The 47,486-nt window shown below is 63.0% G+C and carries 56 protein-coding genes, 1 tRNA gene and 1 pseudogene; 21 read left to right on the top strand and 37 right to left on the bottom strand.

Going from position 1 to position 47,486, the window contains the following annotated elements; genetic code table 11:
- The 3 genes from OJJ21_RS17245 to OJJ21_RS17235 form a co-directional block, all read right to left on the bottom strand.
- A partial coding sequence (locus OJJ21_RS17245) for a transporter substrate-binding domain-containing protein (RefSeq protein ID WP_297688093.1) occupies positions 1-457 on the bottom strand: 457 nt, incomplete at its 3' end.
- Between the two features lie 59 nt (positions 458-516).
- Entirely contained in the window at positions 517-954 is a 438-nt protein-coding gene (locus OJJ21_RS17240) for a YqaA family protein (protein WP_297688091.1), read from the bottom strand.
- A 59-nt stretch (positions 955-1,013) separates the two neighbouring features.
- Complete coding sequence (locus OJJ21_RS17235) at positions 1,014-2,414, bottom strand: M20 family metallopeptidase (RefSeq protein WP_297688090.1); 1,401 nt, start codon at positions 2,412-2,414, stop codon at positions 1,014-1,016.
- A gap of 109 nt (positions 2,415-2,523) precedes the next feature.
- Here OJJ21_RS17235 and metC point away from each other — a divergent pair, with 109 nt between their 5' ends.
- The 4 genes from metC (at position 2,524) to OJJ21_RS17215 (ending at position 5,623) form a co-directional block, all read left to right on the top strand.
- Positions 2,524-3,708, top strand: a complete 1,185-nt coding sequence (gene metC, locus OJJ21_RS17230) for a cystathionine beta-lyase (protein ID WP_297688089.1) — start codon at positions 2,524-2,526, stop codon at positions 3,706-3,708.
- A gap of 2 nt (positions 3,709-3,710) precedes the next feature.
- A complete protein-coding gene (locus OJJ21_RS17225) occupies positions 3,711-4,565 on the top strand; it encodes a GNAT family N-acetyltransferase (protein WP_297688088.1) in 855 nt (284 codons plus the stop codon).
- Between the two features lie 23 nt (positions 4,566-4,588).
- Positions 4,589-5,341 (top strand): enoyl-CoA hydratase, encoded by a 753-nt coding sequence (locus OJJ21_RS17220; RefSeq protein WP_297688087.1) that lies wholly within the window; start codon positions 4,589-4,591, stop codon positions 5,339-5,341.
- A 93-nt stretch (positions 5,342-5,434) separates the two neighbouring features.
- Positions 5,435-5,623 carry a hypothetical protein gene (locus OJJ21_RS17215; RefSeq protein WP_297688085.1) on the top strand — a complete coding sequence of 63 codons (189 nt, stop codon included), beginning with the start codon at positions 5,435-5,437 and terminating at the stop codon, positions 5,621-5,623.
- Positions 5,624-5,679: 56 nt separating this feature from the next.
- Here OJJ21_RS17215 and OJJ21_RS17210 read toward each other — a convergent pair whose 3' ends face one another.
- The 8 genes from OJJ21_RS17210 to OJJ21_RS17175 form a co-directional block, all read right to left on the bottom strand.
- On the bottom strand, positions 5,680-6,150 hold the full coding sequence (locus tag OJJ21_RS17210; RefSeq protein WP_297688084.1) for a YbaK/EbsC family protein: 471 nt from the start codon (positions 6,148-6,150) through the stop codon (positions 5,680-5,682).
- A gap of 156 nt (positions 6,151-6,306) precedes the next feature.
- Complete coding sequence (locus OJJ21_RS17205) at positions 6,307-6,795, bottom strand: Fur family transcriptional regulator (protein ID WP_297688082.1); 489 nt, start codon at positions 6,793-6,795, stop codon at positions 6,307-6,309.
- A gap of 44 nt (positions 6,796-6,839) precedes the next feature.
- The gene (locus tag OJJ21_RS17200) at positions 6,840-7,682 is read right to left on the bottom strand and encodes an alpha/beta hydrolase (protein ID WP_297688080.1); all 843 of its coding nucleotides are present in this window, start codon (positions 7,680-7,682) and stop codon (positions 6,840-6,842) included.
- Complete coding sequence (locus OJJ21_RS17195) at positions 7,679-8,761, bottom strand: branched-chain amino acid ABC transporter permease (protein WP_297688079.1); 1,083 nt, start codon at positions 8,759-8,761, stop codon at positions 7,679-7,681. The genes OJJ21_RS17200 and OJJ21_RS17195 overlap by 4 nt, the downstream gene beginning before the upstream one ends.
- 14 nt (positions 8,762-8,775) lie before the next feature.
- Positions 8,776-9,795 (bottom strand): branched-chain amino acid ABC transporter permease, encoded by a 1,020-nt coding sequence (locus tag OJJ21_RS17190; protein WP_297688078.1) that lies wholly within the window; start codon positions 9,793-9,795, stop codon positions 8,776-8,778.
- Positions 9,792-10,514 (bottom strand): ABC transporter ATP-binding protein, encoded by a 723-nt coding sequence (locus OJJ21_RS17185; RefSeq protein WP_297688076.1) that lies wholly within the window; start codon positions 10,512-10,514, stop codon positions 9,792-9,794. The genes OJJ21_RS17190 and OJJ21_RS17185 overlap by 4 nt, the downstream gene beginning before the upstream one ends.
- Positions 10,511-11,287: an ABC transporter ATP-binding protein gene (locus OJJ21_RS17180; RefSeq protein ID WP_297688075.1), complete on the bottom strand. Its 777-nt coding sequence runs from the start codon at positions 11,285-11,287 to the stop codon at positions 10,511-10,513. The genes OJJ21_RS17185 and OJJ21_RS17180 overlap by 4 nt, the downstream gene beginning before the upstream one ends.
- A gap of 68 nt (positions 11,288-11,355) precedes the next feature.
- Positions 11,356-12,555: a substrate-binding domain-containing protein gene (locus OJJ21_RS17175; protein WP_297688074.1), complete on the bottom strand. Its 1,200-nt coding sequence runs from the start codon at positions 12,553-12,555 to the stop codon at positions 11,356-11,358.
- Positions 12,556-12,831: 276 nt separating this feature from the next.
- Here OJJ21_RS17175 and OJJ21_RS17170 point away from each other — a divergent pair, with 276 nt between their 5' ends.
- From OJJ21_RS17170 to OJJ21_RS17140, 7 genes are all read left to right on the top strand, one after another.
- Complete coding sequence (locus tag OJJ21_RS17170; protein ID WP_297688073.1) at positions 12,832-13,458, top strand: TetR/AcrR family transcriptional regulator; 627 nt, start codon at positions 12,832-12,834, stop codon at positions 13,456-13,458.
- Complete coding sequence (locus OJJ21_RS17165; protein WP_297688072.1) at positions 13,458-14,213, top strand: enoyl-CoA hydratase/isomerase family protein; 756 nt, start codon at positions 13,458-13,460, stop codon at positions 14,211-14,213. Before OJJ21_RS17170 ends, OJJ21_RS17165 begins: the two co-directional genes overlap by 1 nt.
- Positions 14,214-14,215: 2 nt before the next feature.
- On the top strand, positions 14,216-15,703 hold the full coding sequence (locus tag OJJ21_RS17160; protein ID WP_297688071.1) for a long-chain fatty acid--CoA ligase: 1,488 nt from the start codon (positions 14,216-14,218) through the stop codon (positions 15,701-15,703).
- 2 nt (positions 15,704-15,705) lie between these two features.
- Positions 15,706-16,071, top strand: coding sequence for a MaoC/PaaZ C-terminal domain-containing protein (locus OJJ21_RS17155; protein ID WP_297688070.1), 366 nt, complete (start codon positions 15,706-15,708; stop codon positions 16,069-16,071).
- A complete protein-coding gene (locus tag OJJ21_RS17150) occupies positions 16,068-16,463 on the top strand; it encodes a hypothetical protein (protein WP_297688069.1) in 396 nt (131 codons plus the stop codon). Before OJJ21_RS17155 ends, OJJ21_RS17150 begins: the two co-directional genes overlap by 4 nt.
- On the top strand, positions 16,450-17,256 hold the full coding sequence (locus OJJ21_RS17145) for an alpha/beta hydrolase (RefSeq protein ID WP_297688068.1): 807 nt from the start codon (positions 16,450-16,452) through the stop codon (positions 17,254-17,256). Before OJJ21_RS17150 ends, OJJ21_RS17145 begins: the two co-directional genes overlap by 14 nt.
- Positions 17,257-17,350: 94 nt before the next feature.
- The gene (locus tag OJJ21_RS17140; protein ID WP_297688067.1) at positions 17,351-17,971 is read left to right on the top strand and encodes a ferric reductase-like transmembrane domain-containing protein; all 621 of its coding nucleotides are present in this window, start codon (positions 17,351-17,353) and stop codon (positions 17,969-17,971) included.
- On the opposite strand, the gene OJJ21_RS17135 is transcribed toward OJJ21_RS17140, so the two are convergent.
- The 10 genes from OJJ21_RS17135 to OJJ21_RS17090 all read right to left on the bottom strand — a co-directional run bounded on the left by OJJ21_RS17135 (position 17,955) and on the right by OJJ21_RS17090 (position 28,072).
- Complete coding sequence (locus OJJ21_RS17135; RefSeq protein WP_297688066.1) at positions 17,955-19,460, bottom strand: tripartite tricarboxylate transporter permease; 1,506 nt, start codon at positions 19,458-19,460, stop codon at positions 17,955-17,957. The genes OJJ21_RS17140 and OJJ21_RS17135 overlap by 17 nt on opposite strands.
- Before the next feature lie 13 nt (positions 19,461-19,473).
- Entirely contained in the window at positions 19,474-19,914 is a 441-nt protein-coding gene (locus tag OJJ21_RS17130) for a tripartite tricarboxylate transporter TctB family protein (RefSeq protein WP_297688065.1), read from the bottom strand.
- 99 nt (positions 19,915-20,013) lie between these two features.
- Positions 20,014-20,985: a tripartite tricarboxylate transporter substrate binding protein gene (locus OJJ21_RS17125; RefSeq protein WP_297688064.1), complete on the bottom strand. Its 972-nt coding sequence runs from the start codon at positions 20,983-20,985 to the stop codon at positions 20,014-20,016.
- 190 nt (positions 20,986-21,175) lie between these two features.
- Positions 21,176-21,910: a Crp/Fnr family transcriptional regulator gene (locus OJJ21_RS17120; protein ID WP_297688063.1), complete on the bottom strand. Its 735-nt coding sequence runs from the start codon at positions 21,908-21,910 to the stop codon at positions 21,176-21,178.
- 33 nt (positions 21,911-21,943) lie between these two features.
- Positions 21,944-23,080: a DNA polymerase III subunit delta' gene (locus tag OJJ21_RS17115; protein ID WP_297688062.1), complete on the bottom strand. Its 1,137-nt coding sequence runs from the start codon at positions 23,078-23,080 to the stop codon at positions 21,944-21,946.
- On the bottom strand, positions 23,077-23,742 hold the full coding sequence (tmk, locus tag OJJ21_RS17110; protein WP_297688061.1) for a dTMP kinase: 666 nt from the start codon (positions 23,740-23,742) through the stop codon (positions 23,077-23,079). Before tmk ends, OJJ21_RS17115 begins: the two co-directional genes overlap by 4 nt.
- Positions 23,739-24,923, bottom strand: a complete 1,185-nt coding sequence (locus OJJ21_RS17105) for a D-alanyl-D-alanine carboxypeptidase family protein (protein ID WP_297688060.1) — start codon at positions 24,921-24,923, stop codon at positions 23,739-23,741. Before OJJ21_RS17105 ends, tmk begins: the two co-directional genes overlap by 4 nt.
- Entirely contained in the window at positions 24,901-25,899 is a 999-nt protein-coding gene (locus tag OJJ21_RS17100; RefSeq protein WP_297688059.1) for a septal ring lytic transglycosylase RlpA family protein, read from the bottom strand. The genes OJJ21_RS17105 and OJJ21_RS17100 overlap by 23 nt, the downstream gene beginning before the upstream one ends.
- A gap of 112 nt (positions 25,900-26,011) precedes the next feature.
- Positions 26,012-27,184: a lytic murein transglycosylase gene (locus OJJ21_RS17095; RefSeq protein ID WP_297688058.1), complete on the bottom strand. Its 1,173-nt coding sequence runs from the start codon at positions 27,182-27,184 to the stop codon at positions 26,012-26,014.
- Positions 27,185-27,271: 87 nt separating this feature from the next.
- Entirely contained in the window at positions 27,272-28,072 is an 801-nt protein-coding gene (locus tag OJJ21_RS17090) for a YdcF family protein (protein WP_297688056.1), read from the bottom strand.
- A gap of 105 nt (positions 28,073-28,177) precedes the next feature.
- Between OJJ21_RS17090 and OJJ21_RS17085 the strand changes: the two genes are divergently transcribed.
- The 4 genes from OJJ21_RS17085 to OJJ21_RS17070 all read left to right on the top strand — a co-directional run bounded on the left by OJJ21_RS17085 (position 28,178) and on the right by OJJ21_RS17070 (position 31,489).
- A complete protein-coding gene (locus tag OJJ21_RS17085; RefSeq protein ID WP_297688054.1) occupies positions 28,178-29,497 on the top strand; it encodes an MmgE/PrpD family protein in 1,320 nt (439 codons plus the stop codon).
- 8 nt (positions 29,498-29,505) lie between these two features.
- On the top strand, positions 29,506-30,018 hold the full coding sequence (locus OJJ21_RS17080) for a hypothetical protein (protein ID WP_297688052.1): 513 nt from the start codon (positions 29,506-29,508) through the stop codon (positions 30,016-30,018).
- Positions 30,019-30,239: 221 nt separating this feature from the next.
- On the top strand, positions 30,240-31,064 hold the full coding sequence (locus OJJ21_RS17075; protein ID WP_297688050.1) for an MBL fold metallo-hydrolase: 825 nt from the start codon (positions 30,240-30,242) through the stop codon (positions 31,062-31,064).
- A 128-nt stretch (positions 31,065-31,192) separates the two neighbouring features.
- A complete protein-coding gene (locus OJJ21_RS17070; RefSeq protein WP_297688048.1) occupies positions 31,193-31,489 on the top strand; it encodes a hypothetical protein in 297 nt (98 codons plus the stop codon).
- A 22-nt stretch (positions 31,490-31,511) separates the two neighbouring features.
- Here the strand turns inward: OJJ21_RS17070 and OJJ21_RS17065 are convergent, their stop codons facing one another.
- Positions 31,512-31,718, bottom strand: coding sequence for a hypothetical protein (locus tag OJJ21_RS17065; protein ID WP_297688046.1), 207 nt, complete (start codon positions 31,716-31,718; stop codon positions 31,512-31,514).
- 74 nt (positions 31,719-31,792) lie between these two features.
- Between OJJ21_RS17065 and OJJ21_RS17060 the strand changes: the two genes are divergently transcribed.
- The 6 genes from OJJ21_RS17060 (at position 31,793) to OJJ21_RS17035 (ending at position 35,087) form a co-directional block, all read left to right on the top strand.
- Positions 31,793-32,932, top strand: a complete 1,140-nt coding sequence (locus OJJ21_RS17060) for a LuxR C-terminal-related transcriptional regulator (RefSeq protein WP_297688045.1) — start codon at positions 31,793-31,795, stop codon at positions 32,930-32,932.
- On the top strand, positions 32,929-33,444 hold the full coding sequence (locus OJJ21_RS17055; RefSeq protein ID WP_297688044.1) for a hypothetical protein: 516 nt from the start codon (positions 32,929-32,931) through the stop codon (positions 33,442-33,444). Before OJJ21_RS17060 ends, OJJ21_RS17055 begins: the two co-directional genes overlap by 4 nt.
- Before the next feature lie 52 nt (positions 33,445-33,496).
- Positions 33,497-33,586 (top strand) — tRNA-Ser (locus OJJ21_RS17050).
- Between the two features lie 561 nt (positions 33,587-34,147).
- Positions 34,148-34,456 carry a hypothetical protein gene (locus tag OJJ21_RS17045; RefSeq protein WP_297688043.1) on the top strand — a complete coding sequence of 103 codons (309 nt, stop codon included), beginning with the start codon at positions 34,148-34,150 and terminating at the stop codon, positions 34,454-34,456.
- Complete coding sequence (locus tag OJJ21_RS17040) at positions 34,453-34,665, top strand: type II toxin-antitoxin system HicA family toxin (protein WP_297688041.1); 213 nt, start codon at positions 34,453-34,455, stop codon at positions 34,663-34,665. Before OJJ21_RS17045 ends, OJJ21_RS17040 begins: the two co-directional genes overlap by 4 nt.
- Positions 34,665-35,087: a hypothetical protein gene (locus tag OJJ21_RS17035; protein WP_297688039.1), complete on the top strand. Its 423-nt coding sequence runs from the start codon at positions 34,665-34,667 to the stop codon at positions 35,085-35,087. Before OJJ21_RS17040 ends, OJJ21_RS17035 begins: the two co-directional genes overlap by 1 nt.
- 79 nt (positions 35,088-35,166) lie before the next feature.
- Here the strand turns inward: OJJ21_RS17035 and OJJ21_RS17030 are convergent, their stop codons facing one another.
- The 15 genes and pseudogenes from OJJ21_RS17030 to OJJ21_RS16960 all read right to left on the bottom strand — a co-directional run.
- Positions 35,167-35,598 carry a hypothetical protein gene (locus OJJ21_RS17030; protein ID WP_297688037.1) on the bottom strand — a complete coding sequence of 144 codons (432 nt, stop codon included), beginning with the start codon at positions 35,596-35,598 and terminating at the stop codon, positions 35,167-35,169.
- Positions 35,595-36,155: a hypothetical protein gene (locus OJJ21_RS17025; protein WP_297688036.1), complete on the bottom strand. Its 561-nt coding sequence runs from the start codon at positions 36,153-36,155 to the stop codon at positions 35,595-35,597. Before OJJ21_RS17025 ends, OJJ21_RS17030 begins: the two co-directional genes overlap by 4 nt.
- A complete protein-coding gene (locus tag OJJ21_RS17020) occupies positions 36,155-36,715 on the bottom strand; it encodes a hypothetical protein (protein ID WP_297688035.1) in 561 nt (186 codons plus the stop codon). Before OJJ21_RS17020 ends, OJJ21_RS17025 begins: the two co-directional genes overlap by 1 nt.
- Positions 36,716-36,836: 121 nt before the next feature.
- Entirely contained in the window at positions 36,837-38,228 is a 1,392-nt protein-coding gene (locus tag OJJ21_RS17015; RefSeq protein ID WP_297688034.1) for a phage major capsid protein, read from the bottom strand.
- Between the two features lie 224 nt (positions 38,229-38,452).
- On the bottom strand, positions 38,453-39,007 hold the full coding sequence (locus tag OJJ21_RS17010; protein ID WP_297688033.1) for a hypothetical protein: 555 nt from the start codon (positions 39,005-39,007) through the stop codon (positions 38,453-38,455).
- Positions 39,008-39,571: 564 nt separating this feature from the next.
- A complete protein-coding gene (locus OJJ21_RS17005; RefSeq protein ID WP_297688032.1) occupies positions 39,572-39,757 on the bottom strand; it encodes a helix-turn-helix domain-containing protein in 186 nt (61 codons plus the stop codon).
- Positions 39,754-40,266, bottom strand: a complete 513-nt coding sequence (locus tag OJJ21_RS17000; RefSeq protein WP_297688031.1) for a hypothetical protein — start codon at positions 40,264-40,266, stop codon at positions 39,754-39,756. The genes OJJ21_RS17005 and OJJ21_RS17000 overlap by 4 nt, the downstream gene beginning before the upstream one ends.
- Positions 40,263-41,054, bottom strand: coding sequence for a hypothetical protein (locus OJJ21_RS16995; protein ID WP_297688030.1), 792 nt, complete (start codon positions 41,052-41,054; stop codon positions 40,263-40,265). Before OJJ21_RS16995 ends, OJJ21_RS17000 begins: the two co-directional genes overlap by 4 nt.
- A gap of 5 nt (positions 41,055-41,059) precedes the next feature.
- Positions 41,060-41,293 carry a helix-turn-helix domain-containing protein gene (locus OJJ21_RS16990; protein WP_297688029.1) on the bottom strand — a complete coding sequence of 78 codons (234 nt, stop codon included), beginning with the start codon at positions 41,291-41,293 and terminating at the stop codon, positions 41,060-41,062.
- Positions 41,294-41,426: 133 nt separating this feature from the next.
- Positions 41,427-41,912: an RNase H family protein gene (locus OJJ21_RS16985; RefSeq protein WP_297688028.1), complete on the bottom strand. Its 486-nt coding sequence runs from the start codon at positions 41,910-41,912 to the stop codon at positions 41,427-41,429.
- Between the two features lie 22 nt (positions 41,913-41,934).
- The gene (locus OJJ21_RS16980) at positions 41,935-42,315 is read right to left on the bottom strand and encodes a hypothetical protein (RefSeq protein WP_297688027.1); all 381 of its coding nucleotides are present in this window, start codon (positions 42,313-42,315) and stop codon (positions 41,935-41,937) included.
- 96 nt (positions 42,316-42,411) lie between these two features.
- Positions 42,412-43,659 (bottom strand): site-specific integrase, encoded by a 1,248-nt coding sequence (locus tag OJJ21_RS16975; protein WP_297688026.1) that lies wholly within the window; start codon positions 43,657-43,659, stop codon positions 42,412-42,414.
- 175 nt (positions 43,660-43,834) lie between these two features.
- Positions 43,835-44,698: an FkbM family methyltransferase gene (locus tag OJJ21_RS16970; protein WP_297688025.1), complete on the bottom strand. Its 864-nt coding sequence runs from the start codon at positions 44,696-44,698 to the stop codon at positions 43,835-43,837.
- A gap of 65 nt (positions 44,699-44,763) precedes the next feature.
- Complete coding sequence (locus OJJ21_RS16965) at positions 44,764-44,967, bottom strand: hypothetical protein (RefSeq protein ID WP_297688024.1); 204 nt, start codon at positions 44,965-44,967, stop codon at positions 44,764-44,766.
- A gap of 147 nt (positions 44,968-45,114) precedes the next feature.
- Positions 45,115-47,486: pseudogene (locus OJJ21_RS16960) on the bottom strand (heme utilization protein); the annotation flags it as partial.

The raw sequence follows: 47,486 nt of genomic DNA, 5'->3' as shown, positions 1-47,486 counted from the left end.
TGCCCGGCTGCACGCAGACCGTGGCGCCGTTCAGCTCCTTGGCGCTTTTCACGCCGAGCTTCTTGGTCACCATGAAGCCCTGGCCGTCATAGTAGTTGACGCCAGCGCCGATCAGGCCCAGCGACGCATCGCGGGTCAGGGTCTGCGTCGTGTTACGCGACAGCACATCGACCTCGCCCGACTGCAGCGCGGTGAAACGCTGCTGCGCGGTCAGGCCGGTATACTTCACCTTGGTGGCATCGCCGAACACGGCGGCGGCAACCGCACGGCAGACATCGACATCGAGACCCTTCCAGACGCCCTGGCTGTCCGGCGCGGCGAAACCGCCCAGACCGGTATTCGTCCCGCATTGCAGGAAACCCTTGGCCTTGACGGCATCGAAAGTGGCGCCCGCCTGCGCGCCCTGCGCAACAAACACAAGCGCCGCCGCGGCAGCGGCCGTTGCAAGAAGTTTCATTGGTGTAACCCTTCCCTGTTGTGACTTGGCTCTGCACTCGGCAGAACTGCCTAAAATTATCACGACGCTGTAAAAATCGGCAAGACAACGTCAGTTATCCACAGGATGGCCGCATACCGCGCCGCCTTGCCGATGGTCACCACTATCAAAAATCGGGCCAAGGGATAATGCAGTGCTCCGGCGACGAAGGTCAGGGGGTCGCCCACCACCGGAATCCATGAGAAAAGCAGGGTCCAGGCACCCCAGCGGCGGAAGCGCGCTTCGGCTTTCTGCAGTTGCACCGGTGTGACCGGAAACCAGCGCTTGTGCTGAAAACGCAGGCACCACAGCCCCAGAAACCAGTTTACGAGTGCACCGCACACATTACCGGCGAGCGCCGCAGCGAACAGCAGGCCGGGTGGCGCAACCGCCATGGCATGGGCTGCCGAAAGGGCGGCTTCGGATGACAGTGGCACCAGCGTCGCCGCCAGAAACGACCACAGGAACAGGCCGCCCAACGATGTGGCGTGTGTGAATGCCTGTTCTATCACGGCGCTAAGCTGTGAATGCTACCGCCTCAGGAGGGGAAAACTGTGGCATCCGGTTCGCCAAGGTCCCAGAGCAGGCCGGCCATCATCGCCAGACCTTCGCGCATCACCGGCAAAAGAATGTGTTCGTTCGGTGCATGCTGCGAACAGGCCGCATAGGAATGCGGCATCCACACGGTGGGCAGGCCAAGCGTTTCGGCAAACACTTCGTTGGGCAGCGAGCCGCCGAGATTCGGCAGCAGCGCCGGCCTGCGTCCCATCGTCTTCTCGACCGAGGCGAGCGCGAAATGCACATAGGGATGATCGGGATCGAGCCGCGTTGCGGTGAAGATTTCCGCCCGCGCCTGCGTCACCTGCACCTGCGGAAAACCGTGGCGGTCGAGATGGCGCCGCAGAGCCGGCAGGAACTGCGAGGAATCCGGTCCGACGACGAAGCGGATCTGGCAATGCGCGGTGGCGATGCCGGGAATGGCATTGACCGGGAATTCGGGATTGCCGGTCTTGAAGGCCAGCACGTCGAAACTGCACCAGCCATAGACGCGTTCGGCCGGCGTGAGCCCCGGCTCGCCCCACCAGACATCGACCTGCGGACCATCGCTGCCGCCGCCGACCTCGCAGTCGGCCAGCGCGCGTTTCACCCCGGCCGGCAGTTCCTTCGGCACCCATTCGGGAATGCGGATCTGGCCGGTGGGGCCGGCGATGCTGGCAATCGCATGCGCCAGGATGATGCCGGGATCGGCCAGCAGGCCGCCCCAGTTGCCCGAATGATGCGCGCCTTCGCGCAGATTGACGGTAAGATCGAAATTCAGCGCGCCGCGCGCGCCGCAATAGAGCGTCGGCCGTTCCGGCGACAGACGGGGGCCGTCAGAAGCGAGGAAAAGATTGGCCTGCCAGGCATCCTTCTGGGACTTGCAGAAGGCATCCAGGCCCGGCGAGCCGACCTCCTCACCGGTTTCAATCAATAGCACAACATTAAAACCGAGCTTGCCGCCGCGCGCCTTCAGCACGGAAGCCAGCGCGGCAATGTTGACAGTATGCTGGCCCTTGTTGTCGGCGGTGCCGCGACCGTAGAGCTTCTCGCCTTCCTGCACGATCTGCCAGGGTGACAGGCCGCTGCGCCATTGCGCATCCTGGCCGCGGATCACATCGCCATGGCCGTAGGAGAACAGCGTCTTGGTCGCGCCGGCCTCGCGGCGGATGGCGACCAGGAAAGGGCCGCCCTTCGGCGAAGGATTGGGATGCACGCTGCACTGGAACCCGAGCGCTTCCAGAGAGCCTCGCATCTCCTTTTCCAGGTAATCGCCCAGCGCACCGGCGCGGTCGGGATTCTGGCTTTCGGTCGGGATGGCGACGCGGCGGGCGAGATCGGCAAGGAAACCACCCTCGTCCAGATAGGCGGTAGCGGAACGAATAGCGGCATCGCGGGTCATGGAGGCACTCCTGGGCCCCATCCTGGCGGGGCGCGGCATCTGGGATTCGTCCAAGTCTTCTATTTGATCCGGGGCTTTGCAATAGTCAGGGCCCAGATTGGAGTCCGCCATGAAAGACGAAACCAAGCTTGCCGTGCTCGGCCGCGATCCCGAAGGCCATCACGGCGCGGTCAATATCCCGGTCTATCGCGCCTCGACCATCCTGCAGCCGAGCCTGAAGGCCCTGGCCGACATCTATACCGACCGGGCGCAGGACAAGCAGGTCACCTCTTATGGTCGCGTCGGCACGCCGCTGACCTATGCCTTCGAGAATACCGTGGCCGAACTGGAAGGCGGCTACCGCGCCATGGCCTATCCATCGGGCATCGCCGCCTGCTCGGGCGCGATCCTGAGCGTGGTGAAAGCCGGCGACCACATCCTCATGGTCGACAATATCTACGGACCGACGCGGCAGTTCTGCGATACCGTGCTGAAGCGGCTTGGCGTCGAGACCGAGTATTTCAAGACTGCAATCGACATGGCCAGATTCAAGGCGCTGTTCCGCCCGAACACCACGCTGGTCTTCATTGAATCGCCCGGCTCGCTCACCTTCGAAATGCTGGATGTGCCGGCGATTGCCGAGATCACGCACAAGCACGGCGCCAGGCTGGCGATGGACAACACCTGGGGGACGCCGCTCTATTTCAAGAGCTTCAGCCATGGCGTCGACCTCTCGGTGCATGCCGCCACCAAATACATCGTCGGCCATTCCGATGCGATGCTGGGCATCGTGATCGCCACCAAGGAGATGTGGCCCACCCTGCGCGACACCGCGCGCACCATCGGTGCCAATGCCGGGCCGGACGAAGTCTTCCTCGGCCTGCGCGGCCTGCGCACCATGGCGGTGCGCCTGCCGCGCCATATGGAAAGCGGCATCACGGTGGCCGACTGGCTGCGCGGCCGCGCCGAGGTGACCAGCGTGCGTCACCCTGCCCTGCCGCAGGATCCCGGCCATGCCATCTGGAAGCGCGACTTCCTCGGCGCCTGCGGACTCTTCGCCTTCGAACTGCAGAGGAAATACAGCGAGGCGGCGGTAGCCGAATTCGTCGACCATCTCGAACTGTTTGGCATCGGCTATTCCTGGGGCGGCTATGAAAGCCTGGTCTCGGTGCCGGGCCTGAAGACCGTGCGCACCGCCGAGCCGTGGAACGACCATGGCCCGCTGATCCGCCTGCATATCGGCCTGGAGGATACCGGCGACCTGATCGCCGACCTCAAGGCCGGTTTCGAGCGGCTGAACAAGGCACAGGGCTGACGATGGCCATCCGCCTTCTCACGCCGCAGGACCAGCCGCAACTCGAGGCATTCCTGCGCGAACACAGCGCCGCGACGATGATCCTGCGCGGCAACCTGGCGCAGAGCGGCATCGTCGACGGCGACCGGCCCTACCAGGGCCGCTATGCCGCCACCTTCGACGGCACACGCATCACCGGTGTGGCGGCGCTCTACTGGCAGGGTATGCTGGCGGTCTATGCGCCGCAGCAGACTGCTGCAGTGGCGCGAATGGCCGCCGAAGGCCGCATGCTGGCCGGCATCCTCGGGCCATGGCAACAGGCGCTGGATGCCCAGGAAGCGCTCGGCCTCGATGGCGCGCATCACAAGCTGCGGTCGCGCGAAGCGCTGATGGGTCTGTCGCTCGCCGATCTGAAGCTGCCGGCACCGCTGCTGCAGGGACAGAAACTGCAGTGCCGGCTGGCGACGCCGGCGGACCAGGATCTGCTGCACGAGTGGCGGCTGAGCTTCACCGGCGAGAGCCTGGGCGCCACGCCGTCGCAGGACCATGCACAGAACTGCGCCGCCGAGGTGGAGCGCTGGATCGCGGAAAAGAACCAGTTCATCCTGACCGACGACGGAAGGCCGGTTTCCGGCTGCTGTTTCAACGCCCGCCTGCCCGACGCCGTGCAGATCGGCAATGTCTGGACGCCGCCGCAATACCGCAGCCGCGGCTATGCCCGTGCCGTGGTGGCCGGCGCGCTCGACAGCGCCCGCCGCCAGGGCGTGACACAGGCCGTGCTGTTCACGCCGGAAGACAACCAGGCCGCCATCACGGCTTACCTAGCGGTAGGCTTCACGCGCATCGGGGACTATGCCATCCTGCTGTTCGCCGACTGAAATCGGCTTCCGGGGAGCGAACAATGACTGAGATTCTCACTGCGCAGGCAGATGGCATCCTGACCATCACCTTCAATCGACCCGAGAAGAAGAATGCGCTGACCTCGGCGATGTATGCCATGCTGGCCGATGCGCTGGAGGCTGCCGAGAGCGATGCTGCCGTGCGCGTGATCCTGTTCGTCGGCAATGGCGGCGCCTTCACCGCCGGCAACGACCTGCAGGATTTCCTCAACAATCCGCCGCAGGGCGACAACACACCGGTGTTCCGTTTCCTGCGCGCGATCAGCACCGCCTCGAAGCCGCTGGTCGCCGCCGTCACCGGCGCGGCCGTCGGCGTCGGCACCACCATGCTGCTGCATTGTGATCTGGTCTATGTCGGCGCCGGGGCCAAACTGTCGCTGCCGTTCGTCAATCTGGCGCTGGTGCCGGAAGCCGCCTCCTCGCTGCTCCTGCCGGCCATGATCGGCCATCACCGCGCCGCCGAACTGCTATTGCTGGGCGAGCCCTTCGACGCGGATACCGCGAAAGCCTATGGCATCGCCAATGCGATCTTCCCCGATGCGCGCGTGGTACCGGAAGCGATGCTGATCGCACAGAAGCTGGCCGCCAAACCGCCGACAGCGATGAAGCTGACCAAGCAGCTGCTGAAGCACACCAAGGGCGATGTCGCGGGCCAGATGGCGCTGGAAGGCGAACATTTCCGCAGTCAGCTCAAATCGGCCGAAGCGCGCGAAGCGATGACCGCCTTCTTCGAGAAGCGGCCGCCAAAATTCTGATCAGGCCAAGGTCGGCTGGCTCTGCCCAGAATCAATACGGGAACATCCGCTCCGTAACGGGGTTTTCCTCCGGTTACCGGAAAGGAGCCCATCATGGCAAACAAGAATCCGCAACCACAGCAGACACGCATGCCGCCGTCTCCGCGGCAGGCCGATGCCGACAAGTCGAATCCGGACAAGACCGATTGGATCGGCAGGGATACCGACGGCGACGGCCGGGTGGTGAAACCGGGCCGCCGGCCGGGCGAGATCGACGGCGATCGCCAGAAGCAGAAACACTAACCTGCCGAAATACCGACCATCATGGCCCGCACCTGCGGGTGCGGGCCGCTTCACGTTCAGTGAGCGATGCTGATCCTTGCATGGCGGGCTTCCGGCATGAGGCGGCGGAAATCCTCGCCTTTCATATGCACCAGCGTGCGGTGGTCACCGCCCTCGAAATAGAGATCGTGCATGGCATCGAGGCGGCGATCCACCACCACTTCGACGCCATACGCACTGCCGAGCGGCGGCAGCGCACCCGGCGCGCAATCGGTAAACAGTGTCATGATGTCGCTTTCGGTCGCCAGCCCCACCGGCCGCTTCACCGCGCGTGACAATTTGGCCAGTTCGACATCGCAGGACGCCGGGACGGCCGCCAGCATGAAACCATCGTCGTCTTCCACCAGCACGGCCTTGACCACGCAAGCCTCCGGCACGCCGGCGCAATGGGCGGCTTCGCGCATGGTGGCGGCATGGGCATGTTCGATGAGGCTGTAGGGAATGGCCTGTCGTTCGAGGAACTGCAGCAGACTGGTCGCAAGTGCCATGGCACCCTCCTCTGGCAAGGGTGCGGCCGCCGGTGCTGGATTCTCGCCCGGCAGTACCGCCGATTGCGTTCAGGCTATCGCCTTGCTGCCATGGGGCATAATGACAATTACGGGGCAGAAACTTTGCTGCGAAAGCAGCGGATTACCGGCCTGACGTTACAGCACGCGGCAGTCGCGGCAGATGCCGACCACTTCAATGGCCTGACGCTCGACCTGGAAACCGAGCGCACGGGCATCCTGCTGGATACGGGCGCCAAGCTCGGGATCGTTGATCTCGGTTGCGGTGCCGCATTGCCGGCAGATGAAGATTTCCTGCTGCACGGCATGGCCCGGTTCGGTGCAGCCGATGAAGGCATTCAGGCTTTCGACCCGATGCACCAGGCCCTGCTCAACCAGGAAATCCAGTGCGCGATAGACCGTGGGCGGCGCCACCTTCTGCCCGTCACCGCCCAGCTGCGCCAGCAGATCATAAGCGCCGGCCGGTTTGTGGCTCTGCCAGATCAGTTCCAGCACCCGGCGGCGGATTGGTGTCAGCTTGGCGCCGGTATTGCTGCAATGGGTTTCGGCCGCCGTCAGTGCATCGGCGATGCAGGCGGCGTGGTCGTGACCATGGGAATGAGGCTGGTGGGCAGCGTGACGGGACATGGTTCCAGTATAGGGCGCTGCCCGCGCCCGGCCAATGGTCCGCTCTACTCGGCCGAAAATCCCATAATCAGGGCGATCTGCGCCGGGGTATCCAGCGCCGGGGCATGGCCGATGCCCGGCATATCGATGCGCCGCGCCTTCGGCCCGCGCCGGGTCATCTCGGCGGCAGTTTCGTCACTCAGCAGGTCGGACACCGCGCCGCGCAACAGCAGGGTTTTCGCGGCAATCTGCTCATAGAGCGGCCAGGCATCGCCAGTCACCGCTGCCGCCTGCCGGCCCAGCACAGCGGCAATCTGCGGATCGTAATGCGGCGTCAGGCGGCCATCGGGCAGGCGCCGGGCCGAGGTCTCGGCCAGCTTGCGCCAGCCGGCATCGCTGCTGATCCCGAAGGGCGCATAAATCGTACGGAAATACTGCTCCAGTTCCGGCAGCGTGGCGAAGGCAGGCGGCGTGCCGGCATAGGTGAGGATGCGGTTGACCGCACCGGGGGCGATGGCGGGCCCCACATCGTTGAGGACCAGATGGCTGATGCGGTCTTTCAGGACGGTGCCCGCCACCGCCATGCCGATCAGGCCGCCCATCGAGGTGCCGACCCAGCGGGCGCTGGCAATCTTCAGCTGGTCGAACAGTTCGACGGCCTGCCGCGCATAGAAGGGTACTGTGTATTCCGTATCCGGCTGTGCACTCCATTCGCTCAGGCCCCGGCCGATGGTATCGACTGCCAGCAGGCGATAATGCGCGCTCAGCGCTGCGGCCAGATCGTCGAAATCATGCGCAGTGCGGGCAAAGCCATGCCACAGGATGACGACCGGCGCATCTTCCCTGCCCCAGTCGAGGAGATGGACGCTGCGACCGCCAAGGGTGAGATAGCGCGAGACCGGCGTCATTTGCGCATCTGCCGCAGCTTACCGACGATGCCGACCGGGAAGAAGTAGACGCTGAGCACAAACAGAATCCCGAGCCAGAGCAGCCAGCGATCGGCATGGAACAGGCCGGGCAGCAAGGGAATGCCGGCGGATTCCAGCATGCCGCTGAACTGGCCCATCAGCACCTGCAGGTAATTCTGCGCCAGGATGAAGATGGCGGCGCCCAGCACGGCGCCATAGAGCGTGCCCATGCCGCCGATCACCACCATCAGCAGGATATCGATCATGATGGCGAAGCTGAGCGTGGTATCCGGCCCGGTATAGCGCAGCCACAGCGCCATCAGCACGCCGGCCAGCGTGGCCATGCCGGCCGACAGGCAGTTGGCGATCGAGCGGTAGACCACGACGCGGTAGCCGAGTGCCTCGGCGCGGAAATCGTTTTCGCGGATCGCCTGCAGCACGCGGCCGAAGGGCGAATTCACCACGCGCAAAGCCAGCAGGAACAGCAGCAGCGCCGAGAAGAAAATCAGGTAATAGGTGAGGATGCGGCCGTTGATCATCACGCCCATGACCGGCTCGTCGAACAGTCGGAAGGCCGGCCGCAGCATTTCCGGAATCCGGTAACTGCGACCATCCTCGCCGCCGGTGATCTCGTTGAGCTGCGAGGCCAGGATGGCGAAGGCCGAGGCCACCGCCAGCGTAATCATGGCAAAGAAGATCGCCCGCACACGCAGGGAGAACAGGCCGATCAGCAGGGCGAGCAGGATGGCGAGCACCAGCGCAACAATCACGCCGACGCCGAGTGCCGTCCAACTCGGGCTGAAATTGTACATGGCAATCGCCACGCCATAACCGCCGATGCCATAGAACATCGTATGGGCAAAGGAAACGATGCCGGTATAGCCCAGCAGCAGGTCGTAGCTCGCCACCAGAATGATAAAGACGCAGATCTTGGCGGCGACATTGAGCGGCTGGCTGCCCGGAAACAGGAAGGGCGCGAAAGCCAGGCAGATCAGCACGACGAACAGCAGCGCGCCGAGCACGCGCGAACGCGGATAATCGCCGGACAGCAGGCTGTGGATCGGATTGTTGGGCAGCATGGGCGCGCCTCCTCTCACCGCTTGGCCACGGGATAGAGACCCTGCGGCCGCCACAGCAGGATCACCACCATCAGGAGGATGCTGCTGCCGAGCGCCAGCTTGGGTGCCAGGAAACCGGTATAGTTGGCGACCAGCGCCACCAATAGCGCGCCGATGAAGCAACCGCCTACCGAGCCCAGCCCGCCGATAATGATGACGATGAAGATCAGCACATTCACTTCCATGCCCATGCCGGCGGTCAGCGTCTGGCGATAGAAGGCCCAGAGCACGCCACCCAGACCGGCCAGCGCCGAACCGGCGACGAAGACGCCGACGAACAGCCGCCGGATCCTGTAGCCCAGCGCCTCGACCATCTCCGCATTCTCGACGCCGGCGCGGATCAGCAGTCCGATCTTGGTGCGATTCAGCACCAGATGCATGATGCCGAAAACCGTCAGGCCGAGCACCACGGCAATAACCCGGTATTTTTCCATCGCCGCATCGCCGATCACGATGGCGCCGCGCAGGCCTTCGGGCAGGCGCAGCGGGATCGGACTGGCGCCCCAGATCACATGGATCATCTGTTCGGCCACGATCATGCCGCCCATGGTGATCAGGATCTGCTTGAGATGCTGGCCATAGACCGGGCGGATGACGATGCGTTCGAAGGCGTAGCCCAGGCCGCCGGTGACCAGCATGGCAACGAGGATGCAGGCCAGCAGCACGCCGATATTGAGCAGCAGGTTATCGGATTCCACCCAGCCGGCGAGCGGGCCGAGCGCGATCAGGCTGACATAGGCGCCAAACGAGATGAACACGCCATGGCCGAAATTCAGCACGTCCATCAGGCCGAAGACCAGCGTGAGGCCCGAGGCCATCAGGAAAATCATCATGCCCATGGCGAGTGCGGCCACGGTGAGCGTCACCCAGGTAGACACGCTGCCGACCAGCGGCAACGCCACCAGCATCAGCAGCGGAACCAGCAGCATTGGCAGATAATCGACGCGCACCTTGGGCAAAGCGGCGGTCGGCGGGGCGTCTGCGGCGGCGGTCATTGATGCGCATCCATGCTCAGGCCCAGCAGTTTCTGCTGCAGCGTCGTATCTTCGGCCAGCTCGGCCATGGCGCCGGTATGCACCACCCGGCCGTCATCCATCACCGCAACATGATCGCCGAGCAGTTTGGCGGCGAGGAAATTCTGTTCAACCAGCAGGATGGTGGCGCCGGTGGACTTCAGCTCCCTGAAGGCCTGCACCATGTTCATGATGATGGCTGGTGCCAGGCCCTTGGTCGGCTCATCGATCAGCAGCAGCTCGCGCGGTTCTACAATGGCGCGGGCAATCGCCAGCATCTGTTTCTGCCCGCCCGACAGCACGCCGGCGGCCAGCGACCAGAATTTTTCCAGCGCCGGGAACAGGCCGAAAATCCATTTCAGGCGCGCCGCATCGATCTCGCCGCCGCGCGCGGCCAGGATCATGTTCTCGCGCACTGTGAGGTCGGCGAAGATGCCCATATTCTCCGGCACGTAGGCGATGCCGGCCTGCGCGATCTCGGGTGTCGGGGTTTTCGTGATGTCGCGGCCATCGAAGGTGACGCTGCCCTGGCTGGCCTGCCACAGGCCCATGATGGTGCGCAGCGTGGTGGTCTTGCCGGCACCGTTACGGCCGAGCAGCATGGTGAGCTGACCGCGCGGCACGGCCAGATCGACACCATGCAGGATGTGATACTGCCCGATATGGGTATGCACGCCCTGCAGCTTCAGCATGTCGGTCATGCGGCCGCACTCCCTTCTGGCGGCAGGCCGAGATAGGCCTGCTGTACCACCGGTGAGGCGATCACCGCGGCAGGTTCGCCATCGGCGACCAGCTGGCCGTTATGCAGCACGATGATACGATCGGCCAGGCTGCGCACCACATCCATCTTGTGTTCCACCAGCAGCACGGTCTTGTCGCCGCGCGCCTTGATGGCCTGGATCAGGTCGAGAATGGTCGGCACTTCATCCACCGACATGCCGGCGGTCGGTTCGTCGAACATGAAGACGTCTGGCTCCAGCGCCAGCAGCAGCGCGACTTCCAGCTTGCGCTGGTCGCCATGCGGCAGGGCGCCAGCAGTGGCATTGCGCTTGTCGAGCAGGCGCACTTGTTCCAGCAGGCTGTCGGCCTTCTCGATCAGGTCGCGACGATGGCTCCAGAGCTGCAGCAGCTGCAACCCGGCCCCGGCGCGGGACTGCACGGCGAGCCGCACATTCTCCATCACGGTGAGATTGGGAAACAGGTTGGTCAGCTGAAACGCACGGCCCATGCCGCGCTTGGTGCGGGAAGATGCCGTCAGCCCGGTGACATCCTCGCCGTGCAGCAGCACCTGGCCTGAGGTGGATTTCAGCTGGCCGGAAATCAGGTTGAAATAGGTGGTCTTGCCGGCACCGTTCGGCCCGACGATAGCGGTCAGCGTGCCGGGCTGGAAAGCGCAGCTGACGGCATTGACGGCGACATGGCCGCCGAAGCGGATCGTCAGGTCACGGGTTTCTAAAGTCGGCGTGGCGGACATCAGCTGAAAGCTTGTGGCTCAGATATAAAAAAGACCGCCGGGACATGACGTCCCGGCGGCAGGCGTAATCAGCGCTTGTTGCGGATCGGCAGCGGCACTGCCGATTCCTGAATCACCTGCACGAGTTCGAGCAGGTCGAAATCGTCCTTGCCGTTCTTCTTGACGCGGAAATGATACATCTGCTGCAGCGCCTGGTGGTCTTCCTTGCGGAACAGCATGCTGCCCTTCGGAGTGTCGAAGACCATGCCTTCCATGGCGGCAATCAGCTTGTCGGTGTTGGTGCCGCCCGCCTTCTGAACGGCGGTCAGCGCGGCCGAAGCGGCCGCGAAACCACCGGCGGTGAAGAAGTCCGGCGGGGTGCCGTTGTTGCGCTTCTTGTGCTCGGTCACCAGCCAATCGTTCATCGGGTTCTTCGGGAAATCGTAGTAGTAATAGATGGCGCCTTCCATGCCCGGATAGGGCTTGTACAGCTTCATGACCGGCAGGATATTGCCGCCCGGCGCAATTTCGATACCGAAACGTTCCGGCTTCAGATCGGCGATCTTGGGCAGCGGATGCGGACCGGCCCAGACGATGGCGATGATCTTCTTGCCCTGCTTGTCCTTCAGCGCATCGAACAGGCGCTGCGCCGAGGCAGTGAAATCGGTGGTCTGGGTCGGGGCGTATTCCTCGAACGCGATCTTGACGTTCGGATGCGACAGAGCCAGCGCATCCTTCATCGCCTTGATGCCGTCGCGGCCGAAGGCATAGTCTTGCGCCAGCGTGGCGAGGTGCACCTCACCGGTTTTCGGCAGCGCCGCTGCACCGGCATAGGCATCCTGGGTCGAATTGCGGGCGGTGCGGAAAATGTACTTGTTCCACTTCTCGCCGGTGATCGCATCGGCCACGGCCGGTTCAACGATCAGGATTTTCTTGTATTCCTCGGCGACCGGCAGCATGGCGAGCGCGCCGCCCGACCCGGTGGTGCCAACCGCGAGATCGACATTGTCATCGGCATAAGCCTGTTCGAGCAGCGACTTGGCCAGATCGGGCTTGAACTGATCGTCCTTGACGATGACCTGGATTTTGCGGCCCTGCCAGGTCATGGTGCCCTTGGTCAGGTATTCCAGGCCCATCATGAAGCCGGTTTCGGTCTGCTTGGCATAAGCCTCGAGCGGACCGGTCTTGCTGGTGATCAAACCGATCTTCAGGTCGGCGGCCTGCGCCGACAGCGCCAGACCGGCAGTCAGTACAACGGCCATGCCGGCCGTCTTCATCACGCGCTGCATGTATCTCTCCCTTGCGATGCGGGCATGGTGACGGAGACGCGAGTATTGGCATGCGACATGCGCGACATCGGCTCCTCCCTCTTCCTGGCCCGGGTGGTCCCGGTGCCGCTGGCAGACCGCGCCCGCTGGACGGTCCACAAACATGACAGTTGATTCATGTTTCATAGATTTGTACTGTCCGACCGTTGAGCCGTCAAGCTGCATTCGGGCGAATCCCGCTCGGACGCATGCGGAGGGGTTCCAAAAAGTTAATATGACAAGAGATTCATGGCTTACATGAACCCGAGGAAACGCGCCCTGCCGCTGCCCAAGACCGGCCGCGGCGAACAGACCCGCCGCAAGATTCTCGATGCCGCCCAGCGCGAGATCGGCCGGCGCGGCTTTGCCGAAGCCTCGATCAGCACGATTACTGCCGAAGCCGGCGTTGCCCAGGGCACCTTCTATATCTACTTCCGCAGCAAGGAAGATGTGATGCGCGAGCTGGTCCTGCATATGGGCCGCATGCTGCGTCATCATCTGACCGAAGCGACAACAGGCACGAAAGACCGCATCGAGGCCGAGCGGCTGGGCCTGCGCGCCTTCCTCGATTTCGTGCGCCGCAATCCCGACCTCTACAAGGTGGTGGAAGAGTCGCAGTTCGTCGACGAGAAGGTTTATCGCCAGTATTACACCGACTTCGCCAAATCGTACCGCATCGCGCTGGCCTCTGCAGAAAAGCGCGGCGAAATCGCACCCGGCAAGAACGGCAACGCGACGGAAGTGCGCGCCTGGATGCTGATGGGGATTTCCGTCTTCCTTGGTCAGCGCTACGGGTTATGGGATCCGAAGACCCCGCTCGATCCTATTGTCGATGTTGCGTCTGCCATGGTGGCACATGGCATCGCCGCCAAGGCGCCGCGCTGATGGCTGCGACGATCCTCGATATCGCCGATGGCGTGGCCCGCCTGACACTGAACCGTCCGGAGCGGCACAACAGCCTGGTGCCGGATCTGATCGACAGCCTGAATGCCGATCTCGACCGTATCGCGACCGTCAGGGATATCCATGCCGTGGTGCTGCAGGCCGCCGGCCGCAGTTTCAGTACCGGCGGCGATGTCGCCGGCTTCTATGCCATACCGCGCGGCCAGCGCCGCGCCTATGCCGAAGGCCTTGTCGGCGGTCTCAATCGCGCCATCCTGGCCCTGCTGCATCTGCCGATACCAGTGATCGGCCGCATCCACGGCCCGCTCACCGGTGGCGCGCTCGGCTTCCTGCTTGCCTGTGACCTGGCCGCGATCACGCCGCAGGCCTTCATCCAGCCTTACTATACCGAAGTCGGATTCAGCCCCGATGGCGGCTGGACCGCCCTGCTGCCGGCACGCATCGGCGCCCAGCGGGCCCGCGAAATCCAGTTGCTGAACCGCCGCGTTTCCGCCCCGGAGGCCGTGCAGCTCGGCATCGCCACCGCGCTGGTCGAGGCCGAGAGCCTGGACAGCACCATCGAAGGCTGGCTGGTTGCCCTGAATACCAAACAGCCGGGCAGCATCGCGCGTACCAAACGCCTGCTGGCGACCGATTGTGCCGCCGGACTTCAGGCGGAGCAGCGGCAGTTTCTGGAACAGATCGACAGCGCCGGGGCCGATGCCGGCATGGCGCGTTTTCTGGCAAAGACGGCCTGACCATGCAGACTGTTTTCGACATAGCCGCACGCCGCGCCGAGCTGACTCCGCACAAGACCGCCTTCATCGAACTGGAAAGCGGCCGACGCCTGACCTATGGCGATCTGAATGACCGCGCCTGCCGCTTTGCCGCCTGGCTGCAGGGCAAGGGCATCCGCAGCGGCGACCGCGTCGCCATCCTTTGCCTCAACAGCGCGAGCTTCTTCGAAATCCTGTTCGCCTGCGGCAAGCTGGGCGCCATCCTGGTACCGCTGAACTGGCGCCAGCCGGCGCCGGAGTTGATGCCGGTGGTGCAGGATGCGGCGCCGAAGCTGCTGATCCACGATGTCGATCATGCCGCGATTGCAGCCGAGCTGAACCTGCCGTTGCTGTCATTTGGCGATTACGAACAGGCGGTCGCCGCCACCGCACCGGGCCGGTTTGACACCGCCTGGGTACCGGATCGCATCTGGTACATGCTCTATACCTCGGGTACCACCGGCAAACCCAAGGCGGTGATCCAGACGCCGGGCATGGCCTATGCGAATGCGATCAATATCGGCCAGGCCATCGACCTGACCTCCAGCGATACGACGCTGAATTTCCTGCCGCTGTTCCACACTGCCGGCATCAACCTGCATACCCTGCCGGTGCTGATGTGGGGCGGCTGCGTGCGGGTGCTGAAAAAATTCGAGATCGATCCGGTTATGACGGCCCTGCAGGACGGCGCCTGCACGGCGTTTTTCGGTGTGCCGGCGATCTATCAGGCGATCAGCCTGCACAGGGATTTCGCCAATGCCGACCTGTCGCAGGTGCGCAGCTGGGGCTGCGGCGGCGCCCCCCTGCCCGCCACCCTGATCGAGCTGTTTGCCCGGCGGGGCGTGCTGGTCTGCAACGGCATGGGCATGACCGAAACCGGCCCCACCGTGTTCCTGATGGATCGCGCGCATGCGCAGGCCAAGATCGGCTCGGTCGGCAAGCCGCAGATTCTGTCCGAAGTGCGCGTGGCTGACGACAACGATCGCCCCCTGCCCGACGAGCATGCCGGCGAATTGCAGATTCGCGGCCCCGGTATCACACCTGGCTACTGGAACAACGCGCCCGCCACCAAAGCTGCCTTCACCGCCGATGGCTGGCTGCGCACCGGCGACGTGGCGCGACGCGACAGCGACGGCTACTACTACATTGTCGACCGCATCAAGGACATGTTCATTTCCGGCGGTGAGAACGTCTATCCCGCCGAAGTCGAAATCGCGATCTATAAATTCCCCGGCGTTCTGGAATGTGCCGTGATCGGCGTGCCGGATGAGAAATGGGGCGAGGTCGGCTGCGCCTTCGTGTTGCCGCAGCCCGCTGCCAGCATCGATGCCGAAGCCCTGCGCGGCTTCTGCCGGCAGAATCTGGCCGCCTACAAGGTGCCGAAACACATCCGCATCATCGAGGATTTCCCGCGCACCGCCGCCGGCAAGGTGCAGAAGCATATCCTGCGCAGCCGCTTTTCCGGAACCTGAGCATGACCAGTATCGACCGCAGCCTGAGCCAAGCAGACTTCGACCGTTTCGCCGCCGTCAGTGGCGACAACAACCCGATTCATGTCGATCCGACGTTTTCCGCGCGCACGCGGTTCGGCCGCACCGTCAGCCATGGCATGCTGCTCTATACCGTGCTCTGGGGACTGATCCAGAAGCGTTATCCCGGTGCACGTCAGGTCAGCCAGCATCTGATGTTTCCCAATCCGGCTTATGCCGGCGAGGCGCACCGCTTCAGTCTGAGCGAAACAGCATCGCTTGGCGGTAGCCGCGTGCTGGCCACGCAGGTAACCCGCATCGCCGATGGCGCCGTGGTGCTGGACGGCCAGACGGAGATCGCCCTGCCATGACAGAAGCCTCCGCCAGCCACAAGGGTATGCAGGTCGGCGACCATGCCGAGATTCGCCGCGCTTTCACGCCTGCCGATCTCGCCGCCTTCCAGACTCTGGCCGCCCATGATGGCGCCGCGCCACTCGCTGCCGTGCCCGAACCGCTGATCGGCGCACTGTTCTCCTACCTGCTCGGTGTCGAACTGCCTGGCTTCGGCACCAATTACCTGAAGCAGGAACTGAATTTCGAGCGACCGGCCCCGGTCGGCACAGAACTGATCGCCCGGGTTGAAATCATCCGCCTGCGCCCGGACAAGCATCTGGTCGATCTGGCCACCACCTGCAGCGATGCGGCTGGCACCGTGTATTGCCGTGGCCGCGCCCTGGTGCTGGCCAGGGATGTCGGGGCCTGACAGCGTGATGCATGTTTTCGACAAGGGCAGCGGCAGGCCGCTGATCTTCCTGCATGGCTGGGCCAGCCATGGCGGCTATTTCGCGCCACAGGTCGAGGCCCTGACCCGTGATTTCCGCCTGGTCATCCCGGACCTGCCCGGCCATCGCCGCAGCTGGGCACCACTGAATGAGCTGAGCATTGCGCGGCTGGCGACCGGCCTGCGCAGTCTGATCGTCGAACACCGGCTGGATAAACCCATCCTGATCGGCTGGTCCATGGGCGCCATGGTGGCATTCGACTACATCGCCCAGTTCGGCACCGAGCGGATCGGCGGCCTGGTCATCGAGGACATGACAGTCAAGATCACCAACGAACCGGGTTGGCGCTTCGGCATCCGCAACGGTTTCGATACGGCACAGAGTGCCGCCGCGGTGACTGCGATGCGCGAAGACTGGGCCTGCTACAGCCAGAATGCCATGCCGCGCCTGTTTGCGCGCGGCCGCATTCCCGATGCCCAGCTCGGCAGCTGGGTGGCGGCCGAAATCGCCAGGAACGATGGCCTGGCCATGGCGGCACTGTGGCAATCAATGGCTGAGCAGGATTACCGCCCGCTGCTGCCGCAACTGGCCCTGCCGGTGCTGGTGCTGCATGGCGGCGAAAGCCAGCTCTATGAATCGGCCGTCGGCCAGTGGATGGCCGCCAATATCGCCGGGGCCCGGCGCTGCTGTTTCGACAATGCCGGCCACAGTCCGCATCTGGAAGTTCCCGCAGCCTATAATCGGGCCCTGACCGATTTCATCACGTCCCTGTGACCGGGTCCGCTTCAGCCTGACAGTGTAACGGCCGTCACTTGCCGATAGCTGCGAAAAGGCGGAAGGATCGCGACGGTCCTGCAGGGAGGCCCCAATGACGTCGCACTGGATCAATGGCTGGCGGCTGACCGGCCTGCTGTCCGTACTGCTCACGCTGATGGTCATCGCCATCGTCGGACTGCACGACTTCTCCATCGATGGCATCCGCATGGCGATCCGCGCCACGGCACGCACCTCCCTGATCCTGTTTCTGCCGGTTTTCGCCGCATCGGCGCTGGCCCGCCTCTGGCCCGGGGACGCCACGCGCTGGCTGCGCCGCAACCGGCGCTATCTCGGCGTCAGCTTCGCCGCTTCGCATGGCCTGCATGCCATCGTGATTGCCGCCTTCGCCATCGGCGACCCGGCGCTGTTCCGCAGCATGACCAGCATCGGCACGCTAATCAGCGGCGGCTCGGCCTATCTGGTGATCATGGCGATGGCGGCCACATCCTTCGATCGTGCGGTGTCCTGGCTCGGGCCGCGCAACTGGCGTGCCCTGCACTGGCTGGGCGGCTGGTATATTGCGGTGTCTTTCATCGTCACCAATGCCAAGCGTATACCGGACATGCCGCTCTACTGGCTGCCGGTCGTGCTGGTGCTGGCGGCAATCGCGCTCCGCCTGGTCAGCTGGTGGCAGGGGCGGCGCGCACCGCGCATGGCTAGCGCGCCGGTCTAGCCCGCAGCTGCCGCACCAGCCAGGATGCGGCCGGCCAGAACAGGATGGTCAGGGTGACGACGCCGAGGCCGGCCGAAATCGGCCTTTCGAAGAAGACCAGCAGGTTGCCATCGGCCTTGATCATCGACGTGACGAAATTTTCCTCCAGCATGGTGCCCAGCACCACACCAAGGATCGCCGGCGCCACCGGGAAACCGTTCTCTTCCATCACAAATGCCAGCAGACCGAAGATCAGCGTGACCGTCACGCCGAACACGGTGTTGTTGATGGCGAAGGCACCCACGGCGCAGAACAGCAGGATCACCGGCATCAGGATGTTGCCCGGCACGCGCAGGATGTTGGTGGCCAGCCGGATGGCGAGCCAGCCCAGCGGCACCATGATGATATTGGCGATGATGAAGACCAGAAAGATCGCGTAGACATTTTCCGGATTGTTCAGGAACAGCGTCGGGCCAGGATTGAGCCCCTTCAGATACAATACGCCAATGGCAATCGCCGTGATCGAGTCACCCGGAATGCCGAACACCAGCGCCGGAATCCAGGCACCGGCCAGCGCGCTATTGTTGGCAGCGCCGGACTCGACGATGCCCTCGACATGGCCGGTGCCGAATTTCTCGGGCTCCCTGGAGAATTTCTTGCTCACGGCGTAAGACATCCAGGACGCCATGTCGGCCCCCGCTCCCGGCTGGATTCCGACCAGCGTACCCAGCACGCTGCCGCGCAGGATGGCCGCGGGATACTTCACGGCCAGCGCCCACATGCCGGAAAAAACATTGCCCAGACGTTTAACGACCATGCGCGCCGGCGGATCGGTCTTCACCACGAAGCGCAACACTTCCGAGATGGCGAACATGCCGACCATCATCGGGATCAGGCTGACGCCGCCCATCAGTTCGGTATTGCCGAAGGTGAAGCGCGGATAGCCACCCGGATTTTCCAGGCCGACACAGCCGACCAGCAGGCCGATCAGCAGGGCGATAACGGCCTTCAGCACGCTGCTGCTGCCGATGAAAACGGCAGCAGACAATCCAAGGATGACCAGCCAGAAATATTCGAAGGACGAGAATTTCAGTGCGATCTCGGCGAGCGCCGGCGCGGCCGTGACCAGCACCGCCGTGCCGAACAGGCCGCCGATCGCCGAGAAGACCAAGCCGGCGCCCAGCGCCGTCTCGGCCTGTCCTTTCAGAGTCATCTGGTAGGCTTCGTCGGTATAGGCCGCCGAGGCCGGCGTACCGGGAATGCGCAACAGCGCGCCGGGAATATCGCCCGAGAAGATCGCCATCGCGGTGGCGGTAACAATGGCGGCAATCGCCGGGATCGGCGGCATGAAAAAGGTGATCGGCACCAGCAACGCCGTCGCCATCGTCGCCGTCAGCCCCGGTATGGCGCCGACGAACAGTCCGAAAACGGCTGCGCAGAACATCACCAGCAGCACATAGGGATCGAAGACCAATTGGAACGCGGCGCCGAACAGATGCATGAAGTCCATCTTTCGCGCCCCTTTACCAGTGCATACCCTGCAGCAGCCCCCAGGGCAGCGGCACGCGGAGCAGCTTGTAGAAAATGGTGTGGATCAGCAGTGTGGCACCAGCGGCAATCGGCAGGATCAGCAGGATGCGGACGCCGAGCGAGTAAAACAGTGCCGACAGGATGAGTATCCCGGTGATAATGAAACCGAGAAAATTAGCGCAGAAAATGTAAAACAGCAGCGCCGCGATCACGAGCAGGAAATTCACCACATGCGGCAGCGAACGGGTCCAGTCGCCAAGCCTGACCAGCGCCTGGCGCTCGCCGCGCAGGCCGCGCCAGATCAGCAGCAGCGAACAGCCGAGCAGCAGAATGCCCAGCAAGCCCGGAAATGCCGAAGGGCCGACATTCTGCCCGGGAGTCGGCGGGTACTGACTGACCGTAACCAGCACCGCAATGGCCAGAAGAGCGAGCACAAACCCGCTCAGAGCATCATGAATTCGCATGGCGCCAACCTGCAGAAAAGAATACCGGTGCGGCATTGCGGCCGCACCGGCAGACTCAGAACATACGGATTATTTGGCGATGCCGACCGCCTTCATCACGGCGCCCAGGTCGGCATCGGATTTCGCCATGAACTTGGCATAATCCTCCGGCCCGGCCCAGATGATGCCGAAGCCGCGCTGCGCCATGAAGCCCTGGTAGTCCTTGCTGTCGTAAACCTTTTTCAGCACGGCCAGCAGCTTGTCGGACACTTCCTTCGAAACGCCCTTGGGCGCGGCGATGCCGCGCCAGGCCGCCATGGTCCAGTCGCTGCCCACCGCGCTTTTCAGCGTCGGAACATTGGGGAACAGCGCCGACGGCTTGGGGTCCATGATGGCCAGGCTCTTCACCTTGCCTGCTTCGATCAGCGCGCGCGCCTCGGGAAGCGAGCACGGCACGATCTGCACGCCGCCGGCGATCATGTCCTGCAGGCCCGGCGCGGCGCCGTTGCTCGGCACCCAGCCCACGCTGGCCGGATCGATCTTCTGATCGCGCAGCAGGCCGGCGATGGCGAGATGCCAGATGCCGCCCTGCCCGGTGCCCGATGCCTTGAACTTGCCGGGATTGGCCTTGATCGCCGCCAGCAGGTCGTTGACCGACTTGTAGGGCGAGTCAGCCGGCACATGAATGCCGGCAGGATCGGCATTGACCAGGCCGATCGGCGTATAGGAGGCCGGCGTCAGCTCGGTCAGGCCCTGCCAGTGCATCATGGCGATCTCGACCGTGATCATGCCGATGGTGTAGCCGTCGGGAGCCGCCTGGGCGATGGCGGAATGGCCGACCACGCCGCTGCCGCCGGTGCGGTTCACCACATTCACCGGCTGGCCGAGCTCCTTTTCCATCAGGCTGGCGATAATGCGGGCGGTGGCGTCGGTACCGCCGCCAGCCCCCCAGGGCACGATCATGGTGATCGGACGATCCGGGTAAGCCGCCTGTGCACCGGCCGCCACGAGCATGGCCGCGCCTGCCACCAGACCGGTGACGAATGCCTTGAACCCACGCATGGGTATCCCTCCTGCTGATTGACGTTTCCTCGATACCCGACGCGTCGTTGAGCCGCGCGTCAGTGCACCACACCGAGCACTATCTCCTATCTGATATGTCAGAGCAATCTGGAAACGGCAGCCATGTCCCGTGCCGCACAGCGCTGTGCGGCGCAGCATCACTTGTATTGCAGGATGACAGGTACGGTGTTTAAGCCAGGCCGTGGCCGTGCTGCCGCACATCCAGGCGCACGATGGCCTGTTCCAGTGCGGCGCGGTCAGTCAGGTAATAGGTCTTGTCCTTGCGCGTGATCTGTCCGCCATGCAGCAGGTTGGCAAGCACACGCGCCACCGTCTCGCGCGTGGTGGCGGCGCGGCGCGCGATCTCGTGCTGCTTCGGCATCGGGTAGATCATCCAGCCGTCGTTGTTCAGCGGATCCTTGCGGGCCAGCTTGAGCAGCTCGCGATAGACACGCTGGATCGCACCCAGCGTGGCAAGGTCCATGATGCGTTCGTTGTTGGCCCGGATGATGGCGGTCAGACGCTTCATCACCTTGAGGCCGACCATCGGTTCGCGCGCCACCAGTGCCTCGAAGGCCTTGGGCGGCAGGGCGGCCAGCCGGCAGGTGGTCTGCGCCACCACGCTGGCCGAACGGCGCTCGCCGTCGATGGCGGCGATCTCGCCGAAATAGCTGCCGGCCGAAACCAGGGCATAGGAAATCTCGCGGCCATTGCCGGAGAAGTTCACCACCTCGACAGTGCCGTCGACGACAAAGTACACATCGCGGCTGTCGCTGTTGCGGTCGAGAATCTGCTCATGGGCAGCGAAGCGGCGCCACTGGCAGGCGCGCTCCACTTCGACGCGCGCAGCCGGGCTGAGCTCGCTCAGCAGTTCGATCTTTTCCAAACTATCGGGCGCGGTGGCGCCGACGGCGGCCTTGGCCATGAAACTCCCCCTACCCGATCATGTCGGCCGGCTTCAGCGTGCTGCAGCCGACCGTGCGAGCGCGGCAAACAGATTGAGCAGCATTTGCTTGCGATCAAGATTGACCGATTCCCCGCGGGCGAGCAAGCGACCCAGCTGTTCCCAGTCCTCGGCCCAGCGGGCCGGGCCCTGCCATTGCGCGAGTCGCTGGGCCAAAGCGGTCTCGCCGGGGAAGATTTCGGCCCAGCCGCTGCCGCCGATCCGGCCCGCCGCCGACGCCCGAACCAGCCGCGCCAGCCACCAGCGAAACACATCGGTCATCAGCTGAAAACCGGCGCCGCTGCGGTCGCGCGCCAGCGCATCGCCGAACGCATGCAGCTTGGCCATATCGGGCCTCGGCAACTGGCCCACCATATCGAGCAGGCCATGCAACAGTTTCAGCCCGCCCTGGGCGGCCAACGTAACCGCCCGGCCGGGCGAACCCTCGGCCAGCACGCCAAGACCGCGCCGCTCGGCGGCATCGAGATCGGGCAGCAGCCCGGTGAGCGCCTGCTGCATCGCCGCCTCGTCCAGCGGCTTCAGTGCCAGCCGGCGGCAGCGCGAGCGGATCGTCGGCAGCAGGCCACCGGGCGCATGGCTGACCAGCAGCAGCACCGCATTCGGCGGCGGCTCTTCCAGAATCTTCAGCAGCGCATTGGCGGCATTGACGTTCATGTCGTCGGCAGCATCGACAATGCAGACGCGATAGCCGCCTTCGGCCGCCGTCTTGCCGAAACGGTCGATCACCGCGCGCACGTCCTGCACCACGATGTCGCCGCGCCAGCGGTCGCCCTTGTCGTCCCAGCTGCGCTCCACCGTGATCAGATCGGCATGCCCGGCATTGGCAACGCGGCTGAACACGGCATCGTCTTCGGCTACCGCCAGCGTATCCGGCAGCACCGGCGCATCGCCAAACAGGCTCGGCCCGGCATCGAGGCTACTGGCCGGACCGTGCTTCAGCAGGAAGCGGGCGAAGCGGAAAGCCAGGGTCGATTTGCCGACGCCGCGCGGCCCGGTGATCATCCATGCATGCGGCAGCCGACCTGAAGCCCAAGCCTCCAACAGCGCCGCCTCGGCCGCATCATGGCCGAACAGGGCAGCATTGTGCCGCGGCGCCCAGGAGGCCGCTTCCTGCGGATCGAAATCGCTCATGGGATCAGGTTAAACTTTGCCGCCACCGCCTGCCAGAGGGCGGCGGCCACCTGGTCGGGATCGCCGCCGGCATCGATCAGGCGGCAGCGCTGCGGTTCCCGTGCCGCAATGTCATGGAAAGCGGCGCGCAGGCTCTCATGGAACGTCAGCCCCATGCGCTCGTAGCGGTCCTCGGCCAGCGCCGCGGATTGTACCTGGCCCTGCATGCGCTGTCTGGCCCGCTGCAGCCCGGTCTCCACGGGAAGATCGAGTACCAGGGTCAGATCGGGCTGGAAATCGCCCAGGACCAGCTTATGCAGACCGGCCACAGCGTCGCGTCCCACCGAGCCGGCATAACCCTGGTAGGCCATCGTCGAATCGGCAAAACGGTCTGAAATCACCCAGGTGCCGCGCGCCAAAGCAGGCTTCACCATCTTTTCGACATGGGCACGGCGGGCAGCATAATGCAGCAGGGTTTCGGTCATCGCATCCCAGCGCGCCGGATCGCCGGTAACCAGCAGTGCGCGGATATCCTCGGCGCCCGGCGTGCCACCCGGTTCGCGGGTCAGCACGGCTTCGACGCCACGCGCCGCCAGGGCCGCAGCCAGACGTTTCGCCTGGGTCGATTTGCCGGCGCCCTCGCCGCCTTCCAGCGTGATGAAGCGGCCGCGCGACGCGGTCACTGCTTCTTCGCGCCCCACAGCAGATAGCTGACGGCGGCGCTGATGCGACCACTGAAGCCCAGCTGCTGCACATCCGCACCCGCCAGCAGCGGCACCTCCGTCAGGGTGCCTTCCTTGTTCGCCACAGTGAGCGTGGCCACCGGGGTGCCCTTCACAATCGGCGCCGGGATCGGATTATCGTAAGACACCGTGACCTTGATATTGCCTTTGGTCTGGCGCGGCAGGGTCAGCGCCAGGTTGCGGTCGATCACCAGCGGAATGCGCGGTGCATCGCCGAGCCAGACATCGGCCTCGTCCACCACGGCGCCGGCGGTAAACAGCTTGTAATTGTCGAACTGGCTGAAGCCGAGCTCGAGCAGGCGCTCGGCTTCACGCGAACGCTCGTTCATGCTCTTCAGGCCGTTGAACACCATGATCAGCCGGCGGTCACCGCGCTTGGCCGAAGCGGTCAGGCCATAGCCGGCCGCTTCGGTATGGCCGGTCTTCAGGCCGTCGGCGCCGAGATCCTTGTAGAGCAGCGGATTGCGGTTGCCCTGCGTGATCGGCTTCTTGGTCGCACCGTCGATGCCGTAGGTGAACTCCTTTTCGGAGTAGAAATGGTAATACTGCGGGAAGCGCGCGATGATCTGCCTGGCCAGGATCGCCAGATCCCGCGCGGTGGTCAGATGTTGCGGATCGGGCCAGCCGGACGCATTGCGGAAGGTGGTGTTCTTCAGGCCGATCTGCTTGCCACGATCGGTCATCAGCTCGGCAAAGCGCTCCTCGGTGCCGGCAATGCCTTCGGCCAGAACGATGCAGGCATCGTTGCCCGACTGGATGATCACGCCGCGCAGCAGGTCTTCCACCTTAACGCGACCGCCGATCGGCACGAACATCTTCGAGCCCTGGATACGCCAGGCCTTTTCGCTGACCGGCAACATGTCGTCCATGCGCAGCTTGCCGGCTTCAAGCTGTTCGAACACCATAAAGGCGGTCATCAGCTTCGACATCGAGGAGGGCGGCATCAACTCGTCGGCATTCTTCTCGAAGATCGAGGTGCCGGTATCGTAATCCATCAGGATCATTTGCCGCGCCTGAGTTTCAACCTGGCCAAGCTGCGCTGTCGCAGGGCCGGATGAAACGACTGCGATCAATGCCGCAACTGCGGCAACGGCATACTTACTCCACAACGATACGCGCATTGGTTTGTCCGTTATTGATCGCTTGCTGCAACGCCTGGTCCGCTGCCGACACCTGATTGAACGGGCCGAGGCGGACGCGGAAAAATTCCTGCTTGCTGACGAAGGTCGAGCTGACATTGGCCGGGCCGATCAGCGACATCTGCGCCGCCAGCTTATGCGCATTCTCGTGCAGCGTGAATGCTCCCACCTGCACATAAATCTGTCCGCCACGCGCCGGGCCGGTCTCCACGCGCTGCTGGTTCAGCTCGGTCTTGCTGACCGGCGCTGCGGCCAAGCTGGCCTGCGGGTTCTGTGCATTCTGCGCGGCAAGCACTTCCATTGCCGATGGCTGCGCCTGCGCTGGTCTCACCACATCGGCACTCTTGCCTTTCGCACCTGGAGGCGGCGGCAACGCTTCGGCCGATACGCCGCCGCGCGGGGCCGCGGACGGTCGCTCATCGGCTCCGGATCGCGAGGCAAGCTGGGTGCCGGCGCCATCGCCGCTCAGCGGCGCCGGGCCGAGATATTGCACACGTACCTTGGCGGTGCCCTGCCGTTCGTAACCGAGCAGCTGCGCACTGCGGCGCGACAGGTCGATAACACGACCGTTGGCATACGGGCCACGGTCATTCATGCGCACGACGATGGAGCGGCCGTTTTCCATGTTGGTGACGCGCACCAGCGACGGCATTGGCAAAGTCGGATGCGCCGCCGTCACCTCGTTCATGTCAAAGGTTTCGCCGTTGGCGGTGAACTTGCCGTGGAACTGCTCGCCATACCACGAGCCGATGCCGGTCTCGTCGTAATTCGGGTCTTCCTTCGGGTAATACCAGACGCCGTTAATCTGATAGGGATTGCCGACCTTGTAGATGCCGCCCTTGGCAATCGCCGCCTGGGTCGGCTGGTCGCTGCGCATCACGGACTTGCCGGCGTGATTGACCAGGGTGGCCTCGGCGCAGGCCGACAGGCCCAGCAACAGCAAAGCAGACGCGACCATCCGCAGCGTCCGGACACGGGGCTGCCCAGCGGTTCGGGAGTCCCCCCGAGCCCCCCGGGTTAAGCAAGGGATGGCGTGCCGACGGCGCTTCATGGTCTAGATATGGGGTATTTTAGCCATCACCCAGCCTGTCGGCAAGCAGGCTGACCGTCAAAGCATAGTGATGGGCGCAATTGTAGCGCAGGATCGAGCGGTAATTGCCATAGACCAGGAACGTCGGCCCGCCCGCTCCATCCGGCTGTACCAGAGCACCGCTCTGCTGCACCTTGGGCAACTCGCCCCCATCGGCCCGCCGCACGCCGAGCCGACTCCAGTCCTCCAGGCTCATGTCCCGCGTCATCTGGTCGATCGCGCGGCAGCCGGAGCGCCCCTCCCGGGCAAATTCACCCAGGCGCTTCTGCAGGTCCGCGGAAATCCGCACTTCGCGGCCCCAGGTCTGCGCCGTATTCCAGCCGTGCTTGCCCAGGTAATTACCGATCGAGGCAAAGACGTCGCCGGTGTTGGTCCAGATGTCGCGCTTGCCGTCGCCGTCGAAATCCTCGGCATAGGCCAGATAACTGGTCGGCATGAACTGCGGCTGGCCCATGGCCCCCGCCCAGGAACCCTTCATGGTCGGAAAATCGATAAAGCCACGGTCGAGCATGGTCAGTGCCGCGAACAGCTCGTTGCGGAAATAGCTGGACCGGCGCCGGTCGAAGGCGAGTGTGGCAAGCGAGTGCACCAGCGGCACATCGGCCTTCACCGCGCCATAGCGCGTTTCGATACCCCAGATCGCCAGCACGAAGCGCGGCTGCACGCCGTAACGCTGCGACACCTGACGCAGCAGCGCCTGGTTGTCATCGCGCAGCTTCTGACCGCGCTGCACATTGGCTGGCGTGATCACCCGATCGCGATAGGTCGCGAAGCTGAGCTTGAATTCGGCCTGGTTGCGGTCGCGCTCGATAATACGCATGATCGGCTCAACGCCGGTCAGCGCGGTGCGGACCACATCGGGCTTGATGCCCTTCTGCAGCGCCTCGCTGCGCACCTCAGTCAGGAAGGCCTCGAATTCGGCCCGGTTGAATGGCGTGATCGCCTCGGTTGCAGCCCCCCCCTGGGCCGGAGCTGCCGACACCGCCGCAGCGGTCGGGCTGGCCACCGGTGAGGCGGCAGGCGTCGTTGGCGTGGCGGCGGCGGCAGACTGGGTAGCAGCGGATCCTTCACGGGGCTGCCCGGATGGGCGCCAGCCGCAGGCCACGACCAGCCCGAAACCCAGCAGTACGACCGCCAGCCGCCAGCTTCGCATCCTTAATCCTCCGAATCCACAAATTCCAAATCGATCAACGTGTTAACCTAAAGCTGCCGGATTCGCCAAGGTCCGGGGTGTGACATCTCACGGCTTTGCGTCTGCCGTCCGGCGCGGCGGCAGCCAATCGCGGGTATGGCCGGCAAGCCGGTACCATGCCAAGCCGAGCCATTCCTTGACCAAAAAATTAAGCCCCGAAAGCCGACGCATCGGCGAAAACTCGAAATCGCCCGACTTACCGGTCAGGAAATCGACCGGGTAAGGCACTACCGGCCAGTTCACGGCATTGAAGCAATTCACCGCTCGCGGCTGATGCCGCGCCGAGGTGACCAGCAGCCAGAACTCGCCGGGTTGCGGCCGGGCCAGCGCCAGGGAAAGCCGTGCATTCTCGATGGTATTGCCGGACATCCGCTCAAAAATGACCCGGCCGGGATTCAGCCCCAATTTGGCAAAGACGACCGCGGCGACGTCGGCTTCGCTCACTTCGCCCTGCTCGTGGGGTACCGCCGCCCCGCCGCTGAAAACCAGCTTTGCTGCGGGATAACGGGCCGCCAGATCGACAAAGGCTATCAGCCGGTCCGCATTGCCGTTCAATTCCGGCCAGCCGCGCACCGCCATGATGTCGGGCCGTTCCGCCCCCCCCAGCACAATGATGCCATCAACCCTGGCCGGCAGTTCAGGACTTGGAAAATAGTCCTCCAGGGGGCGCAACAGCCAGTCATTCAGAGGCAACAGGCCGATCACCACGACGACCGTCAGCGTGAACGACCCCAGGATCATTCCGGCCCGACGGGTTGCCCGCCACCATGACAGCGGCAGAGCGAGCAGCAACAGGGCGAAAAGCAGGCTGCCCGGGTTGGTGAAAATAGCGAGAAACTGTCCCAACATGGGTGGCCGCCTTCAGAGTGCGATTCGGGCAAGCCGAATATGTCACTTTGCGGGGGGCAGTGTTAAATATCAATCGACCGTGGTTTGAACCCTGCAGGCATAGGCATGACCGCCCTCGCCCCGCTTTCCGTATCGATGTCGTCGCTGACCAGTCGCCTCGCCGCGTTGATCGCCGCCCGGCCGATAGAGCCGGATGACTATCGCAGCGCTGCGCTCTTTACCCTGGATGCCCTGGCCAATGCGCTGGCCGGCCGCAAAAGCGCGCCGGGCGCCATCCTGCTCGACTGGGCCGCCGCCGAGCCGCTGACCGCCGGGCGCGAGGCCATGCTGCTGGGCGGCCTGACGCATATCCTGGAAGTCGACGACCTGCATCGCGCATCGGTGGTGCATCCGGGCTGCGTCGTGGTGCCGGCCGCCTATGCGCTGGCCCGGCGACGTGGCTTGCACGGGCATGCCTTTCTGGCCGCCGTGTTACGTGGCTTTGAAGCCTGCTGCCGCGTCGGGATGGCAGTAGGGCCGGCGCATTATCGCATCTGGCACAACACCGCGACCTGCGGGCCGTTCGGCTCTGCCTATGCTGCCGGGAATCTGCTCGGCCTCGATCATGCGGCCATGACGCATGCGCTGGGCAATGCCGGCACGCAATCCTCGGGCCTGTGGCAGTTCCTCGATACTGGTGCGATGAGCAAGCATCTGCACGCTGGCCGTGCCGCCGAATCCGGCCTGCTGGCGGCCGATCTCGCCGCCCGCGGCTTTTCTGGACCGCCGCATATTCTCGAAGGCGACAAGGGATTCTTCAAGGCAACCTGCAGCGATGCGCAACCTGAGCGCCTGCTGGCGGAGCCCGACGCACCCTGGCAGCTGCGTCTCACCTCGATCAAGCCGTGGCCGAGTTGCCGCCATACGCATCCCGTCATCGATGCCGGCCTGTCGCTGGCACCACGGATCGGCAACCGCAGGATCGAGCACATCCAGGTTGGCACCTATCAGGCTGCCCTCGATGTCTGCGACCGCATCGCGCCGCGCAGCGAATACGAGGCGAAATTCTCCCTGCAGCATACCGCTGCAGCCGCAGTCACCGACGGCCACATCAATTTCGACAGCTTCGATGCGGATGCCCGCACGCGTCTGGCCGAGACGGCTGCCCGTGTCGAGATCGCGGCGACGGCGCCCTTCGTGCAGCGCTATCCCAAGGCCTGGGGCGCGCATGTTTCCGTGACACTGAGCGACGGCACCGAATTGAGCGCTGAACGCGAGCATGCTTTCGGCGATCCGGAAAATCCGCTGGACGAAACCGCCATGCGGGCCAAGGCAGCCATGCTGCTTGAATATGGCGGCATCGCCGCGCCGGCCACCTTCATCGACTCCGTACTGGCTCTGGCCGAAGACGCAGCGCTGCCCGATTTGCCGCCGGCGGTGCGATGATGCTGACTATGCAGCGTAGCAGCATTCTGCTGGCGATGGCATTCGCACTGGTTGCCGCGGCTTCGGCATGGGCACAGGGTCAGGCGCCCGGGCGTGATCGCGCCGCGCGGTCGAATACCGCCTGCTTCAATCAGAAGGAAGCCGAGGCCGAGGCCGAGGTGCGCACCGGCATCCAGATCCGTGAAATTCTGCGCCGCTGCGCCCAGATCGATCCGGGTGGTCAGGCCTATCTGGACGACTGGTACCTGTTCGACCAGGAAAACGGCGATCGCCTGCGCGCTGCCGTCGAACTGCGCAGGACTGCCCTGGGGCGGATTTTCCCCAACCGGGGCCAGGCCCAGCAATGGGAAACCGATGCCACCGTGGCGACGATGAAGCCGCTCCAGACCAATGAAGCCGTGTGCAAGAGCACCTATGACATCATGGAACGGCTGAAAAAAGAGCAGTGGAAAGGTTTCAAATATTACGCCCGGCTGCAGGAAAATATCCTGGTCTACGAACTGCCGCTGTGCCGGAAGTGATCTGGCCTATCTGATTCCAGCTTTTCCAGCTCCCCGCACGCCGTCTAATATTTAAGGATATCGTCTCGGGAAAGGCGGCGCATGGCTCTTGATCTGGCAAGCCCGAATATCCTTCTGGTCGAGGACCACCCAGCGCAAACCGCGGCGTTACACGCCACTCTGGCAACTATCGGTTTTGCAAAAATCAGGATCCCTGCCCCCAAAAATCTGAGGTGATCGTCATGCTGCGTTGCTCCGCTTTGCTTGCCGCCATCTTCAGTTTCACGATCATGCTTATACCTGAACGGCTGCAGGCGGCGTGCCTCGGTGCGGTAGCCCGCCACGAGCGCGCGGCGCCCACGGTGCCGGCCCGCCTGATCCCGGCCAGCTTTCAGCCGGCGGCGGTGCCGGCCAACATGACGCGCATCACCTTCATCGGCCATTCCACCTTCCTGCTGGAAACGCCGCAGGGCGTGACCGCGGCAACCGACTACAACGATTACATCCGACCGCCGTTGCGGCCGGATATCGTTACGATGAATTACGCGCACAGCACGCATTACACCGACAGCCCGGAAGCCGGCATCCGTCATGTCTTGCGCGGCTGGTCCTATCAGGACAAACCTGCACGCCATAATGTGCAATACAAGGACATGCGCGTGCGCAATGTGCCGACCAATCTGCGCAACTACGGCAACAACACCGAATATGACGGAAACTCGATTTTCATTTTTGACACCGCCGATGTCTGCATCGCGCATCTGGGGCATCTGCATCATAAGCTGACACCGGGGCATCTTGCCGATCTGGGCAAGATCGATGTGCTCTTCGTCCCGGTCGATGGCGGCTTTACCCTGAACATCTTCGACATGCAGGAAGTGATCACCCAGGTGGCGCCGCCGCTGGTGATTCCGATGCACTATTTCAGCGAAAGCACGCTGGAACGCTTTCTTGTCCGCCTGCGCGACAGTCATGACATTAAGTTGAACGCCAGCCCCTCAACCCTGATTTCGAGAACTACCCTGCCAGCAAAACCATCTGTGCTGGTGCTGCCCGGCCCCCATTAGACAGAGATGACCGAAATCCCCCGTCTAGTCCCCCAGGACTATGGCGATATGCGCCCGTCTGTCCGAAAATGCCCGCTAGCAGCGGCAGCCGCCCGCACAGGGCGAGACCGGCCTGCAGACGGGCAGCAATGAGCATCTTTTTTCTTATTCTCGCCTTTATGCTGATCGGGATTCCCGGTGCGGTATTCATCATCCTGCAGCTGGTCGCGGCGCATCGCAGGCAGGCGCTGGCGTATCGCTGGAGCGCATCCGAACTTCAGCGCCGTGGCGCGCGTATCGCCGAGATGGAACGCAATACGGCCGCCGACCGACAGGCCATCGGCGAACTGATGATGAAAACCTCGACCCTGCGCATGACCGTCGATCGCCTGGAAAAACTGATCGAGAAGTCGAACACTGCCGTTGCGGCAGGCGCCAAGAAGTAAATTATAGTGTTTCTAATCTGCTTCAGACTGAAGCAATTGAAACGAATACTTCCCCATCAATGGCAAAAGCTGCGTATTTCTTGTGCCTGAATGTACGGGTGCAATAAAGAAACCAGAAATACGCCCTGCTCAAAATGAAAATTACTGGCGTCGCGCGGTTATCTGCACTATACAGCCGCCGCCGTTCGTCGCGCCAACTCTGTCCGGCGCAACGCAGATCGCGCAGCAAACAAAAACTCCAATGGGGAGACAGGCCTGGAAAGGCCGGGTTGCTGCACCGTATCGAGGTGGGGGTGGTTCAAGATGAGTCACATCACGACCGATCAGCAGTCGCGCCTGCTTGCGCATCTGTATTCGGGAACGATTGAATACGGCCAATGGGCCGATGTGCTGCGTATACTGACGTCGTCATTCGATGCGGTGAACTGCTCGCTGGCCACTGTCGACACACGTACCGGCAAGCCGATCGTGCAGTATACCAGCCAGGCTTTCGACCAAAGCTGGTATGAAAGCTACAGCAGCCGTTATGCCAGGGTCAGCCCACTGCGGCCGGTGCTATTCAAGCGCGAGAATATCGGACGCGCGATGGCCAGCCAGCAGGTAATGTCCGCACATGATTTCGAGAAGACCGAATTCTACTGCGACTACCTGAAGCATTACGGCATTCGGCACCTGCTCGGGTCCGTCTTCAAGGTCGGCGATGGTCGCGCCGCCTATATCGCGCTGCATCGCTCACCGCGCACGACGGCTTTCGAGGCTTGTGAAATCGCCGCGATCCAGGATCTGCTGCCGCATCTCACGCTGGCTTTCCGTATCCGCTCGCATTGCATCGGACTGAGCCGCTACGAGGATATCAGCCAGCAATATCTCGACGCCAAGGGCAAGGGCCTGATCTGCGTCGACCGTCATGGCGGTATCGTCTCGATGAACAAGGAAGCCGAACGCATCCTGCGTCTCAATGACGGTCTGACCCTGTCGCAGGGCCATCTGCAGGCCATCGATACGGATGACAACCAGCGCCTGCGGCACCTGCTGACGCGCAGCTGTCTGGCCGACATCGCCGTCAATCCGAATATCATGGATGCAGCCACCGGCGGCTCGGCAGTCGTTCGACGCGGCGACGGCAAGCCGCCCTATGCGCTGTGGATTTTCCCGGTGGTCGGCCGCAGCATGCATTTTGAGGAGAACGAGATCGCGGCGGCTATCGAGATCACCGATCCGCTGCTGAATGGAATCGCGACGCCCGATGATGCGCTGGCCGGCTACAATCTGACCAAGGCGGAGATGCGGCTGGCCCGCGCGCTGACCGAAGGCGGTCAGCTCAAGGATATCGCGCTGCGCTTCAATGTCAGCGTGAACACCCTGAAGGTGCAGCGCCGCTCGCTGTATCGCAAGATTGGCGCAACCCGCCATTTCGATCTGATGCGTCTGGTGCGGGTATGAGACCGACCCTTGCCCTGCAATGCGCCGACACGGAAATCGGACCGGACGGCATCTGTATTCCATCGACAGTAAAGAGCTGGATTCTCACGCCGGCGCAGATCGGCCTGGTGCGCGCCACATTCCAGATTCTGGCCACCAATCGTGACCGCCTGGCCGAGATGTTCTATGCCCGCGCCATTGCACTGGATCCACAGATCCGGCGACCGCAACTGGTCTCCAATATGGTGACGCAGCGGCTGCAGCTTCTGCTCGCCCTGGCCGACATCGTGCAGCAGCTCGACGACCTGCCCCGCCTGACCCAGACGGTTGCCGCCCTCGCCCGCCAGTATGGCCTGTATGGCGCCGGCGACCCCAGATTCCAGACCGCCCGGGCGGCGCTCGCCTGGTCGGTGGAACGTATTCTGGAACCAGGCCCCGACAGTGCCATCCAGGTCGCCTGGGGCCGGGCCTTCGATCTGGTGGAAGGCCTGCTGGCCGGTTCGGTGCCGCTTGGACGGACCTCTGCCGGCTAGGCAGGGCAGAACCCTCGACGCTGTTCGGTCGGTGCGGTAAAACCCGGCCGCTGGACAGGTGGCCGAGTGGTTTAAGGCAGCGGTCTTGAAAACCGCCGTACCTGCAAGGGTACCGTGAGTTCGAATCTCACCCTGTCCGCCAGTATGCCATAAAAATCAATTACTTATGCATATTTTAGTCCCTGTACCATCTTTTAAACCATTCATATTCATAGGATAGTGCGAGCAGTGTTCGCAGCCTCCCGGCGATCGGCGAACGACGTTCGCCAAAAGCGCACCGGGTGCGTTTCAGCCTCGACCGGCTGCACAGTTGCGAACCGTGTACGCCCCTCTGACCACAGCATGCGCTGCTTGCCGGAGTCGCAAGAATGATTAATCGTAAGGGCCCATCCCCTAGGCCAGGTTCCAAGTGCCAATCACCAGATTTTGTGGTTATGGACCGGCGGAACCGTGACCGCCAGCACAGCGTTATGCAATGCCACTGGACGATTATAGGCCCTTGCAACACATGGGTTTAACAGTCTGTTACCGGTCCAAGCCTCAGGATTCGCATAGGCTCCATGCCTCGTAAGCATAAAGCACGGCTTGCTTGGCGACGGGTCAAGTGTAGAGTACGACCCAGTACCGCCTAAAGGTCAGTCTGGGTTCGCATGGTGGCGTGCCTGGGGGGGAACCGACCAGAAGCAAACAAGGACGGTGCCTGATGAAGAACATGATTCTACGTTGCTATGCAGAGGGACAGCCCGGCCAATGGGAAGCTGTCTGCCTCGATTTCGATCTCGCCGTACAGGGCAGTGACTTCCGGGAAGTGATCGACAGCCTACAGGTCGCTATTCGCGAATATCTTGAGATCGTCCACGAACTCCCGGTCGAAGAACGTGCGCACTTGATGGAACGCAGATCGCCGCTGAGCATGCGGCTCAAGTTTGCATGGCATGTTCTGCGCTCGATTTGGGATGGGCGAAACGGCGCGAAAGGTCGCGCCGAATTCACCCTACCCTGCCCTGCTTGAAGTATCGGGACTTTATTCGAATCCTCCTCGATAACGGCTTTGATCTTCACCGCCATACCGGCGGCCACCGCCACTACAAGGGTTTCATCGACGGCAAGACGCGACTGGTCACGGCCTCCGGCAATGACAACGACGACGTTATGGCGAAGAATTTCAGCTCCATGATCCGACAGTCGGCCCTACCGCGCGACCTGTTCCCGCGGAAGTGATGACGTTGATCACGCCCTTGATATGCTTGGGCCATTGCGTCGATAAAAAAGCCCCGCTCCGCGGGGCTTTTCATTATGAGCCGAGGGGAAGCATGAGGATAGCTATTTGCACACTCATCCTGCTGGCGATCTTCAGCACGGCCAAAGCAGAGGTGAACGTAGAGGCATATCAAAAAACAATGGAAGCTGGCGGTAATTCTGCTGCATTGATGCAGGCATATATATCCGGCGTGGGGCGTGGGTACTGGCTAATGAATTACTCAGCCAAAATGTTCTGCCCGCCAGAAGCGTTCATCGCTCAAGGTACAAATTTCACAGCCTGGATTAATGACATGATACGGAGTGGTGTTGCGAAACCGGACAGCAACATAGAAATTGCCCTCCTTGTTCGATTGCTTGAAGTATTTCCTTGCAAACAATGACCGATGACAAAAACCGACACGCCCCACCCGCGGGGTTTTTCTTTGCCTGGTATACCGTTTCCTTTCGTGGTCAAGTTGGTTATTGGCGCGCGGTCTGCCATGCCAGCAGCGCGGTTCGCATGGGAACCTGCATGATGCGCTCGGGGCCAGGCGCGTATGCCATCATGCCGCCGCAGATGCCGAGGCACGGCCGGCCAGAATTCTCCAGCAGCACCACGTCGCCGCGCTGGGCAAAGGTCCATGATATTTCCGGGAAGCCGACCACTGCGCCGGCCGCGCGCGCGGCCTCGGTGACGTCCGCCGACCCATAGGCGTCCTGCATGCGCCGCGCCATGCCGAGCGCGGTCGTGGGGCCTCCGCGAAGTGGCGGAACCGGGTCGAGGCCGGTCATTTCGATTATGCAGTCCGCAGCGAACAGAACACAGTCATTTACACCCCAGGCGAACGGGTCGTCTTTGCGCTTTGCGATGTAGTTGCTCAATCGCTCGGGCCAATTCTCGTATCGGATCATGATTTCCCCAAGACGATGGTGCGATCCTGTAGGCTGGCGACATACCGGAACCCCGTGTCCGTGGCGTCCCTGATCTTTTGATCTTCCGGGGTCATGCGGATGGTGCGCGGGCGCCGAAGGGTTGCCATAAGCGATTCGGTGCTGACGATAATTGTGCAGGTTTCGGCGCCGTCATCTGTCGCCGGCACCGCGACCGTAGCTTCATCCCAGACAATCGGATCCGCGATGATCCGGCCGTCTTCTGTCAGACCACCAAGCCATGACCGCGCCGGAAGGCCCTGCCGCATGTCGACGGCAACCGAGGAAATCAGAGAAGTCGGGACACCAGAGAGCATGTAGGTGGCGCCGGTTGCTTTGAGGTCGGTCGTTTCTTCGGGTGCTGAGACACTACCAAAGGCCCCGACTCCGACAAATTCTTTGCCGGCCCAGGTGATCGTACCGAGGCCGGACCATGCGCGCACCGCGCCCGCGTTCGTTTCCATCTCGAACAGCAGGATTGGCCGTTTCGATACCGCCTCGGCAAACGCCTGCATGTCAGTAGTAATTCCGCGCGACATTAGGTGATCTCCTTCGCATAGGGTGGGGCGCTTAACTGCTCCCCATGCTGTTCGTTTGCCGGCTGTCCTTCCCAGTCGAGCCCTATTGTGCTGGGCTCCAGGCCCTGCCAGTGCTGGAATGACAGGAACGCAGCGCCGCGCGGGCCGACTTCGCCGCTGTGCCAGTCTTCGGGGCCGATATGGAAGCCGACAGCGCGCAGGCGCGGCAGGCCGTCGATTGTCTGGCTGAAAAAATCGCAGGGGCAGATCGGCTTGCCGTTCTTGCGAATGGTCAGGTCGCCAGAAACGAACATATCGAAGCTGTCGACGTTCGGGTGACGGTGCGGCGGTATTACGGTGCCGGGCGGGAAGGTGAATAGCTGCGCCTGGAATTGGCCGGAGCGATAGAGCAACAGCCCAGATATGTCGCCTGCCCAGGCGATGCCATCTTGCGGCGCCATCGGGAGCGATGGCCCCTGCGTGCAGAACCACTCGACAAACTCGGGTAACGGTTCATCGGTCGCGGGGGCGAAAGGCGGCGGGTTGGCGGGGCGCGGTTTGACGATGCCGTGACGGTTCAAGATCGAGCCCCATCACTGCCGCGCTTCGCACTCAGGCGCCTGGCAATAGCTGCCGACCGCATACTTGCGGCCGGCAGCAGCATGCTCGGCGCGACGGAGCCTACCCACTCGCCGGACATGATTAGGAGGTCTGCCAGATTTTCTTGATGATCGCAAAAGCTTCCGGGTGGAAGAGCGCGACATCGGCCCGCATGACCACACGAACGAAAACCTGATAGTGCGTGATGCCAGACGTCGTACCGTCGCCTCCGGTGTTGGTAACCAGAAGCTCGATATCGTTTCGCAGGCCGATAACCACGTTCGACCAGTCACCGACAAATGCAATAGTCTGATTGGCCGGGCTGCCGCCGGTATCCATGTCTGTGGGGACATTGCCCGACGCGTAGTGCTGCAGGTCTGTGAACGATTTCGGCGGCTGCAGCGGCTGGTTCGTGGTGTCCTTCAGGCGATCAAATTCGCCATAGGTTCGCGGCGCCGCAATCATGGCCGTGGGTTCGTGGTTGTCCTCGCGCACGAGCTGCACCGCGCGGGATACCGGGTCATAGTTGGTAAGCGCCGCGTCAAGTGTGTAGCTGTTGACGTTGCTCGTTTCGTAGATGCCGCGCGGTTCCGGCGCGGCACCGCTGCCGACCAGGCAGACGCGATCGAGTTCCAGGCCGCAGCCCTGGGCAAGCGCATTTTCTACGGCGGTGCCGATATTCGGGGCGTCGTTGAAAAGTTCGTTGCTCATTTTGACATAACCGCCGATCACCCTCGCGGTAAGCGTCACAGCATCGAGCGTCATGTCGCTGGCGCTGAATGCCGAGTTCTCGCTTTTCCATCCGACAGTCGGGTCACCGGCATTCTTGGCGAATGTCAGTGTGTTTGATGTCATGGGAACGACCAGTGCGCCGGCGCGGACGACAGCAGCCTGTTTCCGCATCTTGTCGATGAATTGCGCCGACAGCGGAGCCGGCACGGCATAACCGCCGGAGCTGCTCGGCGAAATCGCCATCGTGCGAAATTCGCTTTCCGCCTCGGGGCTGGCTCGGCCCGTAATAACTCGCGCGGCGAAGTCGCCGAAGCTGATTCCGGTACGCTGGTTTGCTCCGATAGCCTGGGCGAAGCTGTCCTTGCGGCCGAGCGCCCGCACGGCGGCGCCTGTTTTCACGTCCACGAAACGGTGGCCGGTGGTCTCACGGTTGCCGGAACCGCCGTCACTGTCGGGGAGTATGCCTCTCATGTCGACGGTGCCTGCGGAGCTGCGCTCATCACGAAGGTCGATTTCGGCGCGAAGCACAGACGCCAGCATGCGCATGTCTTCGAGATCGTCGGTTTCGGGCTTGGTGAGGTCTCGATTTTCCGCTTCGGCCCCGGCCAAAATTTCACCGGATGCGGCCAGGATTTCAGCGCGAAACTTTTTCAGCTCGGCATCGGTTGCGCCGGATCGTGCAACGGCGATCAGAGACACGTCGCCGCCGTGCTTGGTGAATGCGCGCCGGATGGCGGCCTCTGTACGCTGGGAAATGTTCATTCGTTCGTCCTTCTATCGGGCCAGCCGGCCCGAACATCGGAACCGGCTGGCACTGAGCTGCGGCGCATCCCTGCGCGGCGGGTTGGCGGGGCGTTTCTCAACGCTCCAAATTTTGCGGCCTCGGCCGGATTTCCTTTGTCACTCTGCCTTCCCGGGTTTCGATCCAGCCTTGGTATACTCGGCGCGGCACGCGACGCCGTAGAGGTCCGGGATGGCACTAAATTTCAACCTATCAGCGTGGCGTCATGGCCGGTATTTCCCGCCAGCTCCATTGCAAATCCCTGAAGGACGCCGCCGTTGTATTGAACGTATGTACTGATTGGGTGCGTGAACTCTCCCTCGGATTGCGCTGCGGACTTCTCAACAAAGCCGAATTCGTAGACAGGCTTATCCATTTCGCTTTTGAAATGGATGGCTGCATAAGGCCAGTCTCGGCAAATTTGCACTTTGGCGACAGCCAGCCGGCGCTTATCGTCTGAGAGGATTGCGGAGAACGCGTCGCCGAACGTTCGAGCGCCAGCGAAGCCGTACTCGTCTCCGTTCGTCGGCTTCATGCGATTGATTTTCGCTGCAAATGATGCGGCCTCGATCAGACGCGGCGCCGCGAGGGCTGCCAGGAATGAGGCTGCGTGTTGAGGCGTGATCTCAGGCGCTGCGTTTCCTCGACCACCGATTGGCAGCATCCCTGCTTCCCGCAGTTGCCTGGCAGTGTGGTCGATCGTGGACTGTGAGAATGGGCTGAAGCGGCGCACCGCATCTTCGAATCGTCTAGCAATCATATGGCTTCCTTTTGAACTTTCTTCGATTGAACTACACAAACGAAGAAACTGCAATAGAAAAAACTGCCGTTAACGGAATGCACTAGAGGATTGGCTAAATTTGCTGGTTTTCCGGGCCTCACAACAAAACTAAAAACTCGCGCGTGACGCCGCGAAACTCAGATAGGGGGCCCGGCTTAAGGACAAACGAGGCCCCCTCGAGTTTTTTGTTTTGTTGTCCGGCTGAATTTATTGGCGCCTAAAATTTAATTCGCATGAGCAGAAATTTGGCCCGATGCGCGGCATTTGGCGCATACCCGCTGGATACTCGGGATCCCCCGGGGGGTATTCTGCTTTCCAGCCGATTTCGGCCGCGTACCAGTCGACCACGGCGGGCTTCTTCCCCATCGTGGCGTCGATCGCGTCTCTGTCCCATCGCGGCAGTTTCGGTGACAGATACGTGGGCGTCGGCAGTTTCCCTGCTTTTACGAGCCGAAGCAGTGTTTGCGGGCTGATCGACAAATATTGTGCCGCCGCCTTGAGCAACAGATACCGTGGCCTACCCTCATCGGACATTCACCACCCTCACTGCGTTTCATTATCGCCGCTGGCTTCGATACGCTCGACCTCGGCGGCGCTGATTCGCCATAGTTTGCCGCCGAGCTGAAAGCCTTTGATTTTTCCGGATTTGAGTAGGGTGCGGACGTGGCGCGAGCTGCAGCCCCAGCGCTCGGCCAGGGTTTCGGGTGAAAAGGGTTTTTGTGTGTTCACAGTATCCCAATTTTTCTCATAGCGGCCTCGCGGGCGGCGATGCTCTCCGGCGTCACAGGTGCCGGGTTGCCAGGCGGCAAGGCGCGGGGCTCTAGCAGGCGTTTCAGCCTCGCGGCCTCTTTGCGTAGACGGAACCGCTCAGCGTCAAGCACAGCCTTGACCTCTGCAAAGCTCGGGAACCATTTAAAGGCGCCGGCTGCGGCTCGGAGACTGTCTTTCGAGAAGCAGCCCGCCTCATGGTCGAGCATATCGATGTAGAGTGAAACTTTGCGTTCCGCGTCGTCTGCCGTCATTTGTCCGGCTGTAGCGATACCCAGCGCAATCAGCCAATCCGCTTTTACTTGTTTCGTTGCTGGCTGCAATCGCGTAGGCATGGCTGCCAACGCTGTTCGGGCTTGGCTAAGCATGGCGCCGGATGGCTGCGCCGGCGGCATCCAGTTGCCCGCGCCATCTTCCGCGTGTAGCGCGGTCCATAGTGATTGTGCGGCGGGTATCGAAAGCTGATTCATGAAAAACTCCTGCCGTCCATGGTGGTAAAGGCATTCCCGCTGGGGCGGTTTTTAGATGGTGCGCGGTCGTATCCGCCTTCCATCAGCCGGGTGAAGCTTTTCTGTTGCAGCAGAAAATCGAAATCCGCTCGCCACCCGCTGTCGTTTTGGCCGTGCATCCACCCAGCCGCCGCCACCTTGCTGAGTGCATAGCGCCAGCCATCCAAGCCGCCGGCATCTGCCAGCCTGCGGCGTAGCTTTTGGCGCCGTTCGTCCGTAAGCTTTGCCGCCCTGGCAAGGCCATACTGCTCAGCCATTTCGTTCCATGCGTTGAATGCCAGCACAGCATCATCGGCGACCACTAGAGTCTGGTTCCCTTCATTACCTTCATTACCTTGATTCTTCTTTGTCCCGGTGCTGTCCCGGTGCTGTCCCGGTGCTGTCCATAAAGGTGTCTCGCTTACTGTCTCGGTTTCGTCTGGTGAAGCCTGCATTTCATCATATTTGCAGATACTTATGATGAGTTGGCCTGTCTCGTTTCGCGTCTCGATTAGTGTCTCGGTTTTTAAACGGCCGATGAATCGCTCTACGACGCCCTTCCCCCAGCCCCACCGCTCAGCAAGGAACCGGATTGAGTGTGAAAGCTCGCCGCGCTGCAGCTCGACCGTCTTGCCTGCAATGCTGACTTTCGTCGGCTTCCAGCGGGCCTCTTCGATCAGCCATACCCATGCTTGCGCGCGGCTAAAGGGCTCGCCTCGCCATGCGGGGTGGTCTTGCCATCCTCGCGGCATAAGGAAAAAACCGGCCATACGCTCTAGGCTTTTTCCACCTTGTACGCCGGCAGTGAGTCGAGCCAGGCTTTCAGGTCGGTGGCGAGGATGATGGTCCGCGCGCCGTTTTTCCGCGCCGATAGCTCGCCGCTGTTGATCCTGTTGTAAAGCGAGCGCCGGCTGATCCGCGCGGCCGACGCGGCCTCTTCGATGGTGTAGGTTAAAGGCTCCATGCGGTTTCCTTTGTGTGGTTGTGACGTGTTGGCACGCAGATACATGCAGTAAATTCAGATATGACACAGAAATAGGGAGCCGCAACAATCGGCCCCCTATTCTCTTCCCGAGACGTTTCTAGGTTTTGTTGTTGCGGCGACCGATTTTCAATATCTGGTAACGCCTCACAAATCGGGGTTAGGCGGCCAGGCGCTGTTGTGAGTCTCTTGCGCGCCGCATGGTCGACCGCGCGAGGAAATCGCAGCTCGCATTGAGCCAGCCTGCCCCGCCGCCGGCCTGGTGGCCACGGACATGGCGCAACACCAGCCGAGCGCCTGTGCCCCGCACAAGCTCGCGCACGGCCTGCAGTCCGGCCTGCGTGGCCGCTGGAGCCATCGCGGCATCGATGGGCGGCAAGTCCGCCACGGCTGTTGAAGAGGCCGGCAGCGCGCCCAGGATACTCCCGAGCGCGGTCCGGCTATCGCTCATCACGACAATCTCGCCCGCAAGGCCGCCGGCATCGGACAAGGCGCGCAGGCCGTGTGCGATGGCGTGCAGCTCGGCCGCGTTGCCACTCATTACCGGCAGCGTGCCGGCCTGCCAGAATGCCCGCCCGGCGGGAGGCTGCACCCATGCCGCCCATGCCGCCGCGCCGGCTATGTCGTCAACGCTGGCGTCGGCCATGATTTCGGCGTGTGGCGCCGGATCAGGCCGCGTCATAGGGACCACCGATCTCGGCCAGCATTTCGAAAACGCGAAGCTCTACCCGGTCGAGGTAGTACTGCCGGTCCCGGTCGCGGCTGAGGTGGTCAGATATGCGCGTCATGCGCCGGCCGAGGGTGCCGCGCGGGTTCACGCCACGAGATCGCCAGTGGCGCACGGCGAATGCCATAGGTGCGTCGGCATCGCCAGCGGCCAGGGCCGCGCCGGCACGCTCGGCTTGCCGCAAGGTGAAAGGGTCAAGGGTGTCGGGGCTGGCGAGCAGCCCGAACAGAAACCCGCGGCAAAAGACGCGGTCGTCTGGAATCTGGGCAGCCGGTTGCACTTTGCCCCCGCGCCGGGGGGTAGTATTCTGTTGGGTGGCCATGTCCTTGCGCTCCATACGCTCGGTTGTGGTCAGGCCTCGGTGCGGTGCTCGTAACACCCGCCGGGGCCGTCTATGCCCGGTTCCGCCGGGCGCGGTCTATCTGCGCCGCTTGGCGCCGATCTCAACCACCTTCCCGGCTTTCGCCTTTGGGGCCTCAATGAATCGCTCCCATGCGTCCATCATCTGGCGCCGGCGGTCGAATAGATCAGTCCGCCTGTAGGCTGCCTCGACCTTGTCGGATATGGCGTGCGCTAGAGCCTGCTCGGCAACCTCGCGCGCAAAGTTGGTCTGCTCGCTACACCACACGCGGAAGCACGTTCTAAAGCCGTGCACCGTCAGGTCGTCGCGGCCCATCCGCTCCAGCAATTTGAGCATCGCCATATTCGACAGCGGCGCGGCCTTGCCACGGCCGGCAAACAGATAGCCGGTGCGCAGCGCCTCGGGCGTCTGTCTCAGTATCTCGACCGCGCGACCCGACAGCGGGACGCGATGCTCTTTCCCGGCCTTGATACGGTCAGCCGGCACGGTCCAGACCGCCGTCTTAAGATCGATCTCGGCCCATGTCGCGCCGATGGCTTCGCCTGTGCGCGCCGCTGTCAGAATCACAAACTCCAGCGCGCGGGCTGCCTCGCCATCCTGCTTACGCAGCTCGGCCACGAAAGCGCCGATCTCGGCATAGGGCAAGGCAGGATGGTGCTGCGTGCGCTTCACCCGCCCTTTCGCCGGTAGCAGGTTCGCAAGGTGGCCGCTCCACCGCGCCGGGTTGTCGCCAGTGCGGAGTCCGCGCGCCGCTGCCCAGTCTAGAACCGCCTCAATCCGACCGCGCAGGCGGGCGGCGGTCACGGTCTTCGTGGCCCATATCGGCTCCAGCGCGTTTATAACCATGGCCGTGTCGATCGCGCGGACCTGCACCCGGCCGAATTTCGGGAAGGCATACAGCCGGAGGGTGGCGTCCCACTGTTTCGCATGCTTGGCCGAGCGCCAGCCGGCGGCATGCGCCTTCACATACCGGCCTGCGGCTTCCTCGAATGTCATGCCGCTGGCGTTCTCTGCCGCGTTGGCGGCCTTCTCAGCGCGCGCGGCCTCTATGGGGTCTATTCCCTGCCGCTTTAGCCGCTGCAGCCGTAGCGCCTCGGCTCGGGCATCTGCCAGCGAAACAACGGGCCACGGGCCTAAGCCCATGTCGCGCGCCGTCGTGCGACCTTCCATCCGGTAGCGGAAAATCCAGGCTCTGCCCCCGCCGGGCGTCACGCGCAGATAAAGGCCCCAGCCGTCCGCGTGCATGCCGGGCTTTTTCTTGCCGATGCCTACTGCGCTGAGACGCTCTTTCTTGCGGGTGCCCATTTGCCAGCCCATCTTTGCCGGCTTCATTCTGTTGCACAAGATCGTCATGCGTCAACAGGCAAGTGCACAGACCCGCGCAGAATGCAGCTATTTTAGAGGTCTTTTTGCATGCCGGTTCACAGCCTTGCGCGGAGTTAGATTTTCACCCTGTCCGCCATCCCCCACCCGAGACCGATCAGCCGGCCGCGGCCGGCGCTGGCTTGGTCAGGTTTGTCATGTAGGTCGGCGCGACGGCCAGGCCGGTGCGCCGGTCATGTTCCAGCAGGATATGCAGCACCAGATCGTAGGACTGGTAGCAATCGTGCAGGATCGCCGCCATCGCCAGCAGCTGGCGCGGATCGAGCCGCGACAGCTTGGTGAAATCGCGCACGAAGATCGCATCCGCCCACACCGTCTGGCTCAGCCCGGCATAGATGTTGTTCTCCACCAGCATCGGCTGGATGGTGCGGCTGACGGTCGGGAAGAAACGATGGAAGACATACCCCTGGCTGCGCAGGAAGACATCGACATCGCCGAAGAGCGGCTGATCGACATAGAGCGGCAGGAATTCGACTTCGGTCTGGATCACCAGGGCATCGGCCAGCCGCGCGGTGGCATTCTGGAACACCATCAGCTCGCCGCCCTGGATATCGATCTTCACCAGATCGATACCCTTGGTCTCCGGAATATCGTCAAGCCGCTTGGTATCGACATCCAGGGTCGAGACGACCTCGCCCCAGCGCGGGAAACCGTGGAACAGGCCCAGCACTTCCGGATTCGGCGTCAGCAGCGAGCTCATGCCCGAACTGGCGCAGAGATTCAGCGTGTGGCGTTTGCCATCGCCGATGGCATGCGGCAGATAGGTTTCGGTCGGCCCCTTCTGCTCATTCAGTTTGGCCAGCGCGTCCGGATTGGGCTCGAAGCCGACGATATCGGCATTGCCGCCGCGCAGAAGCGTGGCATAAGGCGGCGCGCCATCGATCGGGTTCGCGCCGATATCGACGATCTTGACCCGGACCGAGGCATTGGTAAGGGCGTGGAACGAACCGGGTATGACCATACTATCCTGCCTTGTCTGACTATCGCGGGGCGCTACCCGTTATTATTCGTTCTAAGCGCCAATGCTTACTGTTTGGTTTCCCGCTTCAGCAGGTCGCGAACCGCTTCCGAGATGCGCAGCCATTCGATGGCGCCGTCGCGGTCGCCATCCTCGGCCAGCATGGTGGCCCGGTTCGCGGCGATCTTGAGTGCCCGTCTGCCATGGAACTTGAAGAGCAGCCCGGCAGTCCTTGCGGGCTCCAGCCCCCTGCCCGTCCGTTCCTCACTCATGACATCCTCCGTGGCTGACCGGCCATTTTGGCCTGTCGCCAGTCTCTCGCTTGGCAAAATCCCGCATTTGCAGCCTGCATCCCAGCCATTGCCGGGCTGAATCTCTAAGGGAAGCCGCGCGCCGAGACAAGAATTCTCTCCGCATCCTTAATCGAGGGCTGCCAGCCAGGCCTCGACCTGCTGATCGTTGAAGCCCAGGATCTGATTCTCGGTCAGCGCATTGGCCTGGGTGGTGCTCAGCGCGGTAATATTGGTTGTCGTCAGGGCCGAAATCGCAGTCGACGAGATCGCCACAATCTGCGCGACACTGAACTCGCTCATATCGGCCGCATCCAGGAACCCGATCTGGGTGGCGGTCAGGCCCGCAATCTGCGCGGCGCTGAACAGCTGCACCTGGGTCGTATTAAGAGCATTGAAGCCGGTTTCGATCAGGGCGCCGAGCTGCGCAGAAGTCAGGCCGGCGAGCGCGGTATTGCTCAGGGCGCCCACCTGGGTTTCATCCAGTACGCCAACCTGCGTCGTCGTCAGGCCCTTTACCTGGGCCGCGGTCAGCACCCCAAGCTGCGTGGTGTCCAGGACATCAAGTACCGCCGTGGTCAGCGCCCCCAGCTGGACCGAGGTCAGACCGGCGAATGCCGTGGTGCTCAGGGCCGCGACCTGGGTATCTTCCAGCGAACCGACCTGCGTCGTCGTCAACCCCTTCACCTGCACTGCGGTCAGCGCGCCGAGCAAGGTGGTGGTCACTTCGTCCAGCTGCGTGGTGGTGAGCGCGCCCAGCTGGGCCGAGGTCAGTCCGGTCGCGCGGGTGGTATCGAGGCCGGCAAGGCTTGTGCTGCTCAACGCCACGATCTGCGTCGTGCTCAAACCACCGAACTGCGCAGACGTCAGTTCGTTGATATCCGCAATCTGCAACTCGTTGATCTGAGTGGTGGTCAGGCCCCTCAGCTGGGTTCCGGTCAGGGTCTGGGCCTGGGTGGTATCGAGCTGCGACAGATTTTCGCTGCTCAGCGACTGCAGTTGCGCGACCGTCAATCCCTTGATCTGCGTCGTCGTCAGATCGGCCACATCCTCGGTGGTGAACGAGGAAATCTGCGTCACGGTCAGCGCGGCGATCTGCACGGCCGACAACACCTTGCTCTGCGTGGAATCCAGCGCATTCAGCGCCGTGGTACTCAATGCCGCCACCTGCGTGCCGGTCAGACCGGTCAACGCCGTGTTGCTCAGCGCCGTCACCTGCGTGGACTGCAGGGCACCGATCTGCGTCGTCGTGAGTCCCTTCACCTGTGTCGAGGTCAGCGCCGCGAATACGGTCGTTTCGAGGGTATCGAGCTGAGTCGTGGTCAGGCCACTGAGCTGAGTGGCTGCGAGGCCGGCAATCGCAGTCGTGCTCAGCGCCGAGAACTGGGTGTCTTCCAGCGAGCTGATCTGTGTCGAAGTGAGTCCCTTCGACTGGGTCGTGGTCAGGGCCGCGAAAACCGTGGTGTCCAGCACGTCGATCTGCGTCGTGCCGAGCGCGCCGATCTGCGCCGAGGTCAGCGCCTGGGTCTGGGTTGTCTCCAGCGTCGACAGGATCGTTGTGTTCAGGCCCTTGATCTGGGTCGTGCTCAGGTCTGCGATCTGGGTCGTGCTCAGTTCGGCGACATCTGCGACATCGAGGTCGTTCAGCTGCGTCGTGGTCAGACCCCTCAGCTGGGTTCCGGTCAGGGCCTGGGCCTGGGTGGTGTCCAGCTGCGCCAGATTGGTGCTGGCCAGTGCCCTCAGCTGCGTCACCGTCAGCGCCTTGAGCTGCGTCGTGGTCAGGTCGGCCACGTCAGAGGTGTCCAGCCCGGCGATCTGCGTCGTGGTCAGGGCGGCGATCTGCGTGGCCGCCAGGGCCTTGCTCTGGGTGGTATCCAGCGCATTCAGTGCCGTGGTGCTCAATGCTGAAATCTGCGTCGCGGTCAGACCCGTAATCGCCGTCGCGTTCAGAACAGAAAACTGCGTGCTGTCCAGCGAGCCGAGCTGGGTCGTCGTCAGGCCCTTGAGCTGGGTTGAGGTCAGACCGCCGAAGGCCGTCGTGGTCAGCGCGCTGAACTGTGTGGCGGTCAACGCGCCCAGCTGCGCCGAAGTCAGCCCGGCTGCCAGCGTTGAGGTCAGTTCGGCCACGGCGGTCTCGCTGACCGCCTTGATCTGCGCCGTGGTCAGCGAGCCAAGCTGCGTCGATGTCAGGTCCAGCAGATCGGTACTCTCGAAGGCCGCGATCTGCGTCGTGGTCAGCGCTTTCAGCTGGATTGCGCTCAGCACCTGAACCTGGGTGGTATCCAGTGCGATCAGGTCGGTGGTTTCCAGTGCGGCCACTTGTGTCCCGCTGAGACCCTTCACCTGAGTCGATGTCAGCTCACCGATATCGGTGGTTTCGAGATTGGCAATCTGCGTCGTGGTCAGCCCGGTGATCTGCGCTGCGGTCAGGGCCTGGGTCTGGGTGGTATCCAGCACCGACAGGGTGTCGCTGCCCAGCGCCCTCAGCTGCGTCACCGTCA

It is taken from the genome of Ferrovibrio sp. (assembly GCF_025869515.1).
In the GTDB taxonomy this organism is placed as follows: Bacteria; Pseudomonadota; Alphaproteobacteria; order Ferrovibrionales; family Ferrovibrionaceae; genus Ferrovibrio.
Note: the sequence above shows the minus strand (reverse complement) of the source record. Positions and strands in the feature narration are given on the sequence as shown.

Coding starts and splice junctions, on each gene's coding strand:
- OJJ21_RS17235 (WP_297688090.1), bottom strand. CDS start 2,414: ATGACCCGCGATGCCGCTATTCGTTCCGCTACCGCCTATCTGGACGAG.
- metC (WP_297688089.1), top strand. CDS start 2,524: ATGAAAGACGAAACCAAGCTTGCCGTGCTCGGCCGCGATCCCGAAGGC.
- OJJ21_RS17225 (WP_297688088.1), top strand. CDS start 3,711: ATGGCCATCCGCCTTCTCACGCCGCAGGACCAGCCGCAACTCGAGGCA.
- OJJ21_RS17220 (WP_297688087.1), top strand. CDS start 4,589: ATGACTGAGATTCTCACTGCGCAGGCAGATGGCATCCTGACCATCACC.
- OJJ21_RS17215 (WP_297688085.1), top strand. CDS start 5,435: ATGGCAAACAAGAATCCGCAACCACAGCAGACACGCATGCCGCCGTCT.
- OJJ21_RS17210 (WP_297688084.1), bottom strand. CDS start 6,150: ATGGCACTTGCGACCAGTCTGCTGCAGTTCCTCGAACGACAGGCCATT.
- OJJ21_RS17205 (WP_297688082.1), bottom strand. CDS start 6,795: ATGTCCCGTCACGCTGCCCACCAGCCTCATTCCCATGGTCACGACCAC.
- OJJ21_RS17200 (WP_297688080.1), bottom strand. CDS start 7,682: ATGACGCCGGTCTCGCGCTATCTCACCCTTGGCGGTCGCAGCGTCCAT.
- OJJ21_RS17195 (WP_297688079.1), bottom strand. CDS start 8,761: ATGCTGCCCAACAATCCGATCCACAGCCTGCTGTCCGGCGATTATCCG.
- OJJ21_RS17190 (WP_297688078.1), bottom strand. CDS start 9,795: ATGACCGCCGCCGCAGACGCCCCGCCGACCGCCGCTTTGCCCAAGGTG.
- OJJ21_RS17185 (WP_297688076.1), bottom strand. CDS start 10,514: ATGACCGACATGCTGAAGCTGCAGGGCGTGCATACCCATATCGGGCAG.
- OJJ21_RS17180 (WP_297688075.1), bottom strand. CDS start 11,287: ATGTCCGCCACGCCGACTTTAGAAACCCGTGACCTGACGATCCGCTTC.
- OJJ21_RS17175 (WP_297688074.1), bottom strand. CDS start 12,555: ATGCAGCGCGTGATGAAGACGGCCGGCATGGCCGTTGTACTGACTGCC.
- OJJ21_RS17170 (WP_297688073.1), top strand. CDS start 12,832: ATGAACCCGAGGAAACGCGCCCTGCCGCTGCCCAAGACCGGCCGCGGC.
- OJJ21_RS17165 (WP_297688072.1), top strand. CDS start 13,458: ATGGCTGCGACGATCCTCGATATCGCCGATGGCGTGGCCCGCCTGACA.
- OJJ21_RS17160 (WP_297688071.1), top strand. CDS start 14,216: ATGCAGACTGTTTTCGACATAGCCGCACGCCGCGCCGAGCTGACTCCG.
- OJJ21_RS17155 (WP_297688070.1), top strand. CDS start 15,706: ATGACCAGTATCGACCGCAGCCTGAGCCAAGCAGACTTCGACCGTTTC.
- OJJ21_RS17150 (WP_297688069.1), top strand. CDS start 16,068: ATGACAGAAGCCTCCGCCAGCCACAAGGGTATGCAGGTCGGCGACCAT.
- OJJ21_RS17145 (WP_297688068.1), top strand. CDS start 16,450: ATGTCGGGGCCTGACAGCGTGATGCATGTTTTCGACAAGGGCAGCGGC.
- OJJ21_RS17140 (WP_297688067.1), top strand. CDS start 17,351: ATGACGTCGCACTGGATCAATGGCTGGCGGCTGACCGGCCTGCTGTCC.
- OJJ21_RS17135 (WP_297688066.1), bottom strand. CDS start 19,460: ATGGACTTCATGCATCTGTTCGGCGCCGCGTTCCAATTGGTCTTCGAT.
- OJJ21_RS17125 (WP_297688064.1), bottom strand. CDS start 20,985: ATGCGTGGGTTCAAGGCATTCGTCACCGGTCTGGTGGCAGGCGCGGCC.
- OJJ21_RS17120 (WP_297688063.1), bottom strand. CDS start 21,910: ATGGCCAAGGCCGCCGTCGGCGCCACCGCGCCCGATAGTTTGGAAAAG.
- OJJ21_RS17115 (WP_297688062.1), bottom strand. CDS start 23,080: ATGAGCGATTTCGATCCGCAGGAAGCGGCCTCCTGGGCGCCGCGGCAC.
- OJJ21_RS17105 (WP_297688060.1), bottom strand. CDS start 24,923: ATGCGCGTATCGTTGTGGAGTAAGTATGCCGTTGCCGCAGTTGCGGCA.
- OJJ21_RS17100 (WP_297688059.1), bottom strand. CDS start 25,899: ATGGTCGCGTCTGCTTTGCTGTTGCTGGGCCTGTCGGCCTGCGCCGAG.
- OJJ21_RS17095 (WP_297688058.1), bottom strand. CDS start 27,184: ATGCGAAGCTGGCGGCTGGCGGTCGTACTGCTGGGTTTCGGGCTGGTC.
- OJJ21_RS17090 (WP_297688056.1), bottom strand. CDS start 28,072: ATGTTGGGACAGTTTCTCGCTATTTTCACCAACCCGGGCAGCCTGCTT.
- OJJ21_RS17085 (WP_297688054.1), top strand. CDS start 28,178: ATGACCGCCCTCGCCCCGCTTTCCGTATCGATGTCGTCGCTGACCAGT.
- OJJ21_RS17080 (WP_297688052.1), top strand. CDS start 29,506: ATGCAGCGTAGCAGCATTCTGCTGGCGATGGCATTCGCACTGGTTGCC.
- OJJ21_RS17075 (WP_297688050.1), top strand. CDS start 30,240: ATGCTGCGTTGCTCCGCTTTGCTTGCCGCCATCTTCAGTTTCACGATC.
- OJJ21_RS17070 (WP_297688048.1), top strand. CDS start 31,193: ATGAGCATCTTTTTTCTTATTCTCGCCTTTATGCTGATCGGGATTCCC.
- OJJ21_RS17060 (WP_297688045.1), top strand. CDS start 31,793: ATGAGTCACATCACGACCGATCAGCAGTCGCGCCTGCTTGCGCATCTG.
- OJJ21_RS17055 (WP_297688044.1), top strand. CDS start 32,929: ATGAGACCGACCCTTGCCCTGCAATGCGCCGACACGGAAATCGGACCG.
- OJJ21_RS17045 (WP_297688043.1), top strand. CDS start 34,148: ATGAAGAACATGATTCTACGTTGCTATGCAGAGGGACAGCCCGGCCAA.
- OJJ21_RS17035 (WP_297688039.1), top strand. CDS start 34,665: ATGACGTTGATCACGCCCTTGATATGCTTGGGCCATTGCGTCGATAAA.
- OJJ21_RS17030 (WP_297688037.1), bottom strand. CDS start 35,598: ATGATCCGATACGAGAATTGGCCCGAGCGATTGAGCAACTACATCGCA.
- OJJ21_RS17025 (WP_297688036.1), bottom strand. CDS start 36,155: ATGTCGCGCGGAATTACTACTGACATGCAGGCGTTTGCCGAGGCGGTA.
- OJJ21_RS17015 (WP_297688034.1), bottom strand. CDS start 38,228: ATGAACATTTCCCAGCGTACAGAGGCCGCCATCCGGCGCGCATTCACC.
- OJJ21_RS17010 (WP_297688033.1), bottom strand. CDS start 39,007: ATGATTGCTAGACGATTCGAAGATGCGGTGCGCCGCTTCAGCCCATTC.
- OJJ21_RS17000 (WP_297688031.1), bottom strand. CDS start 40,266: ATGAATCAGCTTTCGATACCCGCCGCACAATCACTATGGACCGCGCTA.
- OJJ21_RS16995 (WP_297688030.1), bottom strand. CDS start 41,054: ATGGCCGGTTTTTTCCTTATGCCGCGAGGATGGCAAGACCACCCCGCA.
- OJJ21_RS16990 (WP_297688029.1), bottom strand. CDS start 41,293: ATGTATCTGCGTGCCAACACGTCACAACCACACAAAGGAAACCGCATG.
- OJJ21_RS16985 (WP_297688028.1), bottom strand. CDS start 41,912: ATGGCCGACGCCAGCGTTGACGACATAGCCGGCGCGGCGGCATGGGCG.
- OJJ21_RS16980 (WP_297688027.1), bottom strand. CDS start 42,315: ATGGCCACCCAACAGAATACTACCCCCCGGCGCGGGGGCAAAGTGCAA.
- OJJ21_RS16975 (WP_297688026.1), bottom strand. CDS start 43,659: ATGGGCACCCGCAAGAAAGAGCGTCTCAGCGCAGTAGGCATCGGCAAG.
- OJJ21_RS16970 (WP_297688025.1), bottom strand. CDS start 44,698: ATGGTCATACCCGGTTCGTTCCACGCCCTTACCAATGCCTCGGTCCGG.
- OJJ21_RS16965 (WP_297688024.1), bottom strand. CDS start 44,967: ATGAGTGAGGAACGGACGGGCAGGGGGCTGGAGCCCGCAAGGACTGCC.